The sequence below is a fragment of the Bacillus sp. EKM202B genome (assembly GCF_011066025.1).
Taxonomy (GTDB): Bacteria; Bacillota; Bacilli; order Bacillales; family Bacillaceae_G; genus Bacillus_A; species Bacillus_A toyonensis.
On record NZ_JAAMNK010000007.1, the window covers coordinates 115343 to 173013 of the forward strand.

The 57671-nt window shown below is 35.1% G+C and carries 46 protein-coding genes, 6 pseudogenes and 1 riboswitch (2 of these 53 running past the window's edge); of the genes and pseudogenes, 8 read left to right on the top strand and 44 right to left on the bottom strand.

Annotated elements, in window-relative coordinates; translation table 11 throughout:
• The 6 genes and pseudogenes from G9F74_RS11520 to G9F74_RS30055 form a co-directional block, all read right to left on the bottom strand.
• Positions 1-1128 carry the 5' portion of a cryptochrome/photolyase family protein gene (locus G9F74_RS11520; RefSeq protein ID WP_016108729.1) on the bottom strand. It extends 303 nt beyond the left edge of the window, so only the first 1128 of its 1431 coding nucleotides appear in the window; its start codon is at positions 1126-1128; the stop codon falls past the left edge of the window.
• A gap of 85 nt (positions 1129-1213) precedes the next feature.
• Entirely contained in the window at positions 1214-1726 is a 513-nt protein-coding gene (locus G9F74_RS11525) for a carbonic anhydrase (protein WP_001086237.1), read from the bottom strand.
• A 79-nt stretch (positions 1727-1805) separates the two neighbouring features.
• Positions 1806-4418, bottom strand: a complete 2613-nt coding sequence (locus tag G9F74_RS11530; protein ID WP_016108730.1) for a DUF2309 domain-containing protein — start codon at positions 4416-4418, stop codon at positions 1806-1808.
• A complete protein-coding gene (locus G9F74_RS11535) occupies positions 4418-5950 on the bottom strand; it encodes an NADH dehydrogenase subunit 5 (RefSeq protein WP_016108731.1) in 1533 nt (510 codons plus the stop codon). The genes G9F74_RS11530 and G9F74_RS11535 overlap by 1 nt, the downstream gene beginning before the upstream one ends.
• A gap of 625 nt (positions 5951-6575) precedes the next feature.
• Positions 6576-6938: a Na-translocating system protein MpsC family protein gene (locus tag G9F74_RS11540; RefSeq protein WP_016108732.1), complete on the bottom strand. Its 363-nt coding sequence runs from the start codon at positions 6936-6938 to the stop codon at positions 6576-6578.
• A gap of 355 nt (positions 6939-7293) precedes the next feature.
• A pseudogene (locus tag G9F74_RS30055) lies at positions 7294-7410 on the bottom strand (polysaccharide deacetylase family protein); the annotation flags it as partial.
• 97 nt (positions 7411-7507) lie between these two features.
• On the opposite strand from G9F74_RS30055, the gene satA reads away from it, so the two are divergent.
• Complete coding sequence (satA, locus tag G9F74_RS11550; RefSeq protein WP_016108733.1) at positions 7508-8059, top strand: streptothricin N-acetyltransferase SatA; 552 nt, start codon at positions 7508-7510, stop codon at positions 8057-8059.
• 100 nt (positions 8060-8159) lie between these two features.
• Here satA and menA read toward each other — a convergent pair whose 3' ends face one another.
• The 3 genes from menA to G9F74_RS11565 all read right to left on the bottom strand — a co-directional run bounded on the left by menA (position 8160) and on the right by G9F74_RS11565 (position 11018).
• A complete protein-coding gene (menA, locus tag G9F74_RS11555) occupies positions 8160-9071 on the bottom strand; it encodes a 1,4-dihydroxy-2-naphthoate polyprenyltransferase (RefSeq protein WP_016108734.1) in 912 nt (303 codons plus the stop codon).
• 293 nt (positions 9072-9364) lie between these two features.
• The gene (locus tag G9F74_RS11560) at positions 9365-9964 is read right to left on the bottom strand and encodes a DJ-1/PfpI family protein (protein ID WP_016108735.1); all 600 of its coding nucleotides are present in this window, start codon (positions 9962-9964) and stop codon (positions 9365-9367) included.
• A gap of 52 nt (positions 9965-10016) precedes the next feature.
• The gene (locus G9F74_RS11565) at positions 10017-11018 is read right to left on the bottom strand and encodes a phosphotransferase enzyme family protein (RefSeq protein ID WP_131202362.1); all 1002 of its coding nucleotides are present in this window, start codon (positions 11016-11018) and stop codon (positions 10017-10019) included.
• A 129-nt stretch (positions 11019-11147) separates the two neighbouring features.
• Between G9F74_RS11565 and G9F74_RS11570 the strand changes: the two genes are divergently transcribed.
• Entirely contained in the window at positions 11148-11630 is a 483-nt protein-coding gene (locus G9F74_RS11570) for a YhfM domain-containing protein (protein ID WP_016108737.1), read from the top strand.
• A 90-nt stretch (positions 11631-11720) separates the two neighbouring features.
• On the opposite strand, the pseudogene G9F74_RS11575 reads toward G9F74_RS11570, so the two are convergent.
• The 10 genes and pseudogenes from G9F74_RS11575 to G9F74_RS11620 all read right to left on the bottom strand — a co-directional run bounded on the left by G9F74_RS11575 (position 11721) and on the right by G9F74_RS11620 (position 21780).
• Positions 11721-12553, bottom strand: a pseudogene (locus G9F74_RS11575) (GNAT family N-acetyltransferase).
• Between the two features lie 155 nt (positions 12554-12708).
• Positions 12709-13113, bottom strand: coding sequence for an arsenate reductase (thioredoxin) (gene arsC / locus G9F74_RS11580; RefSeq protein WP_000428336.1), 405 nt, complete (start codon positions 13111-13113; stop codon positions 12709-12711).
• A 26-nt stretch (positions 13114-13139) separates the two neighbouring features.
• A complete protein-coding gene (arsB, locus tag G9F74_RS11585; RefSeq protein WP_016108740.1) occupies positions 13140-14180 on the bottom strand; it encodes an ACR3 family arsenite efflux transporter in 1041 nt (346 codons plus the stop codon).
• Between the two features lie 18 nt (positions 14181-14198).
• Positions 14199-14636: an ArsI/CadI family heavy metal resistance metalloenzyme gene (locus G9F74_RS11590; protein WP_001271011.1), complete on the bottom strand. Its 438-nt coding sequence runs from the start codon at positions 14634-14636 to the stop codon at positions 14199-14201.
• A gap of 60 nt (positions 14637-14696) precedes the next feature.
• Complete coding sequence (arsR, locus tag G9F74_RS11595; protein ID WP_000046005.1) at positions 14697-15002, bottom strand: arsenical resistance operon transcriptional regulator ArsR; 306 nt, start codon at positions 15000-15002, stop codon at positions 14697-14699.
• Positions 15003-15514: 512 nt separating this feature from the next.
• Positions 15515-16024: a DinB family protein gene (locus G9F74_RS11600; protein WP_016108741.1), complete on the bottom strand. Its 510-nt coding sequence runs from the start codon at positions 16022-16024 to the stop codon at positions 15515-15517.
• Positions 16025-17116: 1092 nt separating this feature from the next.
• Positions 17117-18331, bottom strand: a complete 1215-nt coding sequence (locus tag G9F74_RS11605; protein ID WP_016108742.1) for an MFS transporter — start codon at positions 18329-18331, stop codon at positions 17117-17119.
• Positions 18332-18665: 334 nt separating this feature from the next.
• A complete protein-coding gene (locus G9F74_RS11610) occupies positions 18666-20522 on the bottom strand; it encodes an alpha/beta fold hydrolase (protein WP_016108743.1) in 1857 nt (618 codons plus the stop codon).
• Between the two features lie 59 nt (positions 20523-20581).
• The gene (locus tag G9F74_RS11615) at positions 20582-21148 is read right to left on the bottom strand and encodes a TetR/AcrR family transcriptional regulator (RefSeq protein WP_001072318.1); all 567 of its coding nucleotides are present in this window, start codon (positions 21146-21148) and stop codon (positions 20582-20584) included.
• Positions 21149-21591: 443 nt separating this feature from the next.
• Positions 21592-21780, bottom strand: coding sequence for a hypothetical protein (locus G9F74_RS11620; protein WP_016108744.1), 189 nt, complete (start codon positions 21778-21780; stop codon positions 21592-21594).
• A 274-nt stretch (positions 21781-22054) separates the two neighbouring features.
• Here G9F74_RS11620 and G9F74_RS11625 point away from each other — a divergent pair, with 274 nt between their 5' ends.
• Complete coding sequence (locus tag G9F74_RS11625; RefSeq protein ID WP_016108745.1) at positions 22055-22738, top strand: GntR family transcriptional regulator; 684 nt, start codon at positions 22055-22057, stop codon at positions 22736-22738.
• 21 nt (positions 22739-22759) lie between these two features.
• Positions 22760-23392, top strand: a complete 633-nt coding sequence (locus tag G9F74_RS11630) for a sterol desaturase family protein (protein ID WP_000770118.1) — start codon at positions 22760-22762, stop codon at positions 23390-23392.
• Positions 23393-23883: 491 nt separating this feature from the next.
• Here the strand turns inward: G9F74_RS11630 and G9F74_RS11635 are convergent, their stop codons facing one another.
• The 5 genes and pseudogenes from G9F74_RS11635 to G9F74_RS11655 all read right to left on the bottom strand — a co-directional run bounded on the left by G9F74_RS11635 (position 23884) and on the right by G9F74_RS11655 (position 29532).
• Positions 23884-24987 (bottom strand): Ger(x)C family spore germination protein, encoded by a 1104-nt coding sequence (locus G9F74_RS11635; protein ID WP_033668594.1) that lies wholly within the window; start codon positions 24985-24987, stop codon positions 23884-23886.
• 2 nt (positions 24988-24989) lie between these two features.
• A pseudogene (locus G9F74_RS11640) lies at positions 24990-26092 on the bottom strand (GerAB/ArcD/ProY family transporter).
• A 4-nt stretch (positions 26093-26096) separates the two neighbouring features.
• Positions 26097-27644: a spore germination protein gene (locus G9F74_RS11645; RefSeq protein ID WP_016108749.1), complete on the bottom strand. Its 1548-nt coding sequence runs from the start codon at positions 27642-27644 to the stop codon at positions 26097-26099.
• 212 nt (positions 27645-27856) lie between these two features.
• Positions 27857-28609, bottom strand: a complete 753-nt coding sequence (locus tag G9F74_RS11650; RefSeq protein ID WP_080119780.1) for an MFS transporter — start codon at positions 28607-28609, stop codon at positions 27857-27859.
• Positions 28610-28767: 158 nt separating this feature from the next.
• Positions 28768-29532 (bottom strand): SDR family oxidoreductase, encoded by a 765-nt coding sequence (locus tag G9F74_RS11655; protein ID WP_000792646.1) that lies wholly within the window; start codon positions 29530-29532, stop codon positions 28768-28770.
• Between the two features lie 167 nt (positions 29533-29699).
• On the opposite strand from G9F74_RS11655, the gene G9F74_RS11660 reads away from it, so the two are divergent.
• Complete coding sequence (locus G9F74_RS11660) at positions 29700-30140, top strand: Lrp/AsnC family transcriptional regulator (protein WP_016108751.1); 441 nt, start codon at positions 29700-29702, stop codon at positions 30138-30140.
• Positions 30141-30309: 169 nt separating this feature from the next.
• Here G9F74_RS11660 and G9F74_RS11665 read toward each other — a convergent pair whose 3' ends face one another.
• Both G9F74_RS11665 and G9F74_RS11670 read right to left on the bottom strand, forming a co-directional pair.
• Complete coding sequence (locus G9F74_RS11665) at positions 30310-31515, bottom strand: M20 family metallopeptidase (RefSeq protein ID WP_016108752.1); 1206 nt, start codon at positions 31513-31515, stop codon at positions 30310-30312.
• An 88-nt stretch (positions 31516-31603) separates the two neighbouring features.
• A riboswitch (SAM riboswitch) is annotated at positions 31604-31705 on the bottom strand.
• Positions 31706-31780: 75 nt separating this feature from the next.
• Entirely contained in the window at positions 31781-34090 is a 2310-nt protein-coding gene (locus tag G9F74_RS11670) for an AAA domain-containing protein (protein ID WP_016108753.1), read from the bottom strand.
• A 113-nt stretch (positions 34091-34203) separates the two neighbouring features.
• Here G9F74_RS11670 and G9F74_RS11675 point away from each other — a divergent pair, with 113 nt between their 5' ends.
• Positions 34204-34596: a VOC family protein gene (locus tag G9F74_RS11675; RefSeq protein ID WP_001145291.1), complete on the top strand. Its 393-nt coding sequence runs from the start codon at positions 34204-34206 to the stop codon at positions 34594-34596.
• A 127-nt stretch (positions 34597-34723) separates the two neighbouring features.
• The gene (locus G9F74_RS11680) at positions 34724-35047 is read left to right on the top strand and encodes a hypothetical protein (RefSeq protein ID WP_000606340.1); all 324 of its coding nucleotides are present in this window, start codon (positions 34724-34726) and stop codon (positions 35045-35047) included.
• Between the two features lie 316 nt (positions 35048-35363).
• Here the strand turns inward: G9F74_RS11680 and G9F74_RS11685 are convergent, their stop codons facing one another.
• The 14 genes and pseudogenes from G9F74_RS11685 to cypD all read right to left on the bottom strand — a co-directional run bounded on the left by G9F74_RS11685 (position 35364) and on the right by cypD (position 49614).
• Positions 35364-37439, bottom strand: a complete 2076-nt coding sequence (locus tag G9F74_RS11685) for a serine hydrolase domain-containing protein (RefSeq protein ID WP_016108754.1) — start codon at positions 37437-37439, stop codon at positions 35364-35366.
• 90 nt (positions 37440-37529) lie between these two features.
• Positions 37530-38117 (bottom strand): annotated as a pseudogene (locus tag G9F74_RS11690) (hypothetical protein).
• 278 nt (positions 38118-38395) lie between these two features.
• On the bottom strand, positions 38396-38557 hold the full coding sequence (locus G9F74_RS11695; protein ID WP_131202361.1) for a DUF4176 domain-containing protein: 162 nt from the start codon (positions 38555-38557) through the stop codon (positions 38396-38398).
• A gap of 414 nt (positions 38558-38971) precedes the next feature.
• Complete coding sequence (locus G9F74_RS11700; protein WP_000323747.1) at positions 38972-39277, bottom strand: monooxygenase; 306 nt, start codon at positions 39275-39277, stop codon at positions 38972-38974.
• 217 nt (positions 39278-39494) lie between these two features.
• Positions 39495-39845 carry a DoxX family protein gene (locus tag G9F74_RS11705; RefSeq protein ID WP_044810070.1) on the bottom strand — a complete coding sequence of 117 codons (351 nt, stop codon included), beginning with the start codon at positions 39843-39845 and terminating at the stop codon, positions 39495-39497.
• 330 nt (positions 39846-40175) lie between these two features.
• On the bottom strand, positions 40176-40595 hold the full coding sequence (locus G9F74_RS11710; RefSeq protein ID WP_001048561.1) for a MarR family winged helix-turn-helix transcriptional regulator: 420 nt from the start codon (positions 40593-40595) through the stop codon (positions 40176-40178).
• A gap of 323 nt (positions 40596-40918) precedes the next feature.
• Positions 40919-41047 (bottom strand): annotated as a pseudogene (locus tag G9F74_RS11715) (DUF1259 domain-containing protein); the annotation flags it as partial.
• 483 nt (positions 41048-41530) lie between these two features.
• Positions 41531-41692: a hypothetical protein gene (locus G9F74_RS11720; protein WP_000441014.1), complete on the bottom strand. Its 162-nt coding sequence runs from the start codon at positions 41690-41692 to the stop codon at positions 41531-41533.
• A 486-nt stretch (positions 41693-42178) separates the two neighbouring features.
• Complete coding sequence (locus G9F74_RS11725) at positions 42179-42565, bottom strand: DUF1259 domain-containing protein (RefSeq protein WP_016108756.1); 387 nt, start codon at positions 42563-42565, stop codon at positions 42179-42181.
• Positions 42566-42803: 238 nt separating this feature from the next.
• Complete coding sequence (locus G9F74_RS11730; RefSeq protein WP_001104095.1) at positions 42804-43019, bottom strand: hypothetical protein; 216 nt, start codon at positions 43017-43019, stop codon at positions 42804-42806.
• A 209-nt stretch (positions 43020-43228) separates the two neighbouring features.
• A pseudogene (locus G9F74_RS11735) lies at positions 43229-43348 on the bottom strand (RNA-guided endonuclease TnpB family protein); the annotation flags it as partial.
• A 108-nt stretch (positions 43349-43456) separates the two neighbouring features.
• Complete coding sequence (locus G9F74_RS11740; protein ID WP_016108757.1) at positions 43457-44308, bottom strand: DUF2935 domain-containing protein; 852 nt, start codon at positions 44306-44308, stop codon at positions 43457-43459.
• Positions 44309-44623: 315 nt separating this feature from the next.
• Positions 44624-46069 carry a L,D-transpeptidase family protein gene (locus tag G9F74_RS11745; RefSeq protein WP_016108758.1) on the bottom strand — a complete coding sequence of 482 codons (1446 nt, stop codon included), beginning with the start codon at positions 46067-46069 and terminating at the stop codon, positions 44624-44626.
• Positions 46070-46416: 347 nt separating this feature from the next.
• Positions 46417-49614 (bottom strand): bifunctional P-450/NADPH--P450 reductase, encoded by a 3198-nt coding sequence (gene cypD / locus G9F74_RS11750; protein ID WP_016108759.1) that lies wholly within the window; start codon positions 49612-49614, stop codon positions 46417-46419.
• 705 nt (positions 49615-50319) lie between these two features.
• On the opposite strand from cypD, the gene G9F74_RS11755 reads away from it, so the two are divergent.
• The gene (locus G9F74_RS11755) at positions 50320-51177 is read left to right on the top strand and encodes a PhzF family phenazine biosynthesis protein (RefSeq protein ID WP_016108760.1); all 858 of its coding nucleotides are present in this window, start codon (positions 50320-50322) and stop codon (positions 51175-51177) included.
• 264 nt (positions 51178-51441) lie between these two features.
• Here G9F74_RS11755 and G9F74_RS11760 read toward each other — a convergent pair whose 3' ends face one another.
• The 4 genes from G9F74_RS11760 to G9F74_RS11775 form a co-directional block, all read right to left on the bottom strand.
• Positions 51442-52920: an MDR family MFS transporter gene (locus tag G9F74_RS11760; protein WP_165406225.1), complete on the bottom strand. Its 1479-nt coding sequence runs from the start codon at positions 52918-52920 to the stop codon at positions 51442-51444.
• Between the two features lie 637 nt (positions 52921-53557).
• Positions 53558-54553 (bottom strand): D-cysteate sulfo-lyase, encoded by a 996-nt coding sequence (cuyA, locus tag G9F74_RS11765; RefSeq protein ID WP_016108762.1) that lies wholly within the window; start codon positions 54551-54553, stop codon positions 53558-53560.
• Positions 54554-54841: 288 nt separating this feature from the next.
• Complete coding sequence (locus G9F74_RS11770; RefSeq protein ID WP_016108763.1) at positions 54842-56074, bottom strand: DUF4073 domain-containing protein; 1233 nt, start codon at positions 56072-56074, stop codon at positions 54842-54844.
• Between the two features lie 197 nt (positions 56075-56271).
• A protein-coding gene (locus G9F74_RS11775) for a serine hydrolase domain-containing protein (RefSeq protein WP_033668543.1) crosses the window boundary here: on the bottom strand, positions 56272-57671 show its 3' portion. It continues 142 nt past the right edge of the window; 1400 of the gene's 1542 nt are visible here — the last part of the coding sequence; its start codon lies beyond the right edge, outside the window — the gene reads right to left on this strand; the stop codon is at positions 56272-56274.

Sequence of the window (57671 nt, forward strand, 5' to 3'; positions counted from 1 at the left end):
ATTTGCAATATCAGCATCTAATAGTGTATCCATAAACCATTTTGCTCCTTCTTGCCATGGGATTAATAAATGCTTTACAAGAAAAGAAGCTACAGCCATTCTTGCTCGATTATGCATAAAACCTGTTTGCCACAGTTCCCGCATTCCCGCATCAATAAACGGATAACCAGTTTCACCTTTCTGCCATACTGTTAATAACTCACCTTCATTATTCCACGGAAAATGTTCAAAGCTCTTATTAAGAGGTTTATATACTGTAAACGGATAATGATATAGTAAATAATAAGAAAACTCTCGCCAAATTAATTGACGTATAAAGCTATTCACTTGTTTTTCAAAAAGACTACATTGTCTTTCGGTACTTTTATTTATTAAGTAATGATACATCAACCTCACTGATATTTGACCAAATGAAAGATAAGGTGCCAACATCGAATGAGCATTTTGATTTGGAAAATCTCTTCCTTCACTATAAGAGGCTAATTTGCTAGAGAAAAATTTCTTACATGTTTTGTATGCCCCTTCTTCTGTAGGCTCCCATATTGATTCAATATGAGATGTCCACGGTATAGTAGGCAGCAAGTGTAATTCTGAAACAGATAAGCTTGCTGGTAAAGAGTTTCCTCCCTTTATACTCTGCACTTTACTAATAGGTTTAGGTATTATCTGCTTTTGAAATGCATTATAAAAAGGCGTAAACACCTTATATTCAGTGTTATCTTTCTTTTTAATAATCCACGGTTCTAATAATAAATGCGAATTAAATTCCTTACAGATAATACCTTTATCCTCTAACATCATTTTCATTTTTTGATTAGATTGTAATCTGTCCGGATCATAACAAATATTCCAATATACAGCCGTTATACGTAATTGTTCTATGAGAGAACGTATTTCTTCCTCCGTACGTCCTTTACGAATTATTAAAGTAGAGCCCAATGCCTCAAGTTGCTTCTTTACATCTATTACAGCATGGTGCAACCACCACTTTGATGCACTTCCCATTGAAAAAGTTTCGTCATGTACATATACCGGAACAACCTCACCGGACTGAGCAGCTTCAAATAAAGCTGGGTTATCATATAAGCGAAAATCTTTTTGAAACATAACAATAATTTTGTTTTGCATAACTATCCCTTCTAATTCTTAAAACATATTAAATTTTATTATATAACAGTAATTTATACCTAAGAATTTATTTGTCCCTAATAGATTAGTTAATGTATTCAACTACTTTATTAGCAGAAACTTTTGCAACCGTTTCTTTTCCACCTGTTCTATCAATCATGAAACCATGAACTTTAATATCAGAAGGTACTAACGGATGCTGACGAATCATATCTATACTCTTCTTAATATTTTCACTAACATTTTCTTGTCCACTTAGCCATGCATTCAGGCTACCACTTGAAAATTCAGGCATGCAATGTTTAAAGAGATAGTCTAATTCTATATTATCTTTTATGAAATCATGTTGAGTTTGTAGATTAACTGAAGAAGTTTCTTTATCCTCTATTCCTACAACAAAAATTTCTTCAACATTTTCTTGATAAATAGCAATAATAATAGATCTCATTATATCTCCATAAGGATGTACAATTACAGAATCGTAGCTGTGTATAGTCAACATGTTTTCTTGTTGAATGTTAGTTACTTGTTGGATAATAGGCTCTATTCCATGTTCAATGTCTGTTAACAATAAAACTTTTTTATTCTTTGAATTCATATGGAGCACTCCTTCTTCATTATTGTATTTATGAAATTTTTAAGCTAGTAACAATAGTTGATTATGCATTGCATGATTGTTACCAGTTTTTCCAGCGTCCCTCTGGATCAATACTTGCAAGTCTAACCCATCTATTTTGAACTTTTTCTCGAAATGCGAAATCATTATTTAGCAAACGCTCTATATATTCAATAGGCGCTTGAATTACAATTAGTAAACGAAGTGGTGAATGATACGTCTCACTATCTGACTGCATAACGGATTGCCAAGGTAAGCCTGGCAACAAATCACTTGCATTTCCCTGCATAACACCGAGACCTGCCGTTACGGTTTGTGTTGTTTTGTTTCCACTACCATAATAATGTGGAGCTACAGTTGAAGCGTAATATTGTAGATTTATCCACTGAGCTACTGTTCCTGGTCCTGCAATAATGTTAGCTAATATATCGCCACTTTCATCCTGTTTCCAATCATAATTATGGAGGAAAGCCCTACCTTCTAAATCACAATCCTGAGTTAATTCTCGTTGCCCGATAATAAAAGATGCATTACGGGCTAATCCCCATTCTGGACGTATTTCACTCCAATCTTCTGCAAATCGATGTGCCTCTTTACTCGCATTTTTTATTTTCGTTTTAAAATTTGGTAATTGCGTTAAACGCTCTCTATTTGCATGTTGGCTCACATTTGGCATAATCGACTCGATACAATCAAATGCTTCTTGTGCAGTTTCCGAAAGTTCTGGGACGTAAATCCATTCCAATTCGTCCACTGTTGTTTTATGTTCAGCTGCTGCAAAAATGGTATCCTCAGGAATTTTAATACCTTCAGCAAACAACGCCTCTCGCACTTCTGGCAGATTGCATAAAGTAGCAAAAACTCTTGCATTGAATCCTCCTGCTGCTCCGCCACAAGCACCACACTCAAGTGCTGCAGCATAAGGGTTGTTCGTACTTTGACTACTGTGTCCGCACATTACAACTAAAGGAGCAAATTTTTCTGTCAGTCCCACCATTTTTAAAGCTTGACGCACATAGTTCACTTTTTCTTCTTTCGTAAAACCGATAGGTATCTCACCTTTTGTGTCACGAACATGATTAAGCGAGAATGTTGTATCAGGTTTTTGTAACATAGTTTTACGAAGGTTACGAATGAAACCACCAACTCCTCTTGGGACAAAGCTTCTTGTCACCATCTGTAGACCAAGTAATGGACCACTTAACTCAGGTAGCGCCATACTTGTTAGTACGTTCTGTTTCATCGTTTTAAATGTATAACGCACCGAACTACCTATCCTCTTACGTTGCTCATAAGATTTAAGTTCATTTTCATTTGTGAGCTCTTTTATTTGATGTTTCGGTTTGAGTATAACTGGCAAAGAAGGATGGTTTTTATTATTATTACTACCTAGTTCACTAGTTGCAATTGGTAATCCAAAGAAACCAGCTATTCCAAATGTTTCAAACGGACCTAATTTTTCAAGGTGGCGACGAAACGGTTCTGAACGTACATCAATACAGAATGCTAATTGAGCTAATACACGCTTTTTATCATTAGTTGCACATTGTTTAGAAGCAATCTTCTCCCTTAATTGCTCTGCATGCGTCTGTTCCCAAGCTTCGAGCCAAAGTTTCCTGCGAATATTTTCATCAAAACGATAAGCGAATACTAATAATTCACTTTGTTCAGCAGCAGACATTTGTAACCATTCCTCTATTGAAATATTCCCCCAATAGATCCAAGAAGCTATAAGTGGGACGATCGAAACTTTTTTCTCAACCTTTTGATTTTTTAAAGGTAAATAAGGTTTTGCAATAGCCAGCTCCATAGAAATTCGAACTGCTAAATATTCTATGAGAAGTTCCTGTTCCTGAATTGATTGTTGTGAGCGCCATCGTATCATTCCTGCCCACCCAGGCAAAGAAAGTAAGTGCCCTTCAAGGTAAGCTTGTATATTAGATTCAGAAATTCCTAGTTCAGATAATGCTCTCGCTAAAGCTACTTCGGCATCTTGTGGCCAATCTTTTACAACTTTACGCTCATTTTTACTGAGCGCTGGATCAAATTTAATAAGGTGGTGCCATGCACGATAAAAACCTTTCTCTCGATTTGGCATCTTCCAACTTGATCCGGAGTCATCAAGATATAATTTACACCATTTAATGATATGATAATTAAGAACATCAGATAGGTTTTCACTATTTTGATTCTCTATAAGCGAACTTATTGGCTGCATAACAGAGGCTTTCATACTTGCTGTATTTATATAACTCATTTCTTCTGCCAATTTATTTACTTCTGGCGATGATAATAGACTAGAAGGTAATTTTTCTAACTTTAAAGCGGCTTGGCAAAATCGCTCTGCTTTCTCTCGCGGGATATGAAAAGATTGTGAATCCAGCCAACGAGACAAACTCATTTGTAAAAAAGATTCCTCAATCTCACCTTTCGCTTTTGCCGAATGAATCATGGAGGCACTAGGATAAATATCCACATTACGACCTTCTTTTAACCAATTCGCGACTTGTTCAAATGATTGCTTTTCAAGTCCCATCCAAGGGTGGTGAGCTGCAAACGTAGAGATAGGCCAAAGTGGTGCAATCACTCGGCTAGCAGATGCAACTAAATCATTTATAGTATTTTCTTGCATATCAATGTTTGTATCTTTCTTTAATATTGATGGTATGCTCATCACGAATTACCTCCCTTTGATACATAATGTTTCAGATAGCTTGGGTGACTTTCTACTGACTTTCGTCTCGCCTCACCTACTCGAACTAACCAAAGATAAAGTACAGCGAATAAAGTAGAAGATTGATGACGAGTAACGAAAGTACTAATAACACTACTAAATAGTAAAATACATATAACAAAGATAACGGCTGAAGCTGAAGATTGAACACTTTGATAAATATCAGTATGCAACCATTTATAAAGAGAATTATGAACAGTAAAGTAAATGAGAGAGAATCCAATCAAAACAATTAAGCCAGCAATTCGTCCCATTCTTCCCTCTCCAAAAACAACAAGCTGTTTCCATGAAAAGTATAGTGACCACCCTAATATTAACGCACTAACTAGTTGATACCCCTCTCCAGAAGTCATAAACCAGAAAGTAATTGCTATAAATAATCCTAAAACACGCCCGACTATAATCCATAAATTGGACATCTTTTCATTAGACTGCTTCACTACCCCAAAACGTTCTACTGAAGAACCAGCTTGTAAAAACAGTGTAGCTTTAAACAAACCATGTAAAATTAAATGAATAACAGCCGCTAAATAGGCTCCTAATGCACATTGAATAAGCATAAATCCCATTTGCGCAATAGTTGAACCTACTAGCTGACGTTTATAATCAACTTGGACTAAACTAATTCCTGTACCTATTAAGACAGAAATACTAGAGAAAATTAGTAAAATGATTTGTGCAATATCATCATGAAAAAGAGGTGAAAATCTAGTTAACATGATACCGCCAGCATTTACTAAACCCGCATGCATAATAGCAGAAACAGGAGTTGGAGCAACAGCAGACTCAATTAACCACCTTTGAAAAGGCCATTGTGCTGCTGGAATCATCACAGCCAATATAATTAATAAATTGATTGCTGTTCTTTCCAATGTTCCATGTTGCACTACATTTTCATTCGCTAAAACTGATGTTAACTGCCACTGTCCAGTTATTTGAAACAGCCAAATGATAGCTGATAGCAAAGCAATCCAACTTATTGTAAATAAATATCCAGAGATTTTAGTTGCTTCACTAACTACTTTCCACCCTTTATTTAGCCCTATGAGTAGAACCAATCCTATAAGAGTTGCGCCCCAACAAATAATCATGAAGCGAAGATCATCACTTAACCATGCAACCGAAGATACACCTGTAGTAAATGTAAAAAGTGCAAAGTATTTTCGATATGAGCGATCTCCCATTAAGTAACGTACAGAAAAACGCTGAATGATTAAACCAATTGTAAGAACAAAGAAAGCCATTAACCAAGCTAAAGTATCTAGATGCCAAGGCCCCACAGCTCTATCTCCATTGTTATTAACAAGTGCGAGTAAAGAAACCAATGAAGGCACAGCAGCGATACCAATATGGATATGAACAAAACGTAAAGGTATCCTTGCATTTAAAAACAATAATCCACTTAGCCAAGAAGCACTAAGTGCCATAAAAAATAAAGTTAACAGTGTTGATGAACTTAGCGAAATTAACATGTAAAATACTCCCTTCCAAACGAAAATAACCTATAAAAATTCCTTTTAATTACGATAGTTTTTTAATTTCAATTTTTATTCACTCTTTTTAGTACATCGTTTTTTCCATAAAAAAAACCGACAACTTCCATAATTCAATGATTTTATATCATCATTGAATTATGGAGATTGTCGGTTTCACTTCAACTAACTTCAATAAAGTTTTTTGAAGAGCTCCCATTTTATAGAGGATAGTAATGTATGTATTACTCCTATTAAAAATAACAGTATATCTCTGATCTCCTAGATTATGCAATCAATATATCAATTTATGTTATGCGCTATCTTTCAATTAAGAAACTTTTTCATTTAGTCAATATTACATATTAAAAAAATGCTAAAGCCTTAATTATAGCAAACAGTTAAAATAAGCATCTATTAATTTTTTAAAACAATTATAAGATAAACTATATTAAGCAGGTTGTCAATTTATTTATCCATTTTTTCAAGCGTTATTTCAATCAAAATTCATTATACGTAAATAATTTCAAGTTTTTAATTATTATCATGTTAATAAATATAAATAAAGTGCAAAACTTTTAGGTTTCTTAATTATCTCCCACTAACACTACGGTGGTTTTAATTTTTAAAACTTTTCCTCAAGATTATGAAACAATTTAAAAATCATTACTCGTTCACCTGTACGGGAGCTTATATCTGTATGAAAACTCTTCACTTTTTCTCCAGTTAATTCCAGTATAATCTCTTTAAGATCTTCAATTCCAGATTCAACTAGCTCCGAACGATTTTTCTTTATAGTTAGCATACCTTCTTTTGTTTCGCAAACAGTATATTCAGCTGGCGTTAAAATACCTTGTAAATTTACGATAATTATATCCCGTAATATATCTGTCTTAACGGATATAGACCCTCGTCCTAGGTAGTCCTTTTCCCAATGAGTAATTGCTTTGCTTATCTCTGATTCAATAGAGCCTTTTGAGTTTTTCATCTATGTATCCTCCTTCAATAAAATGTAATTACATTTATAATTACAATAACAATATAATAATCTGGATTGATTTTATTTTCAATTATTGAGAAGAATTTATAGGAATTGTAGTCAGGAATTCTTTAATATTATAGTGTAATTTTAATATAGTATTTTTCAATTATCCTCAACAAGTTACTCCTACTAAAAAGGCTCTGTTGCACAGATTTCTAAAAAACATTCCGGAGAAAATAAGAAATCTCTTGTAACGTAATACATAAACGAAAGGGCCGATTTCTTTATAAAATAGTAAATCGACTTTTGTCTTAGTTATTGATTTAGTAATAAAAACACTTTTAAAAGAAATAAGCTTATACTATAGATGTTGATTTTTCTGAAAGTTAAAACGAAAATGCCCCTCATCATTGTATACCCTAAATTCATACCCTTTCTCTTTATAAAATTTAATGATTTCAGGAAGAACTTGTAATGATAGCCTTACTAATGAAATTCTATTATAATTTTGTAATTGGAATGAATTTGAATTACATAAAGAACCAGAAGAAATAATATAATTTGGAGGTATCACGATGAACCTTTTAATTAGAGAGTTAGAAACAAATGATTTAGATAATTTTCCGGAGATTGATGACAGTTTTATAGTGAATGCTCGGTTAATGCTTTCTCTTTCAAAAGTAAATAGACGCATAGAATATACAGTAGAAGACGTTCCGAGTTATGAAAAAAGTTATTTACAAAATGATCATGAAGAACTGGCGTACAATGAATATATAAATAAGCCCCATCAAATAATTTACATAGCACTGTTACATAACCAAATCATTGGATTCATAGTATTGAAAAAGAATTGGAATAACTATGCTTACATAGAAGATATAACGGTGGATAAAAAATATCGTACACTCGGGGTTGGTAAAAGATTAGTTGCTCAAGCAAAGAAGTGGACAAAAGAAGGCAATATGCCAGGTATCATGCTTGAAACGCAAACTAATAATGTCGCAGCATGTAAATTTTATGAAAAATGTGGATTTGTAATTGGTGGGTTTGATTTTCTTGTTTATACAGGTTTGGATAAGACAAGTGATGAAGTTGCAATTTATTGGTATTTGCATTTCGAATGAAACTGTTTTCAACATGAAACAAAGTCAAAATAAAAACCCCAATCTCTCTCTATATAAAAATTGAGAAATTGGGGTTAAGTTAATTAACAAGATTTTTTATCTAAAACAGATAACTAATTAATAATCCTGCTGATAATAAGAAGCCAAAAATCGTATTTGTCATCGCTGTTGATTTCATGGCGATGCGCATATAACCGGGATCTTTTGCTCCTTTTTGGAAACTTTGAATTGCAGAAATTGGCTTTCTCAAACCTAAGAACATCACTAATGCCCAAGGGCTTATATAACCCATCAATACAATTATAGCGATCCATAAATAAGCAATGAAAAAGGCTACCGCTAGTGTTACTATTGCTTTTTCTCTCCCAAGGAGGATTACTAATGTCTTTCTTCCACCTTTAATATCTTCTTCGATATCTCGGATGTTATTGGACATGTTGATTGCACCGACTAAAATTCCAATTGGAATGGAAATCAATATACTTTCAACTGTTACAGTATTCGTTTGAATAAAGAAAGCAATTAGTACAAAGCATGTCCCCATTAATAACCCAGAAACTAATTCTCCAAACGGAGTGTACGCAATAGGTAATGGACCACCTGTATATAAATAGCCAACCGCCATTCCAATTAAACCGATGACGACTAACCACCAGCTACTATTCATACAAATATAAATGCCAATTAATGCTGCTACTACGTACAATAAAAGCGCAACTGTTAAAACATTTTTCGGCTTCAATCCATGACGGACAATCCCGCCACCAATTCCAACAGAATCAGCTGTATCTAATCCACGTTTGAAATCATAGTACTCATTAAATAAGTTCGTTGCGATTTGCAATGCTAAACATGCAACCATCATCGCAATAAATAAAAGCCAATCAATTTCGGCAACATAAAGTGATGCCACCGTCCCTAAAATTACAGGAGAAAACGTCGCCGTTAATGTATGCGGGCGCGTCATCTTCCATATTAATTTAGCGGAACTAATTTCTTTTTCTGTCCCCATAACTCTGTTCAATCTCCCAACATTTTAAGTATAAATTACTAGCAGTATCTTTCTATCTATTTCCTGCTTCACATCCATTCATTATATCAATTAATGATTATCCTTTCTAACAAATCTACTATTAATAAAGTAAAAAGTTATAAAATGAAACTTTAATCAGTATGAGTTTTGTCATCCCCACTGATTATTAGTACATATCCATTGGGCTTTTACGGGCAGCCCTCCCTCCCATTCGCTGAATTTTGAGGTGGGAGTCTTACTACCATTTAAAATAGGATAAAAAAGAAGTCAAATTACTTCCAAACAACGCCTCGCCTCTCATATTCCATTCTATATTCAACGGCAGCTGCAATTTTAGGATTTGCGAATCTTTCCGTGATCCAAAGTCCCAAATCAACTCCTGAAGTGACCCCTCTTGCAGTAATCGTATCGCCCTGATCCACAATTCTGTAAGGAAGAAGTTCTGCTCCATATTTATTAATTTCACTCTGCGCCAAATGATGCATTGTTGCCTTTTTATCATTCAACATACCGGATTCAGCTAGTAGCATCCCTCCTGTACAAACGCCAGCAACAATTGTTCCTTCATTGTGCATCGCCCTAATCATTTTGGTTAAAGTACCAAGCTCTGCTTGTTTTCGTGCCCCATGTTCAGCTTTATGATTCCAGCCACCACCAGGTACAATTAACAAATCTGGACGATTATCCATCCGTAAAAAATCATGTACTTTAACTGTAACTCCAAACGAAGTAGTAACTTCTTGCTTTCGTTCACTTGATACGAGTTCAACTGTAAACGGAGCTCCTTCTTCTATGGCTCTGTTTAATACTTCAAAAGGTGCAAAGGAGACAAGCTCTCCAAAACCATCAAACAATACAATTTGTATTTTCATTTTTAGAACACCTCATATGTTTTGTTTTATAAATCCCAAAGGAGAAGAAAGGTTATCTACAAATTAATAATGAAGACAACCTCTCTCCCCTTACTCTATAAACTTTCAAATGCTCCTCTAACCGCCTCGCATCATCTAATACACTTAGCGTTTTCTTTACAAAATTCCAATTCAAACTACCGGATAACCATAACAATGAAGAAAGTCTCTCATAATCATTTGGTGTTAAAATATTATGAGCCTTATATCCTTCTAAAAATGAACTAGTAACACTTGAACACACTTCATGTGACTGTATTCCTTCTGTTCGAGAATACCATTTTATTAAAAAGGCTAGTCCTTCAATGCGATCTACATATCCAATTGATTCAAAATCTACAATTCCTTTTACCTGTTGATTTGAGTCCCATAAAACATTCAAAGGATTTAAGTCTGTTTGTACGATAAACTCTAATTCACTCGTATATGCGCACTCTATATGATATTTAGCTAGATTTATATACTCCCGTACGTCTTTACATGCGCTTGCCTTACTTTCTAACATACTTTTAAACTGGGCATACCCATCCAAATGAGATTTCTTTTGAAAAATCGAGCTTTGAAATGTACTAGAAATATCATGAATCTTTCTTGCCGTCTTTCCAAACGATTCTGCAATAGATTCTGTGCCGTGTGTAAGATGCTCTCCTTCAATCCAATTTGCCAATACAAATCGGTACTGTTCATCATTCCAAGTGACTACTGTAAATGAATCCCCTGACCTATTCTTGTTAATTTTCATAAAAGGAATTCCATGCTCACGTAAATAATATGTAAAGCGTACTTGCTCTTTCAATTGTTCATTTGATAACGTTCCAAAAGCTGGATTGATTGTTCGTTTGCTATTTATAAACCTTGCGGAATATCGCTTTCCATTCACCTTAATTTTATAGTGTAAATCTGTATTCCAACTATTATTATGTAATTCTTCTTCGAGTACTAATGAGTCGATTTCTTTAAAATAATTTATTAATACATTCCTAATTATGTGTTTCACCCCGTTCTCTCCTTCCATACAAAAAATTAGGGTACAAGCAATTCATCCTATTCCCCATAGCAAAATTTATTTCACTTAATTAAGCATAGCTAGGATATTTCAAATAGGAAATAGAATTATAGAAAATAGTAGATGGGAGGCATATTATTGAAGACCTTAACATTCGGTATAATTGGAGCATTAAGTATCACCTTATTAATTGGATGTACAAGTAATTCAAATGAAACGAAAGCTTCCAATAAAGAAGCATCCACAGCAGTGAAAGAAAAAGAAATTGTATATGAAAACGTTATGTTTGAACAAAAAGAAGTGAGAAAACTTGAGATTAGTCCTGTGAATTCAAAAAGTAGTAATCCAGTAGTAAATAAAGAAAATATGAAAAAAATTTTTACAAGTATGGAAAGCGCAGAGAAAAAAACACTCCTTCTAGATCAAGAGGCCAAAAACTATATACATTCAAAAATGAAGGTTACTTATCAAGATAATTCTATACAAGAATTCTTTGTTTGGATAGAGTCTGATGGTGACATCGTAATAGCAAAAGCGAGCGATGAAACGCACGGCGAAGGTTATGATCTACGTGAGGATAATTCTAAAAAAATCATTCAGTTTTTCAAAAAAGAATCCTAAAACTAATTACGACACAAATAAAAAAGCCGCATTTGCGGCTCATAAACTTATAGAACTAACTCATGCCTATCGTTTCATCGCATCAACAAATTATTCATCAAATAGAAAATAATATCCTACATAGTTACATACATTTGTAAACCCTACATTTTCCACAACTGCGACAGAAGGCTTGTTCAATTCCATACAGTCCCAATATGGAGTAATGTTATTCTCTAAACAATCTTTCACAAAACTATGAGCTATCTTTTGAGCTAATTTTTTCCCTTGGTGTCCTTCTATTGTTTCAATATCTATGCAGTGTATATTTTCAAATACAAACCCTGAAAAACAAACACTCACAATTAGATCATCATAGACAATGCAATAACCGATTCCCTCATTGAAAAAACGATCCGGTGAAGACCAAAACTCTAAAATTTTTGATTGTAAAAATTCAATATTCTTCAATATGTTTCCTTTATTTTCATAGAGAGCTTTACTCATTTTTAGCACTGTATATCCTTCTTCAATTTTAGGTCCATAATGATCTTCATAATCTTCTTTTTTTGCGTATACACTCTTTGATTCCAACTCTTTAAGTTACGGTGCTGAAATATTCTTTCAATTGTTTTGTTCCACTTTGAATGATTACCAATTGCTTCAAAACAATTTAGTCCAACCTTTCTCGCCTCAGGCTCTATCACATTATCAATAAAACTATTAATTTCATTATTAAACTTTTCATTTTCTGCACTTCCTATAAAAAAGAAGCCATCATTATTGCCTAACCAAATAAGACCCGAATTAGGAGAAGATATGTTATCTACAAATATACGACCAGGATTCATCCCTGCAATTACAGCTTTGACTTCTACTTGGCCTTGTTCATTTATTAAACTACTACATTTATAAAAATCATTCTTGCTTAATTCAGAAATCATAAGTTAAACCACCTTTATGAAACCACTTTATTCTAACTTTACCACCATGACAGAATATTCTATATTCTTTTTAATAGTTGTTTTAAACTAATGAAATATATAATAAAGAAAAGAGCCAATCTCCAACACAATAGAAGATTGACTCTTTTCTTTATTTACTCCCCTGTTTCAGAAAATCGCTTTATACGTTCTCCAATTTCATCGCGAACACGTTGAAATTCAGACCATTCTTTTCCTGCTGGATCATCAAATCCCCAGTGAACACGATTCACATGCGGCGGAGTAGATGGGCATACAGCATCTGCATGACTACAAAGCGTAACGACTAAATCAGCACTATTTAAAATGTTTGCATCAATTATATCTGATGTTTGATTTGTTATGTCTATATTTACTTCATTCATTGCTTTAATTGCGTTTGGATTTACTCCATGTGCTTCGATTCCTGCAGAATACACATTCCACTTATCTCCTAAATATTTCTTTCCCCATGCTTCTGCCATTTGGCTTCGGCATGAATTTCCTGTACATAAGAAATAGATTGTCTTTTTGTTTTCCATGGTATTTTCCACCTTTATTTTTTAATTTAGACTAGTTGGTCATTAAAATATTTACGTTTAAACCAAAAAGCAACGTTTACAAGTGCAATCATTACAGGTACTTCAACTAAAGGACCGATAACAGCTGCGAATGCTGCGCCCGAATGAATACCAAACACACCAACTGCTACAGCAATCGCTAATTCAAAGTTATTACTACCTGCTGTAAATGCTAATGTTATAGTCACCGGATAATTTGCACCAATTTTTCTTCCCATAAAGAAAGAAACAAAAAACATTACAATAAAATAAATGAGTAATGGAATTGCTATTCTTACTACATCTAGTGGTACGCTAACAATCATTTCCCCTTTTAAAGAGAACATAACGATGATTGTAAATAGTAATGCGAGTAGTGTAAGTGGACTAATCTTAGGTATAAATACCTTTTCATACCACTGTCTTCCTTTTAGCTTAACTAGTACAAAGCGTGTCAACATACCTGCTATAAAAGGAATTCCCAAATAGATAAATACCGATTTTGCTACTTCAATCATTGTAATATCGACAATAGCACCTTCAATTCCTAACCATTCTGGAATTACGGTTACAAACACGTATGCATAAACTGAGAAGAATAACATTTGAAATACCGAATTAAAAGCAACTAAACCTGCCGCATACTCTTTATCTCCATCGGCAAGATCGTTCCAAACAATGACCATTGCAATACAACGTGCTAACCCAATCATAATGAGACCAACCATGTATTCTGGTTTATCAGGAAGAAAAATAATTGCTAAAACAAACATAAGTACCGGACCAATAATCCAGTTTTGTACTAAAGATAGAACTAACACTTTAACATCTTTAAATACTCGGCCCATTTCCTCATAGCGAACTTTCGCTAATGGTGGATACATCATTACAATTAAACCAACAGCAAGTGGAATAGACGTCGTTCCAACTTGTAATGTATTCAGTCCGTCTACTATACTAGGAAACACAAACCCTAAACCAATCCCAACAGCCATCGCTAGAAAAATCCATAGTGTTAAATAGCGGTCTAGAAAAGATAAACGTTTCATTTTATTTTCCATCTCCTATTAACAACAAGAATTTTTAGCTATCTCATTTGAAGTCGTACAACAAGATGACTCTTCTATTTTGTGAACATCACTATCTGCTTTCGTATAAAAGAATTCCCACTCATTCCCATCAGGGTCTGTTAGCCAAAACTTATCTTGAACCGCATAGCAGCAAGTTGTATCCATCTCATCACGCGCAAAGAAACCTTCTTTTTCTAATCTTTCTTTATGTAATGTGATTTCTTCAGCTGTATCCACTTGGAAACCAAAGTGATTTACCTGATTTCCCTTCACCTCATCTCGTACGTTCAGCGTAAAATTAAGCCCTGGCGTCTCTAATAAAAATTTTGCATAATCCGTTTTCACCTTAACTGGTGAAACACCAAATACCTTTTCGTAAAATTCAATAGACTTCTCTAAATTCGTAACGTTTATACCAACGTGAACATATCTCATACCTTATTCCTCCTCTTTATATATCATTAATCAATTTTTTTTGATTAATAAATTAAAATTTTAACAGCAGCTACCTTTGCCTGTTTTTCTAAAGATACAACACAATTCTTCTGATAATAAATTATTTACTTCCGCATCATTTAAATCATAATAACTCCACGTACCTTTTGTTTCTTTTACAATTAAACCTGCATCTAATAAAATCTTTAAATGATAGGACAACTTAGATTGTGTCATTTCAAAAACTTCAGTTAAATCACATACACACGTCTGGCCTCGCTGACAAAGCTCATACATGATTTCTAAACGTTTTTGATCTGCCAACGCTTTAAATTTTTTCTCATAGAGATGAAAATCTTGTGCCACTTTAGTTCACTCTCCCTTCATCAACTTTTTTTGATGTTTATAGTATATACACTGTTTAGTTCTTTATGCAACTGATTCATCAAATTTTTTTGATTTATAAAAACCTCCCTCGCATCATATCTTTGCTACAATTAAAAAGACCATAGCTTTTTCAAAAGTGAAAAACTACGGTTCTTTTTACAACTTAATAGTTACAATATTTCGGAGGAATGGAGTCTTTATAACTGTTTTTAATTTTAATTTGACCATTATAGAGTACTGCCCCATCACTATCAAGCTAAGAAAAACAAATACCCCCAAATGAAAAAAATCGATATAACTCTTGTTTTTGGTGCATATTCATAAAAAGCACGTCACCCTTTCTCATTAACATAAGAGAATAGTAACGTGCTTTTAATTTCAAAAATAGTCTAAATCCTTAAATTGATGGTTGTGGGGCGGGACCCCAATAAGAACGGTATCTAAGGTTGTATGAGAGGTGTTTGTTCCATTCCAGAGGTCTCAGCTGATGATTAACTCAAGTACCGGTTTCGGATGACCCCCATGTGATGAAGTTCGTGTCCTGCGATGCCGTACGCGAGGGCGCGCGCCGTAATGCTTAGGTTGTTGGCTGTGCCCTTGCGGGTCCACGCCTCCGCCGGTAGCCCGCGCAGCAATGTGATCGTTGATTGCCGTACGGCCCGGTAGTCTTCGGCCAATTGCGCGGTTGTCCAGCTTCCGAAAGGAGGCATGAACAATTCCTGATCGAAACCGGTCAGAGACGTCTGGTCCCCTCTTGCGAACCGGAGCAGGCGGTAGGTCATGACGCGTTCCGCGTCTGCAATGTGGCCCACGACTTCTTTCAGCGTCCATTTTCCTTCCGCATACCGATATGCGGCCTGGCTTTCGGTCAACGATGCCAGGAGCTCGGTCATTTGCTTTTCCTGGGCGAGCAGAATGTCGATGATGTTACCGTCCGGCACCAAACGGATATATTCGCCGGAGCCCCCGGCGTATTCTTCTTCTGACGGTCTTTGATTCATGCGTAGTCACCTCTTTATGTAGATATAGAAAATTATAGCACTCGTCTATGTCTAATCAATTCGCGAAATGATAGAACTTCCCTTCTAATAATTGAGGATAAGCAACTATTTAGTCGGTCGCCACACTATCCTGATTCGTTAGCACAATAAACAATGCTAATCATAATGCATAAAAATTTTCTGTTATACAATATTTCGAAGTTATTAATATATAAAGGTAACACCTTCTTTTTTTAATTTAAAGATGAATTTTCAATTATATTTTGAAATGAACCGAAGTAAAACACACTAGTCTAACTACTTTTCTATACAAGATTTTATGCAAAAAAGAATAGCGAAGATCCCTAGAATCCCCGCTATATCAATGATGTATAAAATCTTGTATAAGAGATAGATAGACATAGAGACAAAAAATTTAGTAAAAACAAGGATTCTATGAAAAACTTGCTACCGATAATGAGACGTTATGTAAACCTAACATGTATACTATATACATTCAAAATTGAATTTAAATAGGCTACTAGGCATACATCCAATCTAAACTTTGACCCTGAGCATAAAATTAGTTATAAGTCTAATTTCAAATAAGGAGTGAACTTCAAATCATGGTATATATACGACAAATGCCACTCTATGCCCAGAGTCCCTGGGGTCTTCAAAATTGTTTATTTCGATTCACATATCTGTCGCTTAGAAACGGAGACAACTTCTGGTTTTTTTTGACGACTATTGGGCACGAAAGAATTTATGGCTATAGGTTTTTCGGCGGAAGATGGAATCATTATTCGGTTGCTATAAACGATATTGTTTCCTTCCATTGTTCTCCTCCGACTCCAACTCTATATTAAAACACTACGCCTGACCTTCGTAATCTGAACTAATTCATTAGATTTCCATCCCGAACATAAAGTGTAGAACTTCCGAGAACGAGAATTATGTAAATAAGCTGGCCATGTGGACAGCTTATTTTTTTGTTTAGTGTGCAAAATTCGTGTCTCGTTGGCGGTACCCCATGCCCATCAACTTAAGGGATTTATTAAATAAAAACGTAAGCTTTCTGGTTTGGGTTTAAATAGAACCCTGTCAATAAGATTAGGATTGCATTGGAAATGTATCTCTGTTGTTTTTTGTTATATATTTGGACCAGTATACAGTTATGCCAAATCCAATAGTAAGAATTAATCCTGCAAAAATATATGGTAGATTAACATTTACATTAAGTAAAACGCCTCCCGTTGCTGGCCCTATTATATTCCCGAGACTTGTATAAGTAGAATTCATCCCTCCGATAAATCCTTGATTTTCTCCAGCTATTTTAGAAAGTAATGTTGTAATTGCTGGTCGAAGTAAATCAAATGCCAAAAAGATGATAAACGTTAAAATCGCGACCATCCAATAATTACCGACAAATGTAGATACAACTATAATTATAGCAGCTATGAATAAGCTATATTTAATGATTCCTTTTTCACCAAATTTTTTTACTAATTTTTCAAAGAACATGATTTGTGCTATTACTCCTAATATGGCGCTTACTGAAATAATTATTGATATATCTTTAGGTGTAAAACCAAACTTTTTATCAACAACAAAGCTAAACATATGTTCATAAGCTGATAAACCACATCCTAAAACAAAAACAAGTAATAGTGGGATAAAATATAAAGGGTGAAAAGATTGTTTAATTTCTTTTAAAAAACTAACTTGTATTTTGTTATCTTGCATTTTAATTCGTTGTTCTTTAGATACAGGTTCTTTCAAAATGAATACTGAAAAACACGCAGCAATACCAGAAATTACTGCTGCAAAAAAGAACGGTGCACGTATACCAAAATCAGATATAAAGCCACCAATACCAGGTCCAATAATGAATCCCGTACTAATAGCTGCTGATAAATACCCTAATGCTTTCGCTCTGTTTTCTAATGATGTTGTATCAGCTATAAAAGCAGTGACTGCCGGCATCATACATGCAGCACTAACACCTCCTAGTGCTCTAGAAAGAAATAATACCCATATTTGATTTCCAACTCCAAATAAAAATTCAGAAAAGGAAAATAGAATTAACCCTGCTATGATCATTTTTTTTCGACCAAATATATCTACCCATATTCCGGCAATAGGAGATGTTAATAGTTGAAAAAATGCAAACATAGCAATTAAATATCCCATAGTGTCAGTGCCTAAATGTAATGCCCTCATATAAGATGGCATTACAGGAACTACAAGACCAATTCCTAAAAATACGATAAATACATTAAATAATGCTAAAACTAAAGCTAAATTTTTCCTATTGTATATACCCATATGACTTTCCTCACCTTATGATTAATTATATAGACATAAAAAAGCTTTTTATGTAATTGTCTTTAGCATAAACCTTGAAGTAACTTTAAGGTCAATACAAAAATTAAAAACGTAAAAATATCTATAAGGTGTACCACCCCATGTCCATCAACCTAACAAATTAGGTTGCCCCAAAACGATAAAATGAACTTCATTGCTATAAAAGACTCAAATTTTTCGTTTTGGAGCATTATAAAATTTTAACTTGATGGTGATGGGGTGGGATCCGAAACAGTACGATTTTATTTCAAAGACACAACGATCTTACTACACACTTTTTATTTATCCCACACTCTCATCTGCTAGTATTACTATTTTTTATTACTAATGTTGCCGTTTCACTCGGATGGCTAAGAGGAAAATGATGGCCATATGGAACAAAATCAACCTTACCAAGATGCGATGGAGCAGAATAGCCTCTGTCATAATCCCCCCAAATAATGTGAAGATTATACTTTGTTACTTCATTGAAATCACCTTGATCGTTTTTCACTAGTAAACTGTTAAGCTGAACCGTAGTATTTAAAATTCTAGGAGAAGTAAAACTGTTACTTATTTTTTCAATATAATGTTCAGGGATGCTCTCCATACTTTCAAACAAACCATTACTTAATAAATAACGCCCTATCAAATTAGTAGTTGCCAATTTTAATGTCCATTTGTTCATAAATTGAGGAACATTTAGCGATTTAGCATTTTTTTTAGCAACAGGTGGCTGAAGTAAAGTGATTGCATACTTCTTATCTATGTACTCTTGTACCAATGCTTCCAGAAGAATAAACGCACCGAATGAATGGCCAATTAGATGTGCACCATTAGTAGCTTTCTCCAATAACTTTTTCACTACATTCAAATAGATACCTAGAAGATTTTTCTCTTGTTTAAAAGGAGAACGTCCCAAACCTGGAAGATCCAAGATCCATACAGGTTGACCAGTTTTTTCATGAAGCTCATGTGCTAAAGGAAATAAATCCTCTCCATCACTCAATAAACCATGTAATAAAATAAACGGTTTACCCTCTCCTTGTAATTGGTAAAGGGTATTGTTATCGCATAATGTTCGTTTAAATAAATGATTATGCTGGCCATTTTGATACATCATTCGATAATCCAGATCAGCTACTACGGCAGGGAAAAATTTCATTACACTCTTCTTCTTAAACCAATCTCCTCCCATAATTTTTTTCGCTGAAACATTTGAAAATTTTCGTTTTGTAATAAAATTCAGTCCATCAGAAGGAATTTTTGTTATTTTACTTACTCCACTATTCATAATTGCTTTCATAAGTGGCATTGGGACAGAGATTTTTGGTGCCCTCATATTCATACTTTCCGACATAATACTTAATAATTCAGCAATGTTCTGATCGTGCTGTTTGTCTTCAACAAGTGTATATGTTTGAATAGTCGGTTGTTCCAATCTGAAAACCTGCACAATAAACTTCGCAAGCTCATCGTTTGAAATAAGTGGTAACCTATATCCCTTACCCCCAGGAATCACTGGCATGAGCCCTCTTCGCATGCTCATCACAAGCAAACCTAATCCTGCTATCTGCTCTGTACTCCCTGTTTTACTACTACCGACTACAGTTGGCGGATTAATTACAGAAAGCGGATAACCTACTGCTGATGCCTGGTGACGGATATAAAGATCTGCTAAAAATTTTGTTCTCTCATATGGATTTTTTATTTTCAAATAATTGTTTCCTTCTTTAAACACATCAATTGCAATCTTGCTATTTTTATCATCAAAGGGGCTCATATAACCTACAACATGAATAAATTGTTGCAAGCCCTTCAATTGATGAATACTTTTAGCTAATTCACTAATATGTTTGGCGCCATTTAAAAATACGGAAGCTGCCTCTTTACTTGTCGCTTGAATATCCATGGGGCCTCCTGCGTGAATAATCACATCCGTTTTCAATACCCTCTCCTTATCTTCAGCACTTAGACCTAAATCTATTTTCGTCAAATCACCTTCAATAAAGTGCATAACTGCCTTTTTTAAGATGCCTCTTTCTTGAAAAATGCGTATTGCTTTACTTTTCGACCTTACTAAAAGAAGAATTTTAACATCCTCTTTGGCTAATTCTTTTACTAATTGCTTTCCAATAAAGCCTGTTCCACCAGTTAAAAATACTGTTCTCATATAAAATCCCCCTTTTTAGTACTACTCAGTACTAATTTGATGTAAAAAAAATGCTTCTTTTATCGAAGCAATTTTAAAAAATGATCTGCTGTTTTCGTGATTACAGTTGCATCTTTCAATGTTTCTGAAATAAATAACGCTCCTTCAAGATTTGTAATAAACAGTGATGCAACCTCATCAATATGAATCGTATTTCTGAATTCTCCATTCTCTACCCCTTGTTTAAGTAATAGAGAAACTTTCTTTTGTAATCCTGTAAAAAAAAGACCTATTTTTTCTTTTATTTGCGTGGCCTGTTTAGGACTTTGAATATAAAGAGTAATAAATGGACAGCTCCCCTTATACTCTCTCGATTGAACTCCTTGTGATAATTGCTTTAAAAACAGTTGGATACGATCTTCAACTAAAAATTGGTTCTGAGAAAGTACGTCATCAATTGCAGATTGATACATTTCAATCCAATAATCAACGACCCCTTCTAATAATACTTCCTTATTAGAAAAGTGATAATACACATTAGACTTTGAAACTTTGCTTACACGTACTAATTCATCCATACTTGTATAAGCAAACCCTTTTTCTAAAAATAATGTTGCAGCTACTTCAATCACACGTTTTTGATTCATTAATTTTACCTTTGTCATAACTAGAACTATATAGTACTAATTTAAACATTGCAAGTATTTATGTTAATTTAGAAAAAAATTTGATAAAAAATTTCCACTAACATTGATTTTACTGCAAAAAAATCTTATTTTGAATAAAGTTGAACTGAACCCCGAAATTGTTAATTCACTATCGTCTAATAGAAGTCACCATACATGCCCATCAACTTAAGAAAAAGAAATGCCCCCAAAACGAAAAAATGAGCGGCTTCTCAGAATAGCTATCTGTAGAGAAAGAAAATTTTAATTTAGGAGGATATGAAAGCATTAGCTTGATGGTGATGTGGTGCTCCCCCATCGCTATCAAGCTAATATTCTGAAGTACGCCCAAAATGGGAATTTTATATTTCTATGGTTAATTAGATCTTAGTTATTTTAGGAATCTTAAATTTCCTCAGTCCAATTTAGAAGTTCTTTTCTAATTCAGCTTTATTTAAAACATCCTCAATAATTACAACTTGATAGGTATTGTCCTTTCCTTTTGCAGGAACAATCATTTTCATCCCCTTTATATTCCTTCCAGTCATCTTAGCAAAGGTGAACTTTACACCTTCCAGTTCATAATTTTCTATCTTGTCATTGTCATTAATCATAAATAAAATGGATCTTCTCCTGGTTCTATAGTGATGGTTTTTTCCTTTTTCTAAAATAGCGGATTGATAAATAAATTTTCTTAAAATTAAAGAAATTGAGCGCGAAAGCAATGAAAATAAACTATTCTTTTCATAGAAATATATAGAAAGTTCGACAATCCTAATTATAAAAATTCACTCCTTTATCATTGACAGAAAATTCAAATTCATTATATAATTTTGGTATTACCAATGTCTTGAACATGTATTACCATAAAATAAAGGAGACGATGACTTGAAAGAAAAGGAACGCACCTCAGATAAAATTGTGAACGAATTAATTAAATCCATATTGGCCGGTGTTTATTCTATAGGAAGCACTTTACCGCCGGAAAGAGAGCTTGCGAAAGAATTTGGTGTTGGTCGCCCAACTATTCGTGAGGCGCTTCAACGTTTAGGAAGAAGTGGATGGATAACAGGGAGAAAAGGAATGCCATCGATCATTAATGATTATTGGAGCAATGGTAATCTAACGACACTTATTAATATTGTTGAGAATCATCATACCATTACAGATGAATTTATTATGTATTTATTAGAATTTAGAAGTTCGTTGACTCCGACTTATATTCGTAATGCTGTTACGTTTAATCAACCTAAAGTGGTTGCTCTCCTTGCTAATCTTGAGCAACTTGAAAATAGTGCAGAAAGCTATGCAGCATTTGATTGGGATTTGCAAAAAAGGTGTGCTGGGCTTGCTGCCAATCCAATCTTTCTACTCATTTTAAATAGCTTTGATTCCATTTATATAGATATGGCAAAAAGGTATTTTTCTGTAAAAGATCATCGTGAGTTATCCTTCAACTATTATCACGATTTATTAAAAGCTGCATTAAAGGGAGATGCGATTGAAGCAGAAAGATTGTGTAAGACAACATTGGAGAAAAGCTTGGCTCTTTGGAAAGATAGAAAAAAATAAAGAAAGCTGGAGGCGTGATAAATGAAACTAAAATATTTCAAAGAATATTTTTCCTATCCTGATATTTTGATTATGAGCTGTCTTTTCCTCACTAGCTTTGGATTTATGATTTTACATTTAACCTCTATCGGAATTTGGGGTGCTTTTATTTTTGGAATGATTATGTATTCCTTAGCTGAGTACGCTACTCACAGGTTTATTTTTCATCTAAAGCCACCAAAGAATGCATTTTTATTAAAAACGCTTAAGCGCCTACATTATGACCATCATACAAATCCGAATGAATTACATTTATTATTTTTACCCTTATGGTATAGTGTGCCAAACATTGCAATTTCAGGAGCGATTTTTTATTTTCTTTCATCCAGCTTTGTCATGACAAACGCATTTATTGCAGGTATTATGCTCTTTTTATTATTTTATGAGTGGAAGCATTATATCGCGCATCGCCCCCTTCAACCAATATCACCATGGGGGCGATGGATGAAAAAAGTTCATTTATGGCATCACTTCAAAAATGAAAATTACTGGTATGGTGTTACGAATCCAGCCTATGATTTTCTCATGGGAACCTTTAAAGACCAAAAAGATGTTGCCCAAAGTAAAACTGCTAAAAACCTAGAGAAACGTGGTGACCAGAAAATAGAATTATAAAAATAATCCATTGTCATTATCCTGGAAATGTTGAATGAATTTTGCAGATTCGACATTTCTCAGGGAGTGGCAGGCATTTTTTCCTATTGAGTAGTACGCATGGTAATAGATTGTGTAAGGATCTTTTGAAAGTTTGTTCTGATCATTTACGAATTTATGTTCTTTTTAGAGGTATTTGTTGGAATGTCTATTAATCAATGAAAGATGAAAAATGAATGTGAAAATAAAAAAGAACTCTTTCATCTGTTGAGGAGTTCTTTTCATATAAATTACGATTGTGGTACCGTCACATCACCATCAAGCTAAGAAATGCAAATACCCCCAAAACGAAAAAATGAGCGTTTTTGTTACAAGCTAACACAACATTGCGTTCTGGGGATACTATAAAATTTTAGGTTGATAGCGATGTGGCGGTACTCCTATTAAAGATATTTCTCCTTCTAAAGTAGACAGTACTTGCAACCTTAGTACGAATCACAGTTGAATTCATGTTACTTAATCGTTCCCATTCCGCCAATTTTAATGTTAACCTTGACGTTTACATCACCCTTTGCTAATTCATTATTCCATTTATTTTGGACTTTTTTCCATTCTGGATATGTGTAAGTTCTTGCATATTCTCCAAGCCCAATAGGATCAATTTTGGCGGTTTGTATTTTTTGTATTAATTGCTTGAAATCAGCTTCAAGCTTGGTTTCAATTGCCTTTTGTAATTTTGTTGCGTCCTTTCTTGTATTAAAGGAAAAAAGTCGTTCTGTAATACCAATTCTCATCTTTACATCTACATTAAATATAAAATGCTCATCATATCTTGTCTTTGTCTTTACTTCAACATTATAGGCAGTAAAACCTATCCAATCTTTATCTTGGCTATCCGCCTTTATTTTAATTGGCATTGTAAATGAAAATTCACCTGTAGTTCTTTGTTGCAAAATGCGTAATAGTTTGTTTTCATCAGGTTTTAGCGTTAATTTATACCTTCCCTTTTCATCTAATAACGCTGTACCTGTCACCCATATTTTATTCTTTTTTTTCATCTCAGTAATATTTGCTGTTACCCCTTTGTCTACTCTTTGCTCATGTAATTCTTGAAGCGTTGTTTTTACTGTGATGTTTCTTAAAGCTGCGGTATCAACTAGTTTCGTTAAATATATAGGAAGCCGCGGTTTATCTTTTGGGCTATGGAAGATGACATCCGAAACAGGTCCATCTACAGCGATAACCCTTGCGGTAACTGTATTTTTGGGATCTCGGTAAAATGGATCGAGGTACTTTTCCCAGTTTTTTTGTTTCAGTAGCCTTTTTCCAATTAAAAAAATCTGTGTTTTACTTCCCGCGGTAAGCGCCATAACAGTAGCATCAAATTGGTCTCTAGATTTTCGAACCGTAGCAGATTTCACACCAGCAGTTTCTTCCTTTATTTTTGCTTCTTTATTGAAAACAGGACTTGATATATACACTAATAAATTATCATTACGATCTAAATCGATACCGAGAATAAGAGTAAGGGAAACATCTTCAACATTTGTTTGATCAAAGCATCCAGTCATCATGAACACCGATAACAACATTAAACATAGTACTTTTCTATTCAATATCAATGTATCCTCCCCTTGCGAAACTTCTCATATAGACAGCAATATAGCCATAAAATAATAGGTGATATATAGGTTAATCCTAATCCAGCATTGGATAATACCTGTTGCCAAATTTCGGCTTCATTCCAACTAGGATGAGTCCAAAATATGAATCCGATAATAAGCAATAAGAGAACAACTACATGAGAGCTGTGATCTTGTTTTCCAAGTAATTGGCTTGAACAAAATACAGAACAGTATAAGGCAGGAATCCATGATGTGGAAACAACGGTTAAGTAAACAGCCAACAAAATCATGTCAAAACGTTCTAAAAAACGAAATTCAATTACTTTCAGTAAATTTAGTACCGGTTGATTATATTGCGTAATGCTATCAGGGCTGAAATAGGCAAAGCAAACAATAGTAGCAAATAAATAAAATAACATCGTTAAGGTGTTTGCTATAACCATTCCATGGACTGCATACTGTTTTTTTTGTAAAAATGGGTATAAAAAGAAAGCAATATCAAAGCCTAAATAGGCAAAAACAGTGCTTGGTACAGCCGTTAAAATAGGTTTCAACCCTTCTTTTAAGATTGGAAAGAAGGGCATCCAACTTCCGTGCCCTTTAAGAGGGATTTAAAAAAATATTGGAATCCAAAGCGCCATATAAAAAAAAGTTCGGAGTATCGTCCTAGAATGCTAAGACCGTTACGTGCAACAAAATAGGTAGGAATCGAAAATAAAAAGATAACGATATAGTCAGGTGTTTTCGGGAGAAGCCATCCCTTAAGGTAAAGCATAGCGTTTACAAGAACGATACAAGAATAAAAAGCGAAGTACATCATGTAAATAATAACGAAAGCTTTCCCTACTATTTTTCCAAACAATCGTATAAGAATGTCATAAATCGTGTCTCCAGGATATCTTGCAGCAATTTTCACTATAAATATTCCTGATATTGTGGAGAATATCCAACCAATCAATATAGCTATCCATCCGTCCGTTCCAGCTTTTTCTGCAACCACACGTGGAAGCGATAAAACGCCTGTGCCCACCTGCACCCCATTGATTAAAATAATATACTGCATAAGAGTGAGTTTATCATTGGAATACTTTTCCATAATTTCACCTTTTATTATGATTCTTTCCTTGTCGAATAGATTGAATGGTTCCATTCCCCTTAGGGCGCCTTCTTATTGTCCATAAAGGAAAGCGCACAAAAGCATCTTTCATATCTGCAAAGCGAAACGGTGCTAATGGGGTTCCGTAAGAAGTACCTAGCGATTTAAGACTGCATAGATGTCCAATTAAAGTCATCCACCCGATAACAATTCCAACAATTCCAAATAAGGCAGCTGCTAGCATCAATGGAAAGCGTAAAAGTCTTACTGCCGCTCCCATATCATAGTTAGGTATAACAAAAGAAGAGATGGCGGTAACAGCGACAACAATAATCATAATGTTGCTTACAATTCCCGCTTGAACAGCCGCCTGTCCAATAACAATACCACCTACAACTCCAACTGTCTGACCGATTGGAGTAGGTATCCTTAAAGCCCCTTCTCTCATCGTTTCCAATGTTATTTCCATGAGTAATGCTTCCATAACTGGAGAAAAAGGAACGCGCGTTCTCGATTCTGCAATAGATAAATACAGTTCTACAGGAATAACCTCAAAATTAAAGGAGATAAACGCAACATAACTCGCAGGCAAAAATAAAGCAATCATAAAGGCGATAAAACGAAGCACCCGAATGGACGAAGCAATTAACCACCTTGTACCGTAATCATCCACTCCTTGAAAAAAGGAAATAAAATTTGTTGGAGTAATTAACACATTAGGCGAATGATCCATTACAGTTACAAATCTGCCCTGTAAAATGTGAGATACTGCCAAATCGGGTCTTTCAGTTAATATAAATTGCGGAAACGGTGAATAAGGGTGATCTTCAATGAATTCTATAAGTTCGCCATTACTAGCAACAGCGTCGATTGTAATATTTTGAATTCGTGTTTCTAATTCCTTCAGCACATCTTCAGAAGCTACATCTTTCAAATATAAAATAGAAATTTGGGTTTTGCTCCGTACACCAATTACTATTTCTTTTATCGCTAATTCACGATGGGGAATATATCTTCGAATCATTGCGATATTTTGACTTCCAGTTTCTATGAATGCTTGATGTGCACCTTTTAGAGCTATTTCGTTATGTGCGTCTTCAACACTTCTTTGTGGCCATCCTTTTGTATCCAATTGATGTGCTGTTGTTCGACTGTGAATTAATAAAACACTATCTCCCCCAAAAATAGCATTTTCAATCTGACTCAATGTATTAATAATCTTAATTTGTCCTAATGGAATTGGAAGTTCTGTATTGGTATTAAAATCACTATTCATCAAAGGACTTAGAACATGATTCTGAATCAATTCTTTATCTGTTAATCCAGACAAATATACTAAAACTGCTTCTAATCCATCTACTGTTATTTGAAACCGCCGAATTACTAAATCAGGTGCTTGACGAAATATATTCTGAATATTAGCTATGTTTTTGGTTAAATCAGCGTCTAAGAGGGCGTCTTCAATATTTTTTTCCTGAAAATGAGTATTGTCTCGTATTGGAAATGACTTAGGATTATCTCTATATTTTAAACGCCTCAAAAATTTAGCCATGATTCTCTCACTTTCTATGTACTTTTTATAGTATGTTTAGTATGCATATATTAAGAAAAAATATCCTACTAACTAGAGAGGTAACATTAGAATTATTACTATAAATTTCCGGGTGCATATTTCATAAAAATCAAGTTCAAAAATAGTCCTTTAAGTTGATGGATGTGTGGTACAGTTAGTAAAACTAAATTTCCTTAAAATGAAAAAATACGCTATTCTTTCTGTAGAATCATAGGAAAGGATGGCGTACTTGCACTTGAAAAGCCTGTGACATTTGTAAAGATCGGAGTGAAATAACTAAATGCTGCAAACGTACCGCCAATAATGAACATACTTGTTACGTACGCTGCCCAAAGATGAATATTCTTAAATCGCAGAAGTTCGTCTTTCCAATTTAATTGCTCTTTATTTGAAGATGATGGTAACAACCGTTGAATCATAATCCCTGATACTAGCACAAGAACCGAAACTGCCCCAAAACTAATACGCCAGCCAAAATATTGCGAAATAACGGTTGTTATAGGTAAACCTAATACAGTTGCGAACATTAAACCTGCAAGTACAATTGATGCAGCTTTTCCCCTTGAATCAGAGTGAACCAATGTTGCAGAAAAGGAAATTGCAACTCCAAAAGCTGAAGCAATACCAGTTATAATACGTGAAATCATCATAATATTATAGTTCCAAGCAATAGCTCCGAGCAATTGACCAATTAAAAATACGAACATTAAAAACAATAATGCTTGTTTGCTGCGCATCCGTAAGAGGATTGCAGTTAAAATGGGGCCTCCTATTACCATTGCTCCTGCATAAGCTGAAATTAAATACCCAATAGATGATACAGAAACTTGGAATGCAAGAACAAGTTCATTCATCATACCTGCAACCATAAATTCTGATGTAGTCATACAAAAGATTACTAAAGCTAATAAATAATCGATGGCATAAAAACACTCCTTATTCATTATTGTAATGATTGGTACAAAAATAATGCGAAAAAAGAGCGCACTAAGCGCCACAAATAGACTCTACTGTTCCTTTGATAACTTGTTCAGACTGAAACAAGGATTGTTTCATATCTAGTAATTTACTTGATTAGCTTGATGGGTATGGAGTAGTGCCCCTATAAACAAAACCCTCCAGAAACATCTATAATCTGCCCCGTTACCCAGCGGCTATCAGAAGAAGCAAGGAATGCTACTGCATCTGCAATATCTTCAACTTGTCCTATTCGTCCAAACACAGATGAATTCGTAGCAAAATTTCGTATTTCCGGATTATCTAGCAATTTCACATTCATATCAGTCTTCGTATATCCAGGCATAATTGTATTCACTGTTATACCTCTTTCTCCAAGTTGTTTAGCTAGAGGAAGTGTCATCGTATTTAGTGCACCTTTACTTAAACCGTATGCAATGGATCCTGTAAAACCAAGTCTTACTTCAGCTGATGAAATGTTAATAACGCGCCCCTCTGCTCGTAGTAACGGTAATGTTTGCTGAATTAAAAAGAATGGCGCCTTAATATTTACGGCCATAATTTCATCAAAAACTTCTTCTGTCGTATTTTCAATCGTTCCTTGTGTACCTATCCCTGCATTGTTTACTAAAATATCAATCTCTGATGTACCAACTCTTATTTGTAATTCATTTTTTAATTGTTCTACTAGCTTTTTGACACCATCCATTGAATTGAGCTCAGCTTCAATTATGAACGCTTTTCCTCCATTGGATTCAATCTCACTAATCGTTTCATCTGCAGCTGTTTTATTTCGGCCGTAGTGAATCGCAACTAATGCACCATCTTTCGCCAATCTCATTGCAATGGCACGGCCAATGCCGCGACTCGCTCCTGTTACTAACGCTACTTTCCCATCAAGATTCTTCATTTTTTCCATCCTTCCTAAATTTCCGTTTGATAAAAACCTATACTTATATTTTCATGCAAACACCAATCATTTTAAATATAGATTTATAGGTAATTTAGTTCGTTCACTTATGATATTATAGTTATAATTTGTGATTCACTTAAAAAATAAAATAAGGAGGCTACACAATGCAAAACGCAGTAAAATTGGATGAAATCGACCATAAAATTATGAACTTGTTGTATGAAAATGCAAGAATTTCTGTTTCAGAAATAGGACGGATTATATCCATGACGCAACCTGCTGTAAAGGAGCGTATTAATAAACTTGAAGATCAAGGAGTTATCGCAGCTTACCGAACAAAATTTGAGCCTTCCAAAATTAATAAAAACATTCAAGCATTCATCATGTTTAAAACGAGCCAATGCTCTGATTTTATCCAATATTGTAATGCCACTCCTGAAGTAACAGATTTATATCGAATTAGCGGGGAATTTAATTATATGATGAAGGTCATGAGCGATTCGATGGATTCTCTCGCTACATTTTTAGACTCGTTAATGCAATTTGGATTATCATCTCCTTTAATTGTTTTAAAGAGTGAGTTTGAGGAGAAATTGTCGTTCTGATAAAGGGATACGTATTATCTCCCGCTAACAGTAAAAGTTTTTCCTTTATGAGAAAAACCAACAAAATCAATGATTAGTAAACAAAAAAGAACATTGATATTTCAATGTTCTTTTTTTATATCTCTACTTATTAATTAGATTGCTATTCGAAAAGAGCACCTTAATCCCCTTATCCCTGATTCCTCTGCGCCTCTCTAAACTCTTCCTTCACCTTCTCTAACAACCCTTCTTCCGTAATTAATCGATACGCCGTATTTGCTAATGCTTTTGCCGATGTAATTAACGCTTTATCTCCTAGTTCTGAATGTGCTGCTTCTCTAAATTCCTTCGTATGCGCAATTAAGTCATCTGGACCTATTTTAATGTACGGGTGAATGGTCGGTACGACTTGGCTGACGTTTCCGGCGTCGGTTGAGCCGATGCCGATTCTTTCTTTACGATTTACCTCTTCACCTAGTAGTTCTAGTTCTTCCGCTACGATGTCGTTATATGTTTTTGTTACGAGTAGTTCATCGATTTCATTTTGGAATTGATGAATTTTTACTTTTGCACCTGTTGCTAACGCTGCTCCTTGTGCTATATTTCTTACTTTTTCTGTTACTTCTGCACATCTTTTTCGCGTAGCTGCACGGATGAAGAACCTTGCTGCGGCGTAGTCAGGAATAATGTTAGGTGCTTTTCCGCCTTCTGTAATGATGCCATGAATTTTCACGTCTGAGGGAAGTTGTTGGCGAAGTGCATTAATACTGTTGTAAAGCTGAATCACCGCATCTAATGCGTTAATCCCTTCTTCAGGTGAAGCAGCGGCATGAGCTGTTTTTCCGTAAAAATGAAAATCAAGTGGATCGACTGCTAGTGAAGGGCTCGTCGTCGCTGTCTTTCCGCTCGGATGAATCATAAGCGCCGCATCAATGTTTTTAAATAACCCAGCTTTTACATAACTCGACTTTGCGCTACCATTAGGCCCGCCCTCTTCTGCTGGTGTTCCAAACACGACAACTTCTCCGCCGATTTCTTCAAGCGTTTCTGATAATGCGATTGCTGCTGCAACGCTAATTGTGCCAATTAAATTGTGACCACACGCGTGACCGAGTCCTGGTAAAGCATCATATTCCGCTAAAAATGCGATAACTGGTCCTTGTTTTCCTGAACTTTTTCGTGCGATAAAACCTGTTTCATGCCCAGCTATATTATGCTGCAGCTGAAAACCAGCACTACCTAGTAATAAACTTAACGTTCTTGATGCATAAAATTCTTGATTACCAATCTCTGGATTCGCATGAATATCATGACTTGTTTTTATGTACTTTTCCTTATTTCTTTCTATGCTCTCTTCAATTGTTTTTCTTTGTGACGTTACTCCTGTCGCTCCCATTTTTCTTCCTCCTTTTATTTTCACGTAAAAAAGCCTCTTTCTAAAAGATAGAAAGAGGCTTCTGTATATACAGTCAAAATGAGCTTCTTTCTTATCTTTCAAGTTACCTTGCTGGAATTGGCACAGTATTCGTAAAGAATCCGCTGCCGAGGTGTCATAGGGCCAGTCCCTCAACCTCTCGTGATAAGAATTTTCATAAAATTGTATTAAATTATTTTCATTCTAAGTTCATTCCAAACAAAAGTCAAGGAATTCCTATCCGAATTTACCGAATATCTAAAAATCCTTTTAATACACCAATTGTCTCAGGTGCTTGTAGTCTTGCACATATGTACGGAAATTCCGTACTACCTTCAAACATCATTTGAGATGTGAGTGGTGCCCCTGCCCAAAAGATTTCATCATCGATTAATACAAATGGGAATGCTTTATTTTGTCTTTGTAACTTTATGTTTTTTAATGGAACTGGTCCATCACTATAAACCGTTATTTGTGCATTTGTACGCATTAACGCTTGCCATACTCGTTTATCTACTTGCTTCGTACTTGGAAGTGAAATAATGATTTTTCGTTTTGCGGCTAAAATATCTTTTAATAGCCCTTTCGTTTCCTCCGGATTCATTTCCATAAACCAGCGTAATCGTTTCGATATTTTCCGCTCCCATACTTGTCTGGATGTCGTGCGATCATACACATCCCCGTGACGTTCTATATGAGCTGTTAATTGTGATAACGCTTGTTTTCTCGAAAGATTTTTACGCATATAATGGCAATCCGATAATTGAATGAACTTCCCTCTCGCTCTCGTTACTGCTACATTGACGAGGCGATGGTTTTTATGGTCAAAGAATAACACGCCAGGTCGTTCTTGTGGATAACTATCAACTGTATCAAAGATCATCATATCTCTTTCAGAACCTTGAAACTTATGAACTGTCGCCGCTAAAACTGGTATGTTTTGATATTTCGTTCTCTGCAACATTTCCCTGATACATGTTGATAAAAAGCGTGACTGCGCCCTGTAAGGCGTAACCACACCGATCGATTGAACACCATCTAACAGTCCGATTAACATCATTTGCATCGCTACTAAACCAGACATAATGTTAAATCGAGAACCAGAAGCAGCGTCCTTTAACGAAAAGGCTCCCATTAAGCTCGTATCAAATAAAACACTTGCCTCATTTGCGAACGGTTGTAGCTGCGCAAGTTCCTTACGCTCTGAAACAGACGGATGGTCGTATACTCTATTTTTATAAATAAATGAGTTTGTAAACTTCGATATATCCGCATGCATACGCCTTTGTTCCTGCAACATAAAAAGGTTGGGATGTGCTTCTGATTTATTTACAGAATCAACAATGCCGGCATGATAAAACATATCTTCGCCGAGCCATTTGCGAACGAGTTCATGGTTCGCCATCGCAATCGGAGGTAACTGTAAAAAGTCACCACAAACGACGATACGTTTTCCGAGTGAAGCAGCTAATGCGATTTGCGGAACGAACGCCATACTCACTTCATCTACGACAACTAAATCAAATGTACGCTCATAAATAAGTGAATCAATTGCACATTTTGATAAAGTCGCACCAATTACTTTCGCATTTTCAATATATTCTTTTTCTACTTCTTTAATTTTCGCTTTTTGCTTTCGAAGATCACTTTCAATCTCTTGTATACGCTTCTTATCAGCAGATGTTGCTTTATACGATAAAATTTTTTCACGAAGTTCTTGGCGTGTTTCTTCTAAGTAGAGTCTTTCCTCACCCCATGATCCGTTCGTCGTTTCAACTAACTTCGACGCAAGTAACGTTTCATGATTTCGTATATGTTCATGTTGACTATAACCGTAACGAACAATTTCGCCAGGCGTCCATTTCTTTTTCTTTTCAATTTGCTTCGTTACTTCACTCATTAATACGTCCACTGCCGCATTACTATGAGCTAACACAAGTACCGATTTTCCTTTTTGGTAATGAGCCGAAATAATACGTGATAAATTGTACGACTTCCCTGTTCCAGGCGGTCCCCATACGTACGTTGTCGGATTGTAAAATGAACGATACGCCAATTCATTTTTCGGATTTTTCATCTTCTCAATATGTTTCGGACTGCTCGTCCCATCAACAAGACGCTTTATACGATTACGTTTTAGCTTATCTTTATGTGCTTCTTTCAATCTCTCTTGCAGTTGCTCTAACAATTGCCACGGTTCACTATATAAAACCGCTTCTCTTATTTCACCTTGTATATAATCATTTAATTTCAGTTCTATTTCTAATCCATGTACAGATAATACTTCCCCTGTCGCTTCCTCACCATCGAACTCAATTCGAATTGGTGAACCTTCAGGTAAGCTTACTTCCGAAATAAACTGAAATACATACACTGTATTTTCATAATCTGTATATAAAAAACGACCGTTCATGATAGAAATTTTACTACCACCTATCGTTTTCCAATGTTTAATTTCATATGCTAATGCATAATGCCACTCTTTCATCGTTGCCGATAATGAAGGAGTTTGAGTAGGTGTATTCATCGTATAATCTCCTTCCTTCTCCCCAAACATACTTTCTCACTATACCATATAACACGCTAAAATTTGTAAGGTTTTTATCTTGCTTATTTTCTTAATTTTCAATATCATTTTACATATAAAATTTTCAGAAAGAAGGAATCTACATGCCAGTTAGAAGAATAGAACACGTTGGACTTATGGTTGCAAACTTAGAAACATCTATTACTTTTTATGAAAAAGTAGTCGGCTTACAGCTCATTAAACGTATGGGGCACCCGAATCCAGATTTAAAACTCGCCTTTTTAGGTGTGGAAGAATCGAAGGAAACGATACTGGAACTCATCGAAGGTTATAACTCTTCTCTTCCAGCAGAAGGAAAAGTACATCATATTTGCTTTAAAGTGGATTCATTAGAAGATGAAATTGAAAGAATTCAAAAACACGGCGTAACATTTTTACTAGGAGAAGAAATCGAAACATTACCAGATGGAACACGTTACATATTCTTCGCTGGCCCTGATGGGGAGTGGATTGAGTTTTTTGAGACGGAGAGATAGAAAAGGAAAAGGAGCCGGAATTCTGTCTCCTTTTTTCCCAAGTGCAGAAACGGTTTGAACACCATTAACTTTCACCCTGAAAATTCACCAAGATTAAGAAAAAATCGTTTTGTTAGGAGTATAGAGAATGATCAATGCTGTTTACATTCTTATTTTTTGGGTGCTTATACTATTTCCAACCCTTTATATAATAAAGATAAAGAAGTGGACTATAAAAGCAACTGCCTTATTTCTTGGAAGAATCCTATTAAGCATTGTCTATTTCATAAATGGAATGGTGTTAGGACTGCAACGAAATTGGGTAGAGCCTCCCTATGAAACAGAATGGGATTTCTTTGTAAAGTCTTTACTAAACGGAAAAACTGATGCACTTATACACTTGTTACTTCTAATTATTATCATTACTTTGGATCTATTCATTACATTTTATTATATTAATAAAAAGAAATAGGATATTCTCTCCTATTTCTTTTTTTATGAGTAGCGCCATATCGCTATCAAACTAAGGTTTTATGCTGCCCCTAAACAATAATTTTTTACATTTTTACTCTGGGGATGTCAATTTTACTATTTTTGGGGTATTTATTTTTACTAGCTTGATGGACATGGGGTTGATTTATTTTCTTAGGTTGATAGACATGTGGTGCTATCCCATTGCTATTAAGCTAAGAATTTAAGTGTAATATTATTTAAGGTAATACTTAAGATACAAATAAAATATCTTTTCCATGTCGCACTGTTTTATTGAAGTCTATCCCGAGTTGTAGCTAGTTCAATGCAACTGTAAATTCGGAGTTCGGTGCGCCAGCAAATACAACCGTTCCGTTCTCTGGTAGTTTCACTTTGTTATTGTCACTAACGACGGTAAAATTGACGCATACTCCATTCTCATCATACACCGCGAATGAACTTCCTGATGGCAACTTCACAGTCATCATTTTCCCTGCTGCCGTTTGCGGAATCGTAAACCATTTGGCATGCCCATTTTCTTGCAGTGTAACTTTCGATAATTGACCTGCATCAAGGGATTTTACGTTAGATTCACTGACGTATAAAAAGCTGGCCATCTCCATATATTCATTACCATTCTCTGTATAGAAATGAGCTTCCGTCGTATCCCGCCCATTTATCACGGGAATCTGAATTTGATGCGTCGCCGAATTTGGACCTGTAATTTTTTTGCCGTCCCAATACCCATCCTTGAGCGTAATTTGTGTGTTTAGAGGCATTAGTAGTCCTAGATAGTTCATTGAATTAAATTTTTCGTTAACGAGGTAGAACTTGCTCCCCTCACGCTTCGCCCATGCAGCTGCTGTTTTCTTCGGTAACACATTGCTTTCTAATTTTTGGGCTAAATATTGAGTCAACACATTTTGCCCCAATCCCGGCGATAATTCATATGTGCTCTCTCTCAAATAAACTTTTCCATTCTTCTCAGTAACGAAGTTAAGCTTGGAGGTACCCTTCTCATTTATAAAGCTTCCATCCGCCGTATATACATATTTTTCTTTCGGTTTAGTTGGTAAAAACAGTTCTCCCTTCTTCGTAATTTCTATTTTGAAATGGCTTTGGATATTTCCATAAAAACCCGCTTTTTTTACCACGTCTTGAGGTACTTTAGCCTTGACTGGCTTGCCGAAGGATTTATCTGGTTTTATATCCTTAATTGTCCCTTTCTCTTTAAGCCTAGCTAACAGTAATTTGTTTGCCAACAGTTGATTTGTCGTGCTGGAGCCGCCGGAGGACAATACAACTGCTGCCATCTTCTGTTCTGGAAGCACGACCAATGTGGCATGTTGCAGTACCGTATCCCCACCCTTAGTCAACGCTTTTATCCCATATTCACTGAATGGGTATAGTTTCACACTATCCCAGCCAAGACCATAGTTGAATACGTTTTCGCTATCTTCCGGCCACATGCCTCTTTTATATTCTTCTTGTTCCATCGCCTTGACTGCTTTATTAGAGAGAATTTCTTTTCCCTGTCCCATAAATATTTGTGAGAATCGCACCACATCTTCTGCAGTAGAAGAGATTCCTCCCGTACCAATCGCATTTACCATTTCACTTGGAAGCTGACCCTGGTATTTCGGAGAATACTGTCCAGCCCGCTTTTCGTTTTCCCATTTGTCTTGCGATGTTATCGTATGATTCAGTTTTAATGGCTCTGTAAACTTTTGATGTAGAAATTCAGTAAAACTCATACCACTGACTCTCTCTACCAAGATCTCAGCCAGCGTAAAACCATCATTACAGTATACTGAGAACGCACCAGGGTCTGCCTTCAAGTTTTGGTTGGACAATCGCTGCAACAAGATATCATGGGCATAAGCATCGTTATCTTTAAATAAAAATACATTATTGTACGTGGAACCTTGCAAACCCGAGGAGTGATTCAACAGCATACGCGGTGTGATGTGCTTATATCGTTTATCTTTCATTTTGAACTCAGGAATATAGCGGGCAACAGGGGCATCCAAATCAACTTTTCCTTCGTCTACTAGTTTCATAACAGCCGCAGCTGTATATACTTTACTGGTTGAACCAATTCCGTATAGAGTATCTTTGGTTAGTGGCTCTTTCCCTTCTATGTCATTCTTGCCTGTCTGCCCCGACAAAATAAGTTTACCATTATCAATCAGCGCATACTGCACGCTAGTCGTCTCATAGGACTTCGTGAGTAGTTCAGCGTTCTCTGCAGCAATCTTCTCCAAATCTTGGCTAGCAACTTCTTGACTAGATACAACTGGAGTCTTACTGCTAGAAGACGCTAGCGCTCCTGTTGGTAGGCTCATCGTTAGAGCCAAGGTAGCGGCTAACACCCCAGATAATTTATTTTCCATAAGAAAAATACCTCCTTAGATAAATGATCGATTTCATCTTTTATTTGTACAATTACAAACATCACATAAACTACTATTCCGCCTTTATCCCTACTGTCTAAATTCAACAAGTAAAATACTTTTAAAAAGACCAGGATTCTCGGCTCTACCCATACTGTTCAAATTGCCGTCAACATATGCCTCCCTCCATGTGTCCCTCCAGCAAAAGTATTAAATCCTGGAATAACACCTGTATGTCCCCCTATCGAGACAACGTTAGGAAGTTTAATTTCATAGATTCCTAGACCATATCCATTGATTCCTCCCTTTCCTGTAGAAACTGTAGTGAATATTTGTTTTAGTTGCTGTTCTTTCAGTAATTGCCACCAAGCAAATAAGAAAAAAATTTGTTTAAGTCGTTACACTTCCAATGCGAAAGTAAAAATCTGTTTTCATCGGTTCTTAGTTCTTATATCCTATACACCAGCTGCATACCCCTACGTTTTTCTACCCTGGGAAGTTTTAGCGAGTACCCCGGGGGTATCCAAGTTGCAATGTATCTCGCATTACTTGTTCGACGGAAGTACGATCTCGTTGAGTACTTATTTGTAATGAACTAAGTATATTTTGAGTGGAGCCTGTTTTTATCATTGCGGTTGGTGTTAGGTATAATAAAGAGTATCGGCAGTTGTATATTATTTCTTACTAATTACACAGAAATCATCTTCATATTGTTTATTTTTACAAGCACCATACTGTCGTAACAAACGGTAAAATCTCTCTTTTTCACATGTATGTTAGTACCATAAATGATTTTTTTATTTAGAATGTGCTTATTACTAGTTTGGTTTTCGTATAAATAAATCCTATTTATCCTCCCTCTTTTGTGCTTCTCTATATTTGTATCCTACATAATAAAAATTTCTTTTTTCTTATGCATTTCTTACAATTTCCTTACGTTCAAATCACTTCTATAATTAGGTAGGTTTTATTTTAAAATCTCCAGGATAATAAATGCTTATATAATCCCACGATTTCATAGAAGATGGATTAATAACCCTGCGCCAAATCATCATGCACATCTCTGATATTTCCTTGGATTCCCCCCCCTCAACCTTTACAACAGTTCCAACCGGCATCAACACTTCTTCACGTTCTTATAACTAGTAATAACTAATCAACTCCTTACCTGAAAATAAATTAATATAGAAAAAGAGAGATAAGGTTAAAATACCTTTATCTCTCCTTTTCTCTCACAAATTTTGCGAAGGATTTTTTTGTTTTTGGGTTCATCTGTTTTCTTAGCTTGATGGGCATGAGACGTTAAGGAAAAGCAGACTGAAAGAATTAAAGGAGAAGAAATTATTTCAATAAAATTTCTTTAAAGTACTTTCACGTCACTTTCACAAATGTAAGAACTCTCATATATTACACTTCATACATCCTTTTCCAAGGAACAATATACCGATACACAAATCCCCTCACCATCAATTTAAGAATTTAAAAAAGAGGGGATTATCCCCCTCCTTTTACGCTTGCTCCGACTGTCGAAATTATTTAATATACCCACGATTCAGTTCCGTTAACTTTTCATTGATGTTAAAAATTCTTACTCTAATATCTTTAACACCAACTGCTTCAAGTCTGTTTTTGTGCATTTCAGCGTATTTTTCAGCATCTTGTTTTTCCTCAAATACATAAATGCCTCCAGCTTCTTTTGTTTCTTCATTCTCAGTCCATATTTTCCAGTGGAATCCTTCTTCTTCGTTAATACTATTTGCTAAATCCCAAAATGCTTCTTCCATTTCTTCACCAAAAGGACCTTCAAACGGAAAATCAACTTGTAATAAATACGCCATTTTCACTCACTCCTATTTTTAATATAAAATTCATCAGGAATTCCTTTGTATAAAAATCCTTCCCATTCTTTTACTGATTATGATTCGAATGATAGTAATGTCTAAATTCGTATTGCTATTATTATTCAAGCATTAATTTGAGAATCCCCCTATTTGTAAAAAAACTACAAAATGTTAGCAACTTGAACGCATACAGTTTAACGGCTTCAGGTTATGTTTAAAAAATATGATAACAACTTATTCCTATACTAAGGACAAACAAAACAAGTGCAGGTATCGCTTTCTTAAAGGAATCTCTCGCTAATACAATAAGAGTTAATGCAGCTGCAAGCATCGTACCGCCTAACAATAATCCTGCTAATAAAGCTACTATTGGAATCCAAATTCCTATCAACATTCCAATTGCTCCTACAATCTCAAAAGCTCCAGTTAAGAAATTAAAAAACGAAGGTAAACCAAATCGTTTGAACTCCTCTGCCATTTTCCCAGATATAATTTTCGTACCTGTCATTAAAAAGAACACAAACAACAAAACTTTTACAATATTGATGAAAATTAAAATAGTAATCACACCTTTCTTATTATTTGATCAAAACTCAGTATTGTTCAGGTAGTAGTCACTACCTATACCCTATTTCCTGAGATTGACCCTATGGAAGTCGCTTCAATTTACATTATCCTTTTCAATATTAAAGGGATGGAAATTACATGCCATAGCATATATAATACATAAATTTGACTGGTACTAGGCAAAAAAGTGAGCCTGAATGAGGTATCATAGAAAATAAAGCTACCTTCTCATTCCTCTAAACAAACAAAATTACATGCTATAGCATATATAATACATAAAACAAAGTTTGTTCCTTATGAATAGCATAGTATTAATAAGGAACAAGTATTAATAGCGTGTATCATACAATTTGTTTAATAATGATTGTAATACTTTAATCTCTTCCTCGCTCAAATTACTCGTAACGAAATGGTGAGCGTCTTTCACTACAGGCAAGATGGTTTTCTTTAACTCGTCACCTTTTTCAGTTAAAAAAAGGTTATGTGAACGCCTATCTTGGTCATTCAAAGCCTTCTTTACAATCCCTTTTCTCTCCATTGACTGTATCATTCTTACGACAGTAGTTTGATCTTTATCAATAGCTTCTGCTAACTCTTTTTGAGTAGTGCCCCTTTGGCTACAAAGAACACTAATAATTCCCCACTGCTCTGGTGTAACTCCATAAGGCTTTAATTTCTTAGTAAAATAATTAGTCATTTTCACATCAGTACGATGAACAAGATAGCCTATTAAATCATGTAAGTTCATGGATCACCTCTATAAATTAAGATATAAAAGGATATAGCATACCAGTCAATTATTCACAGTGAATGTATTTGTTTCACTATTTATATGCTATGACATATATATTAAATTAGGTCATTTTAATTGTCAAATGAATTACCTATTGTTTTCAAAATCAAAATCTATTCCATACATTCCTCCGGTGTGATTTCTGCTGACTATTTCTTCTCCATTCTACAGAAGTTCCGTAGATCTCCCCGCTTAATATGACCACAGTAATTTTTAGCGCTTCATCCTCTTTCTTTTTATGATGTTCTTATAACATTTTATAAAATTTGATATCTACAGGTAGCCAAACATTTTCCACCGACGAATCCTTCTTGTCCGCCGATAATTCTTGCAAACTGTTGACAAATTGATTCCTCATTAATCGCCATACCTTTCATCATCACCCCTTTCACTGTTAGGTTATGAATGAATACATAGGTCTGAAACGGTAATGAATCTATGCTATTATAAAAAAGATGATGGGAATCTAACGAAATCTATTAGCTCAATTATTCTTGATCATTTGTATTGTTACCAGAGTTTAAATGGTGCAGAATTTTTATTTTATCCCGCAGTAACGGGCCGTAACAGCCCGATTGGTGAGTGCTAATAATCAGTGAGGGATAAACACCCCACTGATTAAACTTTCACTTTATGAGGTGTTTTTCCTTTTATGCTTGCTGGGCGACTGAAGGTAAAACTCGGCTATTATATGTTAAGATATTTTTAGAGGGCATAAAAAAACACCCTAAGGTGCCATCCTCTGACTTGAGAATCATATCTATGTATGGAAAAAATCAGAAAAGACAAATACAAAAGAGAAGCTTCTAACTATAATTTATAAAGTTCTTATGGCATTAATTACTTACATACATATTTCATTATTTACCGGAAGAAGAATCCCCGTTATATTACTTTCTAATCAGTCTCGTTAAAGCCATCCCAAGAAATCCAGTACCCATTCCTATTAGCCATCCAGTTTGAGTACTTCCTAACATAGATCCCACTCCTCCACCAAGAAACATGCAGCCAACGAATACTAATCCTCCAATTCCCCAATTCGGCCTTTCCATAATTCAAACACACCCTTTCAATAAAACATATGCTATTAGCTACCTAAACTTTCTTGCATAGGATATGTTAATTATTTCTCTAGAGAGGGTATAGTTATTTAGCTTAAGTTTAGCAACTTTCAGGGAATTCAAAAGACGCGGAGATTGACCGATTTGAAGGGATTACAGGAGAAGAATTTTTTGTATTATAATAACTTAATGGTTGTGGAACAAATTCTTCTTCAACTAACCAGCTAATAAAAATCTGGAGGTTTTCCACAATCGAAGCTCATCGCCATCAAGTTAACATACCTCACCCAGTTCTTATTGTTGCAAAATAAGCAGCATATAATCAATTAAAATAATGTAACAGCCGACATTAGCAGCAAAATTATTAAGAAAAGACATTCCAAATATGGAACGCCTTCTTTTTTATAAAATCATTCACTTAAATCTATTCCAAAAAATTCTAATTAATAAAATCAAACATTTAACGAAAGAAATTTGTTACTTGCATAACGCTCTTCTAACTTTTTTTGCAAAATTTAGTGGATCATCAACGTCTTCGATATTAACGTAAATCAAATTCGGATCATCACATAACCATTCATTGTGTATAGACGAAACAATTATACCTTGTTTAATAATTGTAGCAACAAATTCAGTAACTTCCTTTTGCAAGAGTGCTACTCGGCCTAGACATAATGCCCGTCCAGTTTTATGATCTCTTGATTCAAATGAGAAGGAAGTTGTTACTCTAAAACGTTTTCCTAAGATTGTTGCTCGTATTTCCTCCCGATTTATTGTTGCTACACATTTTCCACCGGCGAATCCTTCTTGTCCACCGATAATTCTGGCAAACTGTCGACAAATTGATTCCTCATTAATCGCCATATTTTCAATCATCCCCCTTTTACTGTTAGGTTATGAATTCATACATAAGTCTGAAACGGTAATGAATCTATTCGGTTACCAAAAGATAATGGCACTCTAACGAAATCTGTTAGCCCAAGTATTCTTGGTTATATGAATTATTACTAGATTGTAAATGATGGGAGTTTTACTACCCGCAAATAGCGGGATGAATTTCCAAAAGTAAAACCCCAGAAATCCAAAGGTCTCTGGGGCTTCATTATATATTTAGCTCTTTTTGCTTTTTATTTTGTTTATGTCTATAAAGCAATTTTCGACTTATGAGAGAAATCAGTAATAAGATCAGTACTAGTACGAAAAGTTGCATATATGATAAATTAAAATATTTAGCACCTGTAACAAGTAAAAGTGTAGAAATCGTACCTTTTACAATGAAAAAAATAATAATCCATAATCCGCCTTTTTTCCAGTTCATTTTTACTTACCCTTTCCTACGTTTAAATTCATAAAAAAATTAGTGATAGTTCTTGAAAGTGACATTTTAATTGAAATCTATTACATTAATAAAAAAGTAGACTTTTTTTCACAAAAATCATATCCAATTACATGGGACGATTCCATAATAAATGCAAATGATATTCATTGTCAATTTTATTCAACATTTTTAATTCCGATCGTCTACATTGTTCTTTCAGATAGTGACATTTCTTTTTTGTTTCTACAACCGCGACACATCTTTGCAGAAGGAAATCACTTATCTATTTTCACAAGCTGTTTGCCTTGTTCTTGTAGCTTATATGCTAATTATACTTCATTACATTGCTTGGAAATATTAAAAATCACAAGGAAAAGAAGCTAACAATAAATTGTTAACTTCTCAGCTTAAGGAAAAATAGTATCTTTCCTTATTTTTTAATATCTAGGTTGTGATTTAATATTGGTAAGATGAGCATCAAACATATCAATGATTTCAAGAAATCTATCCGCTTCACGAAATACATGATCTGCTAATAATGGATGAATGATACTCTTTATTTTACATTGCTCAATTAAATCACGTGCCGTTTTCTTAAAATCCCGAAGAGATGTGACTGACACACGATTTTGATCTAAAAATTGATCTAAAAGAGGAACTGTTTGAGATTGTGGTTTCATAGATTCTAAGTCAATTGCTTGATACATTAATTCATCAAAATCATTGCTAAAATTCCGTGCTGTATCTACAAGCTTTCTTTCAGATGGATCAAGAAGATGACCAATAAATTTAGCATGGTCTGCCATAATCCTTAAAAAGAAAACATTTTCTTTAATAATAGCATCCGGAAGGGCATCTAATTTACCTTCATTTAATTCAATTAAACGTTTTCTAAAATAATCAGCTTCCCTACTTGTATGGTCAACTAACAGTGGGAAATTATTTTGCCCTGGCAATTTACATGTGAGAATTAATCCTAAAATTTTTCTTTTAAATCCCCAAATATTAGTTGCAGCTTGTTGTACTTCTGAATTAAATCTTTTTATTTGCTCAGGATCTGTTTCATTTGTATAGGAATACGCTATTTGTTCAATATGTTCAAACAATCGATAAAATTGATTAGCTTCTTCGATTAGTTGGATATCCTCACATCTAAACCCCAATCGAAGAAAAAAAGAATGTTCCTTCATGATTCTAGACCAAAAACGAATTTCATTTAATGATCGTTCAACAAACATGACAGACGTAACACCCGTATCAGGATGTAATGAGGTCTCATCCCTATTCATTCTTAATCCCCCCAGTAAATACTAAGCTAGTTCTATTCTTATGAGTAAAAATATATATAAATGCCATCAATAAAAATTCATGATGATATTGAGCAAGTCCTTTTGGAAATAAAGAAAAGATACCATAAGATGCCTTTCTCTGAATTGATAACCACATGTTATGTTTAAATGTACCTAGATAACAGTTCCCCCCGCACACGAGAAGTACATAGTATACATAATAAAAAAGAAGCAGAAAATCACTCACGATTTTCTGCTTCTTTTTTTAATTTAAGTTCTTCATACATACATCGCTTCACGCAAGATTGCTATTTTCTAGTACACGATAACTGGATCATACGTGTTCAAATTATCATACACAGTTTTTGCAACATTAGGAAGAAGGTTAACACACCCACCTGATCCCCCTGTTAAATAGGCATTATTCGCCCAGTTTGTTCGCCAACCAGCATCATGGAATCCTTGACCGCTATTTGTGAATGGTACCCAGTAATCTACTTTAACTGCATAATCAGCTTTACCTACTGCGCTGCCTTTCAACGTGTATGGTGTTCGTTTATACAGAACGTACCACACACCTGGTGATGTATCTTCACTCGTGCTATGTTTACCAGTTACTACATTTGTTGTGACTGCTAATTTGCCATCTTTATAAATCCAAATTTGTTGATCTGCAATGGAAACTTCCGCATACGTGTCTCCAATACCGTTATTCGCTGTTGTTTCATAACCGATACCTTCCTTCTCCCAACCATTTCCGTGAATATTAGAAGCAGATAGCGATTTTTCACCCTTTTCAAAAGCTTGTTGAACTTGTTTTGTTTCTTTTTCAACATCTAGTGCCCAGCCGTAGCCTTGTCCTTTTACTGATATAACCGAACCGGAATGGGTTTTAAAGCTGAAATTTTTATTTAATGTTGATTTAGCATTATTAATTTCAGTAATCTTTTTCTTAATGTCACTCGCATCGATTGTCACTTTCATATCCTTTGACATAGAGGCATTTTGAATTAAATCTTTCGCTTTTAAAGGATACACTTCATTCTGTACTTTATATTCAACGGACTGCCCAAGAAGATTCTGTAGTGCTTGCTCCTCTTTTTTGATAATTGGATCGTCTTCTTTAATAGGCTGTATGTATGTAGACTTCAGATGAATTTCGCTTTTATATTTCTGTTTGTCGTAATCTTTCAATAGACTAGTAACGTCATACTGTTTTCCATCAACGCTCTTCGAAATAACAATTTTTCCTTGTTCAAGCTTCGCCATAGCATCTTCAGGTGCTTTTAATTCTTTATTCATAGAAACGAGCTTTTCTTCTACAAGTTTTTTCATCGTTTCACTACGATACTGATCCGCCTTTTCCGGTAGCACTGAATAATTTTTTTCCTTTGAGGAAGGGAAAAATGTCCACTGGCTTTTTAATAGTTTCTTAACTTGAGGCAAATCTTTTTCCGTAAGTTCTGTTTTTGTCTCTTTTTCATCTAAAATTTGTTGTTGATCGACATAGACTTTATTTGCTAGTCCAGATGTTTTTAATTTCTGTATTGCCTGATCAGCACTCATACCACCAACTTTGGTGTCATTAATCGTAACATTCGAATTGAAGTGAGTTGCCTGATAATAACTCACTCCACCAACGAGAAGCGCAATTATACCAACACCCGCTGCGATAAATTTCCAATTTGGAAAACGTTTTCTTGATCTTACTCGTTTTTTATGAACTTCTTCAACTGATTCATTTACTGTATTGTTGTTCATCAATTTTTCCCCCATAGACATTAACGTCAATCGATTTTAAACCAAAACCATTGACTAGTGTACCTTATTTTTCCTGAAATTTCATTATTTTTGACAAGATTTTATCGCATTTATTTAATCAAACTTAGTTTTTTAATAGAACGGCCCTACTCTATGTGTAACACTCTAATTTAGTTTCATATGAGATTTTTTCTTTTTCTACAATATCAGTCCAGCTTATTAAAAAATAGAAAAATCCCGTATTCCATAAAAAATACGGGATTTTTATCCATACGTTTATTTTGTAAAGTAACATTTAGTCGAAAGAAGTTCATTCGTTACAGATTACTTATCTAATTAAGGATCATTTATATTCCAGTCCAAACATCTTTCCCGTATCGTCCTTCATGTTGCAAATGATCCAACCAATTCCTTGCTTCTTGTTCACTAACTTCATGAATTTCTTCATATGCTTGACAAAGGGTATCTTCTACATCCGGAGCCATTTTACTTCCATCACCACATATATAAAGATGAGCTCCATTATCTAATAACGAAATTAAATTGATTCTATCTTGTTTTATTAAATGCTGTACATATGTTTTTGGATGTCCCTCTAGACGAGAAAAAGCTGTGTGTAAAGAGATTAATCCATCTCTTTCATCATTTTCTAGTTCTGTACGATAAAGATAATCTTTTTCAGGATGACGACAACCAAAATATAGATGCGCTTGTCCTAAGTTAATACCTTTTTGCTTTTGAACACGACGCGCTTGCAAGAATCCACGGAATGGTGCAATTCCAGTACCTGGTCCCACCATGATAATTGGTGTTTCTGGATTTTCAGGCAATTGAAAGTTTGATTGTGGCGTTCGAATGAAACAGATAATTTCATCTTTATTATGACGCTGAGCTAAATAATTAGAAGCGACGCCTTCATATGTCCCTTCCCCACTCCATGCAGGTGCATTAACAACACCAACCGTAATGCTCAGACGATCCTGTGCAACGAGTGGCGAGCTTGAAATAGAATAATAACGCGGTTTGAGCGCAGGAAGAAGTTCTAAAAATCGTTCAAATCGGATTTCACAAGCCTCATACTTTTCAAGCAGATCCAACATTGAAATACGTTTCTTTAATATTCTTTCATGATAAACTCCTTCTTCCAATAATGATTCCAATTCCTTTTTATGAGGAGGGCATGCTGTGAATGTCACCATTTCTCGTATTTGTGCTCGAGTGGCTGCTTCTTGCACTTCGACACTATAACTAATAAGGTTAAGCAAACTAACAGGACTGTCTAAAGGTATGTGATTTACACTGCGCCCACTTGCGCTCAGTATGACTTGATCCTTCCCATTTAATCCAAAGCGTTTTAAAATTCGGTTAACATTTTTCTCGCTATTAATTGGCAGCACTCCAAGGTGGTCTCCTTCTTGATACGTAGCCCCTTCTGGCAAGGATACCTCGATATGCCGCGTACTTCTATCACTGCTGGATGATTGGAGTTCACGATTTTCTAGTATAGATGCATAAACTGCTTCATATGTTCGGGCAAGAGGAGATCCTCCAAGACGACTAACAAATTGCAGACTCAAAGTACTGCGCTCTTTTTCCATATTTTTGTTAAGTTCTAGTCCAAATGCCCTCATCGCATCAGACCACATGCTTTGTTTCCATTGCTCGAGTTGTTCCTCAAAATCACCACTTGCATCCGCTTCTCCGCGTGTAGAAAATCTTGTTGCTCCTTTTTGAGCCATTTGCTCATCAATGTATCTTGGAATCCGCTGATAAGTACTAGCCCAATTGTGATCTCCACAACCAAAAACTGCGTATTGAACACCTTTTAGCTCATCCGGTTTTAATTCCTCCAACCACTGCACAAACTGCCCTGCATTACTTGGCGGCTTTCCATTATAAGATGAAGTTACAATAAGAACTGCTCCTTCTTTTGGCAGACTTCCAATTCGCTCGTTAAGAGCTACCACTTCCGTTTGAACACCTTCTAAACTAGCTATATCTGCTAGTTCTCTTGCAATACCTTCTGCTACCCCTGTATCCGAGCCATACAGAACAAGCAGCGAAAGATTATCAGCTCCAATAATAGAAGGAGTCTTCTGAACTTGCTGTTCGATTTCATGGTTTTTCAGTTTCTCCTCTGTAGGCGCAAGAACAGTAGTATGACTGATAGTTTGATTTCGGGGTAGAATCCTAATTTTAAAATCACCGGGCTTTAGCGTTAATGTTTGTTTTACGTCCAGCTGATAGTTTTGATAATCGATTAATTCAAAATGTTGAAGAAGCATTCCCATTACGAGAGTGGCTTCATGAAGTGCAAACTGCATACCGATACATGCTCGTTGACCATTTCCAAATGGCTTATAAGCATGATGAGGAACCTTATCCGGCTCTTCAAATCGTTCAGGTTGGAATTCTTCCACATTGTCTCCCCATGCGTCTTTATCCCTATGTAGCTGTGGAATAAGAACAGAAATACGATCTTCTCCTTTCTTAATTGGATATTTCCCACCAATTACTGTATCTTCTTTTGCATAGAGACTGAATGCTGGAGCAGTAGGCCATAGACGTAGCGATTCATTTAAAATCATCCGTATGTACTTAAGTTTCATAACTTGTTGATATGTTGGAGTAGGATCTGTCAATACCCGATCTACTTCTTCATAGGCTTTTTTCAACTTATCCGGATTCTTTAATAAAAAATAGATTGCAAAAGATAACAATCCACTTGTCGTCTCATGCCCAGCTATTAAAAAAGTGATAATTTGAAAACGAATATTTTCATCATCTAATTTTTCACCAGTTTCCGGATCCTGCACATTTAACATACGGGCAAGTAAATCATTTTCTTCTTGATTTCCATTACTTTTACGTTCAGCAATAATATTATCTACTAAAGAAAACATGGATTGGATATCATGCTGAAATTGACGTTTCGTTCTCCACATGAGTTTGTCTTCTATATCCAGTCGCTGTAATTGGTGCATCGCTTCATCTAGAGAACGGCTCATGCTAGTGATAAAAGGATGAGAGGTCTCACGATAAAAGCTATTAAATCGGTAATTAAAACCACATAGACCAATTGTATCCAATGTAAGGCGGGTCATATCCTCCGGAACATCTACGTTTTCATTCGGATTCAGTCTTGCCCATTTTTGAACGAGTTGTACAGCAATATCGACCATCATGGCATGGTAATCTTTCATTGCCCGTTGGCTGAATGTAGGCATCAAAATATTATGAGCTTTTTTCCAGTTAGGCTCGTCAGTCTCACTTGTAAATAACCCGTCCCCAGCAAAGGCGCGAACTTTTGCTAAAGCACCATCTATACTTTTATCGAACCTTGTTTCGTCACAGACTTCTGCTACCAGTTCATGTCCAGAAACGACAATGATGGTATCACTTAAAGTTTGAATTTGAAAAATAGGACCATACTCTTCCGCTATCTTGATAAAAGATAAGGTCGGTTTATCTTTGTCGATTAATGGGAGATTCCCCAGCGGTCCATATGTTTTCGGCTGAGGAATGGCAGATACTTTTTTATCCATTAAAAACACCCTTTCAAAAAGCATAAAATAAAGTGAAACTTTAATCAGCCCTCACCAATCGGGCTTTTACGGGCAGCCCGACCCCCACCTAACTTCTTTGCTTCCGCTGAATTTTGAGGTGGGGGTCTTACTGCCCGGCAAATAGCGGGATAAAATACCCCAGTCAATAAAGAGAAGATAGCAAGCAATCGCCTGGGATAAAGATATGTAATTGATTACCTTATTTTATCTTTTCCCTAACTATTCATGATTATTATATTGCTTATAAGGTTGGTAATCTAAGTTGTTTGTTGACATTAGATTTATAATTTGCAGAAAAAAATACTAACTTACAATGAAGCAAATTATTATAATTAGAGCATTATAATGTTGGTGTTAAAAGATAATCTAAAAACTCCCCACATATTTTGATCACACTTTATTTTACAGCTACAGTTGCACTACATATCCGTCAAGCTAAGAAAAGCGAATACCCAAAACAAAGAAGTTGATGAGCTTAAGATTGTAGTATTTGGAAAGCCCATAGTTTTTAATGTCCAGTCAAACAAATACGATAAGTAAGTAATGTTTGACTAGTGAAACTATTTCCAGAGAGTTCCGATGCTAAAAAATAGTTTGTCTCTTGCTTTATAGTAAATTTATCCAACAACATTTATACGTAGTGCTTTCCATGTTACAATTTACTATAAGTGAGGAAGGTGTCTTATGAAAATATCTGTTTATGTTGCAAGTGCATTTAGCAAGGATCATAAAGGCGGAAATAAAGCAGGAGTGGTATTTATGGAGAATACATTGACCACTACTCAAAAAATGGCAATAGCCAAACAACTGGGCTATGCGGAAACCGCATTTATATCAGAATCTGAAATTGCTGATTATAAAATTGAGTATTTTACACCAAAAGAAGAAGTTGATTTATGTGGGCATGCCACAATTGGCTCTTTCACGATACTGATGCATTTAAATAAACTTTTCAAGAATCGCTATACGATTGAAACGAACAGCGGTGTTCTTACTATTACCATAAAAGAGGACATCATATTCATGGAACAAAACGAACCGATATTCTATGATGTTATATCTCCAAATGAGTTTATCGACTGCTTTGACATTAAAGATATAGACAATACATACCCAATTCAAATTGTCTCCACGGGCTTAAAAGATATTTTAATTCCTATAAAAAGCGAAACACAATTACATACAATGCAACCTAATTTTGAAAAAATTAAAAAAATCAGCAAGTATTATAATGTTGTCGGGATGCATCTATATACTTTTAATGACAATCGAATTATATGCAGAAACTTTGCTCCACTATACGATATCAATGAAGAAGCAGCGACTGGAACTTCAAACGGTGCATTAGCTTGCTACCTTTATGAACAGCACTACTTACAAAAAGAAGTCTATGTATTTGAACAAGGTTATTCTTTACACTCGCCTTCCGAAATATTAGTTAAATTAGCAACCAATAGCAAGAATGAAATAGAAAAAGTTTATGTTGGTGGCAAAGGCTATTACTGTGAAACTAAGTGTTTACATGTAGAAAATATTGAGTAAAAATAAAAAAACACCGAATAAAAAGGTTGAGAAGGATAGAGAAATAGATAAAAAACAAACACATTATTTAATTGAACAATGTGTTTGTCTTCAATCTGAAAGGATCTGATATGAATATCAGATCCTTTTTACTATATATAATTATTTCACTGGTTCTTTTCCAACTTTAAATACCGACGCCTTAGCAACAAAAAATTGTATTTCTTCACAGCCTAACTAATCAGCAAGAAACTTATAGGAATCATTATCAAGAGTTTTTTTGCTTTAACGATTTAACCTCTCGACAGCTTCCGCACTTGTATCTACACGTTTAACGAAAAAAACTAATAGTAGTGCTACAACATTCATGCCAAGCGCTACATAGAATGAATGCTGAATTCCGGATAATAAAGCCTTCTGCGTTAACATTGCCTTCGTAGCTTCTGTGAAGGTTGTTGGATCTACATCAGACATTAAACTTTCAGCTTTTGTTGTTGTTACAGAATTCATAATCGTAACAAGAATAGCAGTACCAATCGAACCGGACACTTGTTGAGCTGTATTATTAACAGCTGTACCGTGCGGATTTAAGCGAGTTGGCAATTGATTAAGACCATTTGTCATAAGCGGCATCATCACCATCGCCATCCCAAACATCCGCAGTGTATAAATAAGAATAATATGCGTGTGACTAGAGTCGAGTTGCAGGTTTGCCAGCATATAAGTTGAAACAGCTGTAATGGAAAGTCCTACTATGCCAAGAATCCGAGGGCCATATTTATCAAATAGTTTACCTGTAATTGGTGACATAACCCCCATTATTACCGCACCCGGAAGCATCATCAGCCCAGAGTTCAGCGGCGAAATGCCACGGACGTTTTGTACATAAGCTGGTGTTAAAATCATACCTGAAAACATGGCCACCGCGTTGACAATTGCAATTACAGATGCAAGTGCAAACATTGGGTACTTGTAAACACGTAAATCCAATAACGGTTCATTCATTTTTAATTGACGGATAATGAAAGCAGTTAGGGCAATAGCGCCTATGGTTAAAGTTGTTACGACAACTGTATCCGTCCAACCATCTGAGCTTGCAGAACTGAACCCATATAACAAACCGCAAAAACCGATAGAAGATAATAATAATGAGAGATAATCAAGTTTTGCATTTTTGTTTTGTTTCATGACATTTTCAGATTTCCAAATCCCTAATAGTAAGCTAATGATTGCTAACGGTAAAATCATTTCAAAAAGCAAACGCCAGTCATAATACTCTACAATATAACCTGATAGTGTCGGTCCAATTGCTGGAGCTGTAATCATAACTAGTCCAAAAATCCCCATTGCTGTTCCCCTTTTTTCTCTCGGAAAGCTTACTAGCATAATATTCATTAACAAAGGTCCCATAACTGAAGAGCCTGCCGCTTGAACCATCCGACCAGTAAGTAATAAGCCAAAGTTCGGTGCTACAGCCGCTAAGGCAGTACCAAGAATAAAAATCACCATGGATGTAATAAATAAGCTCCTATTTGAGAAGCGGGTTATTAAAAATGCTGATGCCGGAATTAATATACCACTAACAAGCATATATCCTGTAGAAAGCCACTGGATTGTTGAATAATCTTGAATGTCTAAATCTTTCATTATTGATGGCAAAGCTACATTTAAAAGCGAGTTATTTAGAAATGAAACAAAGGCCCCAATAAAAAGAATTACAAGCATTAAATATGGTGGTTTTCTTTTATGTAATGTTTCACTCATATATTTGTTTGCTCCCTCATTATAAATTTCATTGATTCGTTTAAATCGTTTGCATATCTGCACAAGAATACTTTATCCTTGCAGTATTTTGCCAAACTCTTCGAATAGATATTCTCTTTTTAACAATTCCCTTTTCTCACCATAACATTTTAAATCTTCTTTATTGACTAAATCCTTTATACACATGTAAATAAGATTTTGAAGGAATATATAAATGAACTTTTTTTAAAAATGACAAAATATTTAAGTAGGCCACATAAAACGATCAATCTTTTTTATAAAAATGTAAAGAATCTAAAATTAAAACCCAAACATTTTGATTAAATTGTTTGGGTTTCTTCTATTTATAAAGTCAATATTTGTAGCAATACTTTAATCAAACTAACACCTATAACTTTTTAAAACTTATTGAATTTATCACTTGCTAATCTAGTAATAAAATACTGAACATCAAACAAAACAGTAGCAAACAGAACGAACTTTATACATACTAAGGCCCATCTCATAACATTTTTAAACAATCGATTATAACGATATCTGAATTACTTTACATTTGAACCCATGTAATCCACTTCTCACCTTCTAACAATTTCGCTATATAACAAAAAAAGCATTGGATACCCAATGCTTTTTACACTTACGCAAATAGAGATGTATTCGCATATAAAGCTGGAGAGCCACCTGAATGTACGAATAAAATGTTATCTTCTTTATTAAATGTACCTTTCCTAATTAAGTCAATGAGTCCCGCCACTGCTTTACCTGTATACACTGGATCAAGTAAAATACCTTCAGTTTTCGCAAGTAACTGAACTGCTTCAACCATTTCTGGTGTTGGTAAAGCGTATCCTGGTCCTACATATTCATCAAAGCATGTAACGGCTTCGCGCGGGATAAAGTTTGGGATACCAACGTGAGCTGAAGTTTCAGCTACAAGTTTTGCTACTTTCTCTTCTTGCTCAGCTTTTCCTCTACTTACGTTAATTCCGATTACAGGAATCTGGCTTTGCGTTCCAGAAAAACCAGTAATTAAACCAGCATGCATACCCGCGCTACCACTTACACAAACAACTGTACTGAAATCAATTCCTTGCTCGAATGATTGCGCCATAATTTCTTGCGCACAAGCAACGTATCCCATTGCGCCAGTAGGGTTTGATCCACCAACCGGTATTACATATGGTGTACTACCTTTTTCACCTACTTCTTTTGCTACCTTCTGCATCTCTTCCATAAGATCTGCTCCGTTTGGTACAACAATTACATTTTCAGCACCTAATAAGTGATATAAGAAATAGTTTCCATTAAAGTCTCTCTTCTCTTCTGGCTCAAGCCCTTCCTCTAATACAAGGATACATTTCATTTTTTCTTTTACCGCAGCTGCCAGCGTCAGGCGGCAATGATTTGACTGAATACCACCAGCTGTAATTAACGTATCTGCACCCTTTTCCTGTGCATCCGCAACTAGAAACTCTAACTTTCTTGTCTTATTACCACCAGCTGTTAAACCAAGTAAATCATCTCGTTTAAAATAAATAGTCGGCCCACCAAGTACTTCAGAAAAATTGTTTAACTTTTCAATTGGTGTATATGATTCTGTATATTTTTTTCTTGGGAATCTAGCTAAATTCATTGTAACGCTCCTTTTGTACTTCTTTCACAATATATGTAACGTTACTATTATTACACGTAAAAATGGTGAAGTCATCTTTCTGAGGTGAAAAATATATCAAAATTCGGTACATGAAATTTATATCGGCGGTTTTTCAAATATATCAGCGATTCTCAATTTATATCGGCGATTTTCAAAATATATCAGCGATTCTCAATTTATATCAGCGATTTCTCAAATATATCGACTTACCGACAAAAAGTGACAAAATAAAAAGAGCCCACACATTCAAATGCGGACTCCCTCCAATCACTTATTTACCGAAAAACGAAGTAACTGCGTTAATCCCGGCTCTAAATTCATTTCACCTTTATGACGTACGTATACAGTTTTCTCTCCATCAAATTTCGGAGGATTTGCTTTATTATACGTATACCACTCATTCGTTCCTTCTATAGAGTACTCCATGTATTCAGTTGCATCGGCAATTACGTTTTTACTATCATCAGCTGTTACATCTGGTGCCATTTGCGCAACTTTTGAATCACTAACTAATAATTTCTTAATATCCTTATCACGTTTATAATCGTAAGCCGTTACGACAACATCGTTACCGTATGCTTTCACTTGCAGTCCTTGTTTAAATGAATATCCATCAGGAGCAGTTTTCTCTCCACCATTTGGTCCTGCTGACATCCAGCCTGTTTCAATCCCGCCTGTATTTACAACAGTGAAACCTTTTTCATCTCCGCCTTTAATTTTCTTTTTACCAGCCCAGTCAGGTAAGTTTAAATCCCAATGCGTATGACTCGTGAAGAAAACAACTTGCTGATAGTCTTTTAATATATCATACAATTTATCCACGTTTAAATAATCTTGTAAATATGGTGATTGTTTCGATCCGGATACCGTATCAGGTAAAACGTGATGAGAGAAAATGAAAATTGGTTTATTTTTATCTTTTTGACTATACTCTTCTAAATTTTGTTTAAGCCAACCTAATTGCTCATCACTCATATATACTTCGTCCCACATTTTTGAATCGTGGTATTTCATATATTTTTCAGTTCCTAAAAATAAAAGCGGATAACCGTCTAATTCTTTTTTATGATATACCTTTTCTTGCCCACTGAATTTCAGATAACGGTTAAATAGCGTTTCCTCAGTTACACCATTTGGCCATGTATTTTGAGAAAGTTTCCCGTCAACTGTCCATTTCCCAGCATAAAACTCATGATTCCCAACAGTTGACCATACATTTTCCGAATGTTTATTTTTGTTTAACACACGCTTCACATCATCATATTGTGACTGCTGTCCAGTTGGCGTTATATCCCCATTCATAATAAGCGCTCTAGAAAGTGGCGTCACTTTGTTCATATCTTTTAACACGTGATCAAAGTCCCCTAAATCCCCTTGAATATCACTAATAACGTTAAAAGTTGTAGCTGATTTTCGGACTTGCTCTTTCCCTTCCGCATGTGCTGAAAATGTCGGTAATAATGCCGCCATAACAGCTAATGAAGCAACTGTCTTTTTCATACAAATTCTCCCCCTACTAATAGAATGTACAAACTGACATGTTCTGCTTTCTCTTAGGTGCTTGTCCAATTCATATTATAGGGAGAGATTGTAAAGGCTAATGGAGTGAAAAATTAATTGTTTTTTAAGAGATTTTGTCTTTTCATTGCACTCCACAATTCGAGATTCGCGCCAATCTAGCTTTCTAGCCTTTAACATTACATACATGTAAATTTTGATGTTAAATCTTTTCGTTTCATACGTTGTTTTTTATTACTTTTAATTTTCGGGAAAAATCCACTAATTAATAATGTTATAATCCATACCATTATTAGAATAAAATTTATTGTATTACCGGAATTCAAGCTGAAAACTCTCCACAAATAGGCAGCACAAAATACGAGGATAGCAGTAATAATAAGTAAAAATGTCCTAACTACTAATCCGATGTAGGATCTCTTCTCTTGCTTAAAAATGAAAGTTCTTCTACCTTTGTACAATCTAATCACAAATAGCAGCAAATATAAACCAAGTGTGGCTCCAATAACAATTGATGTAATAGAGTTGTTTTTTCTCTGCTCAGCTAGAGAGAAGTAACTTTCAGGTAATTTTCCCGTTTCATATTCAATCCATGCGTGGTAAATATCCTGTCGTAAGTCTATACCACCTTCACCATTTGTAAGGATTACCAATCCATCCTTTGTATTAGGAATGAAACCATAAAAAGAATGCCAGCCTCGATTGTCACCAGAATGATAAAGTAATTTCCATTGATTAGATAGTTTTTTTTCAAATATACCTAAACCATTCTCCCCTAATACTAGCTTTTGCATTTCTTCAACATGTTCACTTTTGATGACACCATTCCCTTTATTATTTGCATCCATGCTTGCAAGTATCAATGTCATCATATCCGTAACATTTGTCTTAAGACCTGCAGCAGCCTGTTCGGTAAATTGGTAACTAGGGAGCTCCTCTCCAAAATATCCATAAGCTTTCGAAAGGTTATGGTTTTCAGGACGTTGTAAGAATGAACTAGATTTTATTCCTAAAGGTTTCATAATTTGTTCTTCCATATAACGATCAAACGGTATTCCGGTAACCTCTTCAATTACAAGTTGTAAAATTGTATATCCGCCACCAGAGTAAATTGTTTCTGAACCTGGTTTATTGGTAACCTCCACTAGTTCATTAAGCCATCCTTTTCCAGACAGAGATTCCTCAATAGAGTCAAGATGTTTCCCTGGTGCAACCCCGAGGTATCCTTTATGTGCAGACAGCCCTGCTGTATGACTTAACAATCTTCTTATTGTGACTTCATTATTATTAAACTCTGAATTAGGTAATTTCCATTTGGTCAGATATTTTCCAACGGGATCATCTAGTAATAAACGTCCTTCATCTACAAGATGCAAGATTCCCCACGCTGTAAGGTTTTTAGATATGGAACCAGCTTGAAACAATGTATCATCATTCACCGCTTTTTTTGTCTTTTTGTCTACATAACCGTAGTTAAGTGTATAAGCAATACGCCCCTCATGTACGATACCTATTGCAACCCCTGGTACCTCATAATTCTCCTGCCATTTTGGTACCTGTTCATCCATCTTTTTTTTGA

Bases quoted from the DNA above. Each gene is read 5' to 3' on its own strand.
- G9F74_RS11530 (WP_016108730.1), bottom strand. From the start codon at position 4,418: ATGAGCATACCATCAATATTAAAGAAAGATACAAACATTGATATGCAA.
- G9F74_RS11700 (WP_000323747.1), bottom strand. From the start codon at position 39,277: ATGGCGTATTTATTACAAGTTGATTTTCCGTTTGAAGGTCCTTTTGGT.
- G9F74_RS11655 (WP_000792646.1), bottom strand. From the start codon at position 29,532: ATGAAGAATCTTGATGGGAAAGTAGCGTTAGTAACAGGAGCGAGTCGC.
- G9F74_RS11760 (WP_165406225.1), bottom strand. From the start codon at position 52,920: ATGAGTGAAACATTACATAAAAGAAAACCACCATATTTAATGCTTGTA.
- G9F74_RS11600 (WP_016108741.1), bottom strand. From the start codon at position 16,024: ATGAATCAAAGACCGTCAGAAGAAGAATACGCCGGGGGCTCCGGCGAA.
- G9F74_RS11665 (WP_016108752.1), bottom strand. From the start codon at position 31,515: ATGGGAGCGACAGGAGTAACGTCACAAAGAAAAACAATTGAAGAGAGC.
- menA (WP_016108734.1), bottom strand. From the start codon at position 9,071: ATGGGGACAGAAAAAGAAATTAGTTCCGCTAAATTAATATGGAAGATG.
- G9F74_RS11670 (WP_016108753.1), bottom strand. From the start codon at position 34,090: ATGTTTGGGGAGAAGGAAGGAGATTATACGATGAATACACCTACTCAA.
- G9F74_RS11755 (WP_016108760.1), top strand. From the start codon at position 50,320: ATGAAAATATCTGTTTATGTTGCAAGTGCATTTAGCAAGGATCATAAA.
- G9F74_RS11605 (WP_016108742.1), bottom strand. From the start codon at position 18,331: ATGGGTATATACAATAGGAAAAATTTAGCTTTAGTTTTAGCATTATTT.
- G9F74_RS11725 (WP_016108756.1), bottom strand. From the start codon at position 42,565: ATGGCGATTAATGAGGAATCAATTTGTCGACAGTTTGCCAGAATTATC.
- G9F74_RS11615 (WP_001072318.1), bottom strand. From the start codon at position 21,148: ATGAATCAAAAACGTGTGATTGAAGTAGCTGCAACATTATTTTTAGAA.
- G9F74_RS11525 (WP_001086237.1), bottom strand. From the start codon at position 1,726: ATGAATTCAAAGAATAAAAAAGTTTTATTGTTAACAGACATTGAACAT.
- G9F74_RS11745 (WP_016108758.1), bottom strand. From the start codon at position 46,069: ATGAACAACAATACAGTAAATGAATCAGTTGAAGAAGTTCATAAAAAA.
- G9F74_RS11695 (WP_131202361.1), bottom strand. From the start codon at position 38,557: ATGCCGGTTGGAACTGTTGTAAAGGTTGAGGGGGGGGAATCCAAGGAA.
- G9F74_RS11610 (WP_016108743.1), bottom strand. From the start codon at position 20,522: ATGAGAACAGTATTTTTAACTGGTGGAACAGGCTTTATTGGAAAGCAA.
- G9F74_RS11630 (WP_000770118.1), top strand. From the start codon at position 22,760: ATGAAACTAAAATATTTCAAAGAATATTTTTCCTATCCTGATATTTTG.
- G9F74_RS11540 (WP_016108732.1), bottom strand. From the start codon at position 6,938: ATGAAAAACTCAAAAGGCTCTATTGAATCAGAGATAAGCAAAGCAATT.
- G9F74_RS11565 (WP_131202362.1), bottom strand. From the start codon at position 11,018: ATGGAAGGAGAGAACGGGGTGAAACACATAATTAGGAATGTATTAATA.
- G9F74_RS11620 (WP_016108744.1), bottom strand. From the start codon at position 21,780: ATGATTAATGACAATGACAAGATAGAAAATTATGAACTGGAAGGTGTA.
- G9F74_RS11590 (WP_001271011.1), bottom strand. From the start codon at position 14,636: ATGAGATATGTTCACGTTGGTATAAACGTTACGAATTTAGAGAAGTCT.
- arsC (WP_000428336.1), bottom strand. From the start codon at position 13,113: ATGGAAAACAAAAAGACAATCTATTTCTTATGTACAGGAAATTCATGC.
- arsB (WP_016108740.1), bottom strand. From the start codon at position 14,180: ATGAAACGTTTATCTTTTCTAGACCGCTATTTAACACTATGGATTTTT.
- G9F74_RS11650 (WP_080119780.1), bottom strand. From the start codon at position 28,609: ATGAATAAGGAGTGTTTTTATGCCATCGATTATTTATTAGCTTTAGTA.
- G9F74_RS11740 (WP_016108757.1), bottom strand. From the start codon at position 44,308: ATGAATAGGGATGAGACCTCATTACATCCTGATACGGGTGTTACGTCT.
- G9F74_RS11710 (WP_001048561.1), bottom strand. From the start codon at position 40,595: ATGAACTTACATGATTTAATAGGCTATCTTGTTCATCGTACTGATGTG.
- G9F74_RS11675 (WP_001145291.1), top strand. From the start codon at position 34,204: ATGCCAGTTAGAAGAATAGAACACGTTGGACTTATGGTTGCAAACTTA.
- satA (WP_016108733.1), top strand. From the start codon at position 7,508: ATGAACCTTTTAATTAGAGAGTTAGAAACAAATGATTTAGATAATTTT.
- G9F74_RS11560 (WP_016108735.1), bottom strand. From the start codon at position 9,964: ATGAAAATACAAATTGTATTGTTTGATGGTTTTGGAGAGCTTGTCTCC.
- G9F74_RS11730 (WP_001104095.1), bottom strand. From the start codon at position 43,019: ATGAACTGGAAAAAAGGCGGATTATGGATTATTATTTTTTTCATTGTA.
- G9F74_RS11535 (WP_016108731.1), bottom strand. From the start codon at position 5,950: ATGTTAATTTCGCTAAGTTCATCAACACTGTTAACTTTATTTTTTATG.
- G9F74_RS11685 (WP_016108754.1), bottom strand. From the start codon at position 37,439: ATGGAAAATAAATTATCTGGGGTGTTAGCCGCTACCTTGGCTCTAACG.
- G9F74_RS11720 (WP_000441014.1), bottom strand. From the start codon at position 41,692: ATGGAAAGGCCGAATTGGGGAATTGGAGGATTAGTATTCGTTGGCTGC.
- G9F74_RS11770 (WP_016108763.1), bottom strand. From the start codon at position 56,074: ATGAAAAAGACAGTTGCTTCATTAGCTGTTATGGCGGCATTATTACCG.
- cuyA (WP_016108762.1), bottom strand. From the start codon at position 54,553: ATGAATTTAGCTAGATTCCCAAGAAAAAAATATACAGAATCATATACA.
- G9F74_RS11660 (WP_016108751.1), top strand. From the start codon at position 29,700: ATGCAAAACGCAGTAAAATTGGATGAAATCGACCATAAAATTATGAAC.
- G9F74_RS11645 (WP_016108749.1), bottom strand. From the start codon at position 27,644: ATGGCTAAATTTTTGAGGCGTTTAAAATATAGAGATAATCCTAAGTCA.
- G9F74_RS11680 (WP_000606340.1), top strand. From the start codon at position 34,724: ATGATCAATGCTGTTTACATTCTTATTTTTTGGGTGCTTATACTATTT.
- cypD (WP_016108759.1), bottom strand. From the start codon at position 49,614: ATGGATAAAAAAGTATCTGCCATTCCTCAGCCGAAAACATATGGACCG.